The sequence below is a fragment of the Anaeromonas gelatinilytica genome, assembly GCF_016820635.1.
Taxonomy (GTDB): Bacteria; Bacillota; Clostridia; order Tissierellales; family SIT17; genus Anaeromonas; species Anaeromonas gelatinilytica.
The window spans coordinates 1-57671 of sequence record NZ_WSFU01000015.1 but is presented as its reverse complement, the minus strand read 5'-3'; the positions used below and the strand labels follow the sequence as shown (position 1 = coordinate 57671).

The window sequence follows — 57671 nt, the reverse complement described above, 5'->3', positions numbered from 1 at the left end:
CTAAAGCCTCCTATTTTCATAAGAAAATTTACAGAGGACATAGTATTAACTAAAATTAGGTTATTCAAATTTCCCCCAGCTATTTTATAAGAATCAATAATTGCAGGAATAACAAGTTCAGGGACAAATTGACGACTTATGGTATATATTTTATTACCTTTTTCATCTATGCCTCTTAGAATTATTTTTCCTTGTTCTTCTTTTTTTAATCTATCAAAAAAGGGGAAATTTATTATTTCTTTTAATTTAGGTTTTTCTTTATTTGGCAACATTCCCAAATGAATGGATGCAGCTATTACAGAAGAATGTGTTCCTCCTACACAATGATATATTATATCCATACAATACCTCCTTACTATTAATTTTATAGTATCCAATAATAGAGTGTATTATAACTTTTAAAACTTCCATGAATCTATTGAATTTTCAGACATATTATTGTATTATATAATTAATAATAGAAGAGGAGGCGTTACCTATGCTCTTAAGAATATGCTCTGGAGGGATAATTTTTTATAATGATAAGGTTTTTATTCTTAAAAATGAAAAAAATGAATGGGTATTACCTAAAGGAAAAATTCGTAATGGTGATTTAGCTATAGAAACAGCTAAGCTAAGAGTGAAAGAAGAAACTGGCTTAAGCTTTAAAATTATTTCTACAGCTGGAGAAACTAGTTACGAATTTTATTCTTTATCTAGACAAAAACCGGTTTGCAATGAAATAATTTGGTTTATTATGGAGGCAGACAGTGAAGAATATAATATAAATAATAATGAATTTAAAGACGGAGGATTTTTTGGTATAGAAGAAGCTTTAGATAGAATCACATATAGTCAGGATAAGTCTTTAGTTAATTTATCCTATAAAAAATACTTGAAACTTAAAAAAGAAGATTTAGCAATAGTATAAAAAAGCAGTAGAGGAAATCAGTTGAAGTATACCTAAGTTTTTAATCTATGAATTATGAGATGTAACCACCCTCTGAACTTATGATTCAGGGGGTTAAGTTTATTTTTAATAGATATTTAGTGCTTATATGATAAATAGAATAGAGAAGGTAATAAAAAGATATAAAGTAGAGAGGAAGATATGAAAATGATTAATAGAGTAGAGGACATTATTTCTGAAATCAGAGAGGATCTTATAGGTTTAAGTAGATATATTTTGAACAATCCAGAATTAGGATATGAGGAGTATAAGTCTAGTAAAAAGCATATAGATATATTAAAAAAATGTGGATTTAATGTAGAAGAAAAATATATGGGAATGGATACAGCTTTTAGGGCAGAATATGATTCTGGAAAGGAAGGTCCAACTATAGCTTATTTAGCAGAATATGATGCTTTACCAGATATAGGTCATGGTTGTGGGCATAATTTACTTGGAACTGTAAGTACAGGCTCCGGTATAGTTTTAAAGAAACTATTAGATAATCTTTCTGGAAAGGTATTAGTAATAGGTACTCCTGCAGAGGAAACTAGTGGAGCAAAGGTTAGAATGGTAGATGGTGGAGCTTTTGATGATGTAGATATAGCTCTAATGGCTCATCCTTCAGATTTTCATGAGGAAAGTGGTACTTCTTTAGCACTAGAGGCTATTCAATTTACATTTAGAGGAAAAACAGCTCATGCTGCAGCAAGTCCAGAAAAGGGAATTAATGCTTTAGATGCTGCTATAAATACTTTCAATAATATTAATGCTTTAAGAGAACATATAAGATCTGATGCTAGAGTTCATGGGGTAATAATAGAAGGAGGAAGTGCAGCTAATATAGTACCTGACCTTGCTATATGTCAATTTTACGTAAGAGCTACTACAAAGGAATATCTAATAGAATTAAGTAAAAAAATCAAAAATTGTGCTAAGGGAGCATCTTTAGCAGCAGGAACAGAATTAGAAATAACTAACTATGAATTATCCTATGATAATATGATAACTAATAGAGCATTATCTAAGATTTATAATGAAAGAATAAAGGATATGGGAGTAGAATATATAAAACCTTTTGAAGAGAGTACAGGATCATTAGATATGGGAAATGTAAGTCATGTGTGTCCTGCTATACATCCTTATTTTGGCATAGCTGATAGGGAAATAACAGGTCATACTAGAGAATTAGCTAAGGCAACAGATACTGAATTAGCTTATGATTCGGCTATGAAGGCTATAGGAGCCTTAGTGTTAACAGCTATAGATATTATTGAGAATAAAAATTTATTAGAAGAAGTAAAGAAAGAATTTGAAAATACGAAGAGATAAAGTGATGAGATTAAAATTTATATTAATAATTAAAGGGATAAGTTTTGCTTCTTTTATATTTAAAAAAAATAAAATATAATAAAGTAAGAAATATATTTTATTATTATATGAGGAGCGATTGAATGAAGGATAGATATAATACAGTACATAATTATGGAGAAGATTATTTTATTGAAAAAAAATCTAAGTTTATTGGTTATGCAAAACATATAGAATCAGAAGAAGAGGCTGTTGAATTTATTGATAAAATTAAAGAAAAGCATAAAGATGCTACTCATAATGTACCTGCATATGTTTTCGGAGAAAATAGTAATATACAAAGATATAGTGATGATGGTGAACCAAGTGGTACAGCTGGCATACCAGTATTAGAGGTTATAAAAAAAGCAGATTTACGAAATGCAGTAGTCGTAGTAACTAGGTATTTTGGAGGAACTAAACTAGGGACTGGAGGATTAGTAAGAGCATATACAAAAGGAGCTAAAATTGCATTAGATGATGCGTTAATTGTTGAAAAGGTATTATTTAAAAGAATAAAAGCAAGAATTAATTATACATTGTATGGAAAAGTAGAGAATGAACTAAATAGGTTAGGATATGTAATAGATGATGTAATATATGATGATGCTGTTAATATAATTATTTTGGTAGAAAAAAATAATATGAAGAATTTAAAAGAAATATTAATGAATTTAAGTAGTGGGAATGTAAATATAATAGAATTGAATGAAGAATTTTTTTCATTAAAAGATGGTAAAATAATAAGATAAAGATGTTAATTATATAATAATCAGGGTATTATTTAATTTAGGAGGGTGAAATATGAAGAAAGATATGTTAAATAAAAAGGTATGGGCTGTTTTAGGGGTAACTCCTAATAAAGAAAAGTTTGGCTATAAAATATATAAGAAATTAAAAGACCATGGTTATGAAGTATATCCGATTAATCCAAAGTATGAAGATATTGAAGGAGAAAAATGCTATAAAAGTGTAGAGAATTTACCTGCAACTCCAGATGTATTGAATTTTGTTGTATCACCTAAAATAAGTTATAAGGCTATTGATGAGGCCAAGAAAAAAGGAATTAAAAATCTATGGTTTCAACCAGGAACCTCTAATAATGAAGTATTAAACAAAGCAAAAGAAAATAATTTCAATATAGCTAATAATAATTGTGTATTAGTAGAATTAGGATAAATAAAAAACAGGGATTGTAGGGGATGAAATCCTCTGCCGTATTAGAAAGGTGCTCAGGTGCATGTATTATGCGCCGTCAAAGGGAAACTAGGTTTCCCCAGTGAAGCGGATATGTTTTTATCCGCTTTTTTTATGAAAAAATTGATAGATTCCAATTAATAACATAAATATACCAAATATTCTTTTTAAGTTTTCTGGATCTATATGATTAGCTAATGTACTTCCTAGAATTGAACTGATTAATCCAGGTATAATTATAGGAAGTATAATATCTGTTTTCAAGTTTTTATTTTTATAGTGAATAAATATGGCAATAATAGAAGTTGGAATAAAAACAAGAAGATTAATTCCTTGAGCTTGAGGTTGAGAAATTGTAGTGAAAAATACTAAAGTAGGAATAAGTATTGTCCCCCCACCAATACCCATTCCCCCTAATATTCCAGAACAGAAACCTATTAGTATAAATTTAGTCATATAATCATCCTTATAGAAACATAAATTATAAGAATACTGAATGCTTTACGCAATATTTGTTTAGGGATATTTTTTAATAATTTAGCACCTAAATATCCTCCAATAGTGCTACCTATTGCTATTGGTAATCCAAGCTTAAAATCTATTAGATTATTTTTAAAATAAATATAGGTACTTATTATACATAAAGGTAATATTATAGTAATAGCCGTTGAATGGGCTTTATGTTCATCTAAATGAACTATATACATAAGTGAAGGAACTATTAACATGCCTCCACCAGCACCAAAGATTCCATTAACTAGACCTGTAAATAAACCAATTATAATTAAGTATATTTTATCTTTCATAATTAACCACCAAATGATTATTTCTTATAATTTTTTACTAAAAGGAAATAATATATTCACTTGACAATGTAATTGTTATAAAATATAATAAACTCATAAAAACCAATCGGAATTTATGATATTCAAAATAGGAGGTATAAAAAATGAAGGTTGTTAATAATATAAGCAATTTAGTAGGGGAAACACCAATGGTGAAATTAAATAAACTTGTTGATAATAATTCTGCCGAAGTATATGTGAAATTAGAATATTTTAATCCAGGAAGTAGTGTTAAGGATAGAATTGCATTAAATATGATAGAAGAAGCAGAAGAAAAAGGGAAATTAAAAGATGGTTCTATTATTATAGAACCTACTAGTGGTAATACAGGTATTGGTTTAGCTATGATAGGTGCTGCTAAAGGTTACAAAGTTATTTTAGTAATGCCTGATACAATGAGTATGGAAAGAAGAAATTTATTGAAAGCTTATGGTGCTGAATTAATATTGACTCCTGGAGCACAAGGAATGAATGGAGCAATTAATAAAGCTAAAGAACTAGCTGATAATAACGATAATTATTTTATGCCACAACAATTTGAAAATTTAAGTAACCCTGATATTCATAGGAGAACAACTGCTTTAGAAATATTAGAACAAATGGATAATAATTTTGATGTATTTGTAGCAGGAGTTGGTACCGGTGGGACTATAACTGGTGTAGGTGAAGTATTGAAAAATAAAATGGAGAACATTAACATTACTGCTGTAGAACCAGTATCATCTCCTGTAATGTCAGGAGGTAATCCTGGTCCTCATAAGATCCAAGGTATTGGTGCTGGTTTTATTCCAGAAGTATTAAAGATGGATATTGTAGATGATATTATAAAGGTACAAGATGAAGATGCAATAAAAACTATGAGAGAGTTAGCAAGTAAAGAAGGAATTTTAGTTGGTATTTCATCAGGTGCAGCTATAAATGTAGCTATAGAAAAAGCTAAAAAGATAGGGAGAGGAAAGAGAATTGTAGTAATAGCACCAGATAATGGTGAAAGATATTTAAGCACAGGTTTCTTTGGCTAAACTTGTTTCTTCTTCATACTTATGCTATGATTTCATTTAGAAACTATAGGAGGTTTATTATATGGAGAATATAGAAAAGTGGGTAAATGATTTAGTTGAATGGCTTAAAGATAGTGTTGAAGATGCAGGTTGTAAAGGTATTGTTTTAGGGTTAAGTGGTGGAATAGATTCAGCTGTAGTAGCTGGTCTTGCAAAAAAGGCGTTTCCTAATGATACTTTAGGCATAATAATGCCTTGTCATAGTAATCCTCAAGATGAAATTGATGGTATGTTAGTAGCAGAGACTTTAAATTTAAAGACAAAGAGAGTAGATTTAGAAGATACTTTTGATACTTTAGTAAGAGAATTAGAAGATGATGGAGAGAATAAATTGGCATTATCAAATATCAAGCCTCGTCTTAGAATGACTACATTATATTATTACGCACAGAAGAATAAATATCTTGTATCTGGAACTGGTAACAAAAGTGAATTTACTATTGGATATTTTACTAAGCATGGTGACAGTGGTGTTGATTTATTACCTATAGTTGATTTTGTAAAGTATGAAGTTAAAGAGTTAGCTAAGTATCTTGGTATACCTAGAGATATAATAACTAAAGCTCCATCGGCAGGATTATGGGAAAATCAAACAGACGAACATGAAATGGGATTTAGTTATAAAGACTTAGATAATTATATTGAAACTGGAGAGGCTACTCAAGAAATAAAAGAAAAAATAGATAAAATGAACAAAAATAGTGAACATAAAAGAAAACTTCCAAAAATGTTTAAGAAGTAGGTGACACCTACTTCTTATTTCTTTATTATATTTTAATAGTATGTTAGAATATTAATAGTTTTCTATAACTAATATATATTGTACTAGGAGGTAATATTATGGCTGGACATTCAAAATGGGCCAATATAAAGCATAGAAAAGGAAGACAGGATGCGAAAAAGGCCAAAGTTTTCACAAAATTAGCTAGAGCTATTACAGTTGCAGCAAAAGAAGGTGGAGATGATCCTGAATATAATACAGAATTGGCAAATGCTATAGAAAAAGCTAAGGCAGAAAATATGCCAAATGATAATATAGATAGAGCTGTAAAGAAAGGTTCTGGAGATTTGGAAGGAGTTAATTATGAAGAAATTACTTATGAAGGATATGGACCAAATGGTGTTGCAGTAATGGTTCAATGTCTTACTGATAATAAAAACAGAACAGCTGCCGATGTAAGACATTATTTTTCAAAATATAATGGAAATCTTGGAGCAACAGGTTGTGTATCATTTATGTTTGATAGAAAAGGATTATTAATCATCGATAGAGATGAAGACATGGATGAAGAAGAAATGATGATGCAAGCAATAGAATCAGGGGCAGAAGATTTTGTATCAGAAGATGAATATTTTGAAATAACCACAGCTCCAGAAGATTTTACTAGTGTAAGGGAATCTTTAAAGAAAGAAGGATATAAATTTTCCACAGCAGAAGTATCTTTTTTACCACAAAATAAAACAAAACTTCATGATGAAAAAGACATAAAATCAATGGAAAAACTTATAGATGCCATAGAAGACAATGATGACGTTCAAGAGATATATCATAACTGGGATATGCCAGAAGATTTAGAAGATTAATGTTAAAACTATTTAAAACACTTTCAATCTTATTATTTATTGATAAGATTGGGGTGTTTTTTTGTGTCTAGAATTAGAAGATTTAAAAATAAAACTGATTCTAAATTATACTTTCAAGTGGAAAGTATAAAACTAAAAATTATTCTAATAGAGAATTAATATAAATTCTCTATTTTTGTATTAATTTGTTAAAATATTTTGCATATAAAATGTAATGGTAATTTATAGTACAATAAATATAGGTGATTTTTATATTTATAAATTAAATAATAAATTTAAATGTCTTTTTGATATATATACTTGACTACACAAGTAGAAGTATAATATACTTATAAAAAATATTTTTTGAAAGAATATATTCTTTTATGAAAGAAAGCCTATGAATAAATGGAGGTTTTAAATTGGATAATTTAAATAAAGATAGTTATTTGCCATATTACTTACAAATTAAAGAGATTATTAGAGAAAGAATTTTAAATAATATTTATGAAATTGATACATTACTTCCATCGGAAAAAGAATTTTGTAAAGAATTTAATGTAACTAGAGCAACTGTAAGAAATGCATTACGAGAATTAAAAAAAGAAGGATTAATATGTACTGAAAAGGGAGTAGGTTCAATTGTAAAACCTCATAAAATAGAACAGAGTTTATTGCAATTTTATAGTTTTGGAAGAACGTTAAAGAATAAAAAAGATGATTTTATATCAAAAATTATAAGTGCTAAAAAAATAAAACCAAATTGTAATATAATTAATAGACTTGAAATTAAAAAAAATATGTCTGTTTATGAAATTTTAAGAATAAGAATTTTTAACAAATCACCTTTAATTTTGGAAGCTTCATATATTCCCGTTCATATTGCTCCTGATATTATTAAGGATAAATTACATGGAATGTCTATTTATAATCTTTTAGAAGGAAAATATGGGATTAAAATAGTAAAAGCAAGAGAATATATTGAGCCTCAAGTTGCTAATGAATTTCAATCTAAGCATTTAAGTATAGAATATGGATCTCCTATTTTTCACACAGAAAGATTAACTTTAACTCATAATAATAAACCTATAGAATATAGGAATAGTTTAATTCGTGGAGATAAGTTTAAGTTTTATACAGAACTATATTAATGAAAAATTATAATATTATATGACTAAAAGTATTTTAAAACAAAAAGGAAGTGGATTAAATGCAACAAAAATTAGATAGAACTTTAGGTCTTTATTCAGCATTAACTATAAGTATAGGGACAATGATAGGATCTGCTATATTTGTATTAGCAGGAACAAGTTTTGAGGTGGCAGGACCATCAGCATCATTATCAATTTTTCTTTCAGGAATGGCAGCTATATTTACTGCTTTTTCTTTTGCTGAATTGGTTACTTTTATACCAACAGCTGGTGGAGGATATGCTTATGTAAGAGATGCTACTGATAATGGAATATTAGGATTTATATGTGGATGGGGATTTTGGTTAGGATATGCTATGTCTTGTGGTTTGTTTGCATTAGGATTTGGTACTTTTCTTAATTATTTCTTTCCTTTTATACCTCAAATGGTAGGTGCTTATTTATTGATTTTTTATGTTTTAGTGACTAATATAAAGGGTGTTAAAGGATCAAGTAAAATGCAAAATGTAATTACCACGGGTCTTATAATATTATTGATAAGCTATATTATATATGGAATATTTTTTATGGATATGTCAAATCAAAGACCATTTTTTACTGAAGGAATGGCAGGAACATTAAAAGCTATGGGTTTTCTTTATATGACATATATAGGTTATGGACTTATAACTACGGCTAGTGAGGAAGTAATAGATCCTGAAAAAAATATACCTAGAGCAATAATAATATCAGTAATTGTAGTTATAATTATAAAAACATCAACTTTTTTTGTGGGAGCAGGTATAAAAAATTGGAAAACTTTAGTACCAGGAGTAACATCAACTCCTATGATTGACACAGCAATAGTTATTGCTGGACAAATAGGAGGATATCTTTTTGCATTAGCAGGAATATTAGCTACGTTATCGTCTATAAACACTGCTGTATTAGCTTCTTCTCGTACATCTTATGCTTTGGCTAGAGATAAAAGATTTCCTGCTATATTTAAATCAATAAATAGAAGGACTAAGACACCAATATTTTCAATAATAGGTACAGGTATAATAATCATTACAGCCACCACGTTGAGAGATTTAGAACATATATCTACTATAACAAGTATTTTTTCTTTAACAGGATATACCTTAGTAAATGTAGCTTTGATGATATTTAGAAAAAAACAACCTAATGTAGAGAGAAAATTTAAAGTACCATTTTATCCTATAACTCCTATACTGGGTATTATAGTAAATATGTTTATGATTTTCCAATTAATTATTACTGATTTATTTGCTTTAGCAGTAGCCGTTGTAATTATTGGGTTAGGACTTGTTTATTTTTATATAGGATTACCAAAATTAAATAAGGCACCAAAGTTAATAAATCCTCAAGAAGTACCCGTTCTAAATATGAAGAGGAAAGAAAATAAAGATTCTAAAAAGGAATTTAAAGTAATGGTTCCTATTGGTCATCCTGAGAATGTTAAAAGTTTGATTAATATGGCTTACAGAATAGCTAATATAAATAATGGAAAAGTTGTTCCTGTTCATGTATTAGAAGTTCCAGAAGCAATTCCATTGGATTCCCGATATGAAAACTTTAAAGATGATATGGGATTGTATGAAGGTATTATTGCAGAGTTTAATAAGACATGTGAACGTGATATAAAATGTTCTGAACCAGTATTGTTTTTATCAAGAAATAGAGCTCATTCAATAAATACTGCTGTTAAAGAGGAAAATGTAGATTTCACTTTAGTGGGATGGCATCATAGCGGACTAGCTCATAATATGATAGGTGGAGTAGTTCCAGAAATCCTTAAAAATAATGAATCTACTGTTGGAGTTTTAAGTAATAAAGGAGAAAAAGAAATAAAAAAAATATTATATCCTTATGGAGGTGGAGCTTATTCACAAGCTGCTGCTAATACAGTAAAAAAATTAGCACAAGGATATAATGCAGAGGTAACTTTGCTTAGAGTAATCAAGGAAGAAATAAGTGATGAAGAGTACAATCAAATTAAGGAAATAATGTATCAAACATTGAAAACATTAGGCGTCAATGGTAAAGTACTCATGATTAATGCTTCCTCTGTAAGAGAAGCGGTTATAGATATATCTGGGAAATATGATTTAATAGCAATGGGAATAGGAAGTCAATGGGGAATAAAAGAAACTATTGGAGGTTTTAAGGCGGATACTATAGCTGAGAAATCAAAATGTTCTGTCTTAATTGTTAGAGAATATAATAAGATTTTACAAAAACCAAAAGTAAGAAAAGCTGTAAATCAAGTAAAAAGATTATAAAGGTTGTATTAAATAAAAATCAGTTAAACTTATAATTAATTATAAGCTTGACTGATTTTCCTAATTATATATATCTTTTTTCATTATATAAAACATCTCCTTAATAAATATATATAAACAAAAGTATTATCCGACAATATTTTTATAAAAACTATAATTTTTTATTATTATGAGTTGAAAAAAAAATGATATACTAGTATAATAAAGACTCTGGACTTTTTTGTCAGAATTTATCAAATCTAACTTAGATATTTTATTAATAAATAAAGGTTTATTTTAATTTATATTGGCAATAATTGCTAGTGAAGGAGGGATAAATTTGCCAGCTTCTGCAGTGAAATTATGGGAATTATATGAAGGTTTAAAAAATAGATTTCTATTTAATAATGATATTAATTCTATATACATATTGTTATCGTTATATGATTTAGAGGAAAATATAAGCAATATTTATCCTCAATATATTTGTACAAGGAAAATTAACAATAGAATTAAAAATATATTAAAAAATAGAAATAATCCCTCAGTTATTGCCAGATCAATTAGTAAAGTTATACATGAAGATATTGATAGAATTGAACTTTGTTTTTATCTTGAAGGCTATAAATATGGATTTTATAATAATAAATGGATAAATATTTTAGAAGAAATGGCATTGAAGTGTTTTGATTTAGATATCTTATATGATAAAAATTATTTATTTCATTTTAATTATTGTAATAATGAAGTAAATGAAACAAGGAGAAAGATAAGAAAAGAAATTACAAATAAAGAAAATGAAACTAGAGAATTTACTGAATTAATAGAGTTGTTTGCTAGTAAAGTTATTAAGCCTAAATTAGAAAATATAGATAATTATATTGATAGACAGTTAAAATTAGAATTTAACCCTTATGAATTTAATATAAAAGAAGAAAAAATTAATTTTACGAAGGATGAATTAGAAAGAGTATATAAAGCTATAATTAAAGAATTGAGAAAAAATCTCTTGAATATATTTAAAGATTCCTGTTGGTATGCTTTAAATGACAGGGTTCTGAAGCGATACCCCTATTAGAAAGGTTACTATATAAGTAATTTTCATAGGGGTTTTTAAATATGCTGTTGTATATAAAATGTATTATTGGAAATAATATCTCTTTATAAGGTATAGGAGGGATATTATGAAAAGTTCTTCTAAGTTATTTTATCTATTTTTAGGGTTAACTTTAGTTGTAGTTTTATTAGTTTTTAGTATTTTGGAAAATAGTTTTAATAATGAAAAAAAAGACGATTTTATTGGAGAAAAAACAGATGATGATTTATTAAGTACTGAAACTAATAAAAATGATGGAGATAGAATAACTGAGGATACTATTATAGAATATGAAAATTATTATTCAGAGTGTGATCATACTATAAGGGACTTTGAATTGAATAAAGAAAAATTTATTGGAATGAATAAAAGAGAGCTAGAAGAGAGTTTTGGAAAAAATTCTAATAAAGAGGTTTTAGTTTTTGATGATAGTAGGGTAATAATTAAAGTTACAAAGAATTATTTATGTCCGAATCATTATATTATAGGAGAAAATGAGGGTAAAGTTGCTATATATAAAGTAGATGAAAATGGTGATAAAATATTGTTTAAAACTTTAGATCAATCTATTGAATTATTGGGTGAATATGATATAGAAAAATTAAAGAAAGGAATAATTGTGGATAATTTAGATGATATAGGAGATGTAATAGAGAATTTTATAAGTTAAATTATCAACAAAAGTTAAACCATACAGTTTAACTTTTGTTGAATTCTTTAACTTTTTATTATTTTTTTCATTATTAATAAAATATGATAAAATTAAATTAAATATTTATTTATATAAACATAATATGAAATAATAATGATTAAAAGAATGGATTAGCAATTGTGAGACTGCTATACTGTTAGGACAAGCTATAAGTAAAAAATGATTATTTTCTATGGAAATATTGGAGGTATATGATAATGTATAGGTATATTAAAGGATATATTAATGAAATATCAGAAGATTTTATAGTAGTCGATAATAATAATATAGGATACAAAATAAGTACATCTATGGAAACAATATCCAATGTAAGAATTAATGAAGAATATAAAATTTATACACATTTACATGTAAGAGAAGATGATATGAGCCTTTATGGTTTTATTTCAAGGTCTGAGCTGGAATTGTTTTTAAAATTAATATCTGTATCTAAGATAGGACCTAAAGTAGCTTTAGGAATTCTATCATCTTTATCAGTAGATAAAATAAAATTTGCCATTATAAATGAAGATACAAAGACATTATCCAAAGCACCAGGAGTAGGTAAGAAAACTGCTAATAGAATGATTTTGGAATTAAAAGATAGGATCAAAGATTATAATATTGAAAAATTAGATTCTAGTTCGATGGTGAATAATAAATCTAATATTAATGAAGCACTAGATGCATTAATAGCCTTAGGGTATACTAAATATGAAGCTTCAAATGTAATGAATAAATTTGATATTGAAAAATTAAATACAGAAGATATAATTAAACTTTCTTTAAGTGAATTATCAAAACAATAGAAGGAGATAATTATGGAAGAGATGGAAAATAGGATTATAACTAGTGGTATGAAAGATGAAGATTTTGATATAGAGACAACATTAAGGCCTAAATTATTAGAAAACTATACTGGTCAAAATAAAGTTAAAGATAAATTAAAAATATTCATTCAAGCTGCAAGAAGTAGAGGAGAATCTCTGGATCATGTATTATTATATGGTCCTCCAGGATTAGGAAAGACTACGCTGGCAAGTATCATTGCTAATGAGATGGGGGTTAATATTAAAATTACTTCTGGACCTGCTATAGACAAACCAGGAGATTTAGCTGCGATTCTTACTAATTTAGGAGAAAATGATGTTTTATTTATAGATGAAATTCATAGATTAAATAGAAATGTAGAAGAAATATTATATCCAGCTATGGAGGATTTTGCTTTAGATATAATAATAGGAAAGGGGCCAGGTGCTAGGTCTATAAGATTAGATTTATCAAAATTTACTTTGATTGGTGCAACAACTCGAGCGGGCCTTTTAACATCACCATTAAGAGATAGATTTGGAGTAATATGCAAGTTGGATTATTATGATGTCAAAGATTTAAAAAGTATAATAATTAGATCTGCTAGAATATTAGGTATTGAAATAGATGAAGTTGGTGCATTGGAAATAGCCAAGAGATCAAGAGGGACACCTAGAATAGCCAATAGAATACTAAAAAGGGTAAGAGATTATGCAGAGGTTGTAGAAGATGGTATAATTACAAAAAGTGTAGCTGAAAAAGCATTAGATTTATTAGAAGTAGACGATTTAGGATTAGATAATGTTGATAAAAAGTTATTAATGACTATTATAAATAAATTTAATCATGGTCCAGTAGGATTAGATACGTTGGCGTCTTCAATAGGAGAAGAAAGGAATACTATTGAAGATGTTTATGAACCATATTTGTTACAAATTGGTTTCATTAATAGAACACCACGAGGAAGGATAGTTACTAAAAGGTGTTTGGAACATTTTAATATTAGAATTGAGGAATAAATATGAATGATATAGGAAGAAGTATTATAATGTTAGGTATTATTATTGTAATTATTGGAATTTTAGTATCTATTGGTGGAAAGTTTGGATTGGGGAAATTACCTGGGGACATATTAATAAAAAAGGGTAATTTCACTTTTTTCTTTCCTATATTGACTTCTATAATAATAAGTATTATTTTAACTATTATAGTAAATATAATAAGGAAAATTCTCTAATAATATAAGTATATGTTATAAGTTATAAAGCAAAGGATGATTTCATGAGAACTAGTGATTTTTATTTTGATTTGCCTAAAGAATTAATAGCACAACATCCGCTTGAAGAAAGAGAAAAATCTAGAATGTTAGTTCTGGATAGAAAAAGCGGAAATATAAAACATAAAATTTTTAGTGATATAATTGATTATTTACAAGAAGGGGATTGTTTGGTATTAAATAATACTAGAGTTATTCCTGCTAGATTATATGGTAGAAGGGAAAAAAGTGGAGGGAAGGTTGAATTTCTTTTATTAAACAATATTGAAGGAGATAATTGGGAAACTTTAGTAAAGCCTGGTAAAAAAGCAAAGATTGGGGATATTATAGAATTTGGTGATGGAAAATTACAGGCAGAAATATTAGATATAAAAGAAGGGGGAACTAGAATAGTAAGGTTTCTATATAAAGGTATATTTCAAGAAATATTAGATAGATTAGGGGAGATGCCTCTTCCTCCTTATATAACGGCTGAGCTTGAAGATAGAGAAAGATATCAAACTGTATATTCTAAAAAAGAAGGATCGGCTGCGGCTCCTACTGCGGGACTCCACTTTACAAAGGAATTATTAAAAAAAATAGAAAATAAGGGTATAAATATTGTATATATTACATTACATGTAGGATTAGGTACATTTAGACCAGTAAAGGTTGATGATGTTAATGAACATAAAATGCATTCCGAGTTTTTTGAAGTAAATAAGGAAACAGCAGATATTATTAATGCTACTAGAGAAAAAGGAGGTAGAGTCATATCTGTAGGAACAACTTCAACTAGAACGTTAGAGTCAGCTGTTGATGATCAAGGGAGAGTAAAGAAATGTTCAGGTTGGACAGATATATTTATTTATCCAGGCTATGAATTTAAAGTTATTGATGGATTGATAACAAATTTTCATTTGCCAGAATCTACATTAATAATGTTAGTAAGTGCATTGACTGGAAGAGATAAAATATTAAATGCATATAAAATAGCAGTTGAGGAAAAATATAGATTTTTTAGCTTTGGCGATTCTATGCTTATTATATAGGGATTAAACAGGAGGATGAAAATGGCTGTAACATATGAATTAATAAAAGAAGAAAAAAACACTAAGGCTAGATTAGGGAAATTACATACTCCTCATGGAGTAATTGAAACACCAATTTTTATGCCAGTAGGAACTAAAGCAACAGTAAAAGCAATGACTCCAGAAGAATTAAAAGATATGCAGACACAAATTATATTAAGCAATACATATCATTTATATCTTAGACCAGGTCATAAGTTGATTGAAGAAGCTGGAGGTCTTCACAAATTTATGAATTGGGATAAACCTATACTTACTGATAGTGGAGGTTTTCAAGTTTTTAGTTTAGGAGAATTAAGAGATATAACGGAAAAAGGTGTACATTTTAGATCACATATAGATGGTTCAAAACATTTTATTAGTCCTGAAAAATCTATTGAGATACAGAATTCATTGGGTTCAGATATTGCTATGGCTTTTGATGAATGTACTCCTTATCCAGCTGATAAGGAGTATGTAAAGAAATCTTTAGAAAGGACAACTAGATGGGCAAAAAGATGTCAAGAAGTTCATAAAAAGTCAGATGTTCAAGGAATTTTTGGTATTGTACAAGGTGGGATGTATAGAGATTTAAGGGAACAAAGTGTAAAGGAAATAACAGATTTGGATTTTCCAGGATATGCAGTGGGAGGATTAAGTGTAGGTGAACCTGCCGATTTGATGTATGGAGTATTGGATTATACTGTTCCGTTATTACCTAAAAATAAACCCAGATATTTGATGGGAGTCGGTAGTCCAGATTATTTATTTGAAGCTGTAATTCGAGGTATTGATATGGCTGATTGTGTATTACCTACTAGAATTGCTAGAAATGGTACAGTTATAACTAGTAGAGGAAGATTGGTAGTAAAAAATGCTAAATATGCTAAAGACTTTTCACCATTAGATCCTGAATGTAATTGTTATGCATGTAAAAATTATACTAGGGCATATATTAGACATTTATTTAAAGCAAATGAAATATTAGGAGCTAGATTGACTACTATTCATAATTTATATTTTTTGATACAGCTTATGGAGAATATACGAGATGCTATAAAAAAAGATAGATTATTAGAGTATAGAGAAGAATTTTATAAAAAGTATGGTTATGATTTATAGAATAAAGGATTTTTTAATTTATTATAGAATATATTTATTATAGAATATATTATAGATATTATTTTATTGAAAGGAGTGTATATGATATGGATGCATTAAGAGCTTTTATTCTTCCCATAGCATTATTGGTTATATTTTATTTTCTTTTAATTAGACCACAGCAAAAGAGAGATAAAAAAGTTAAAGAAATGAGAAGTAATCTTCAAGTGGGAGATAAAATTGCTACTATAGGTGGTATAGTTGGTAAAATAGTAAAGGTAAAGGAAGATCAAGTTACAATTGAAGTAGGCTCTGATAAAACAAAATTTGAGATTAAGAAATGGGCAGTAGGAACTAATTTAAATGAAACTGAATAATAAAAATGATCGATTCTAAAGGAATCGGTCTTTTTATTTGGAATAAAATTTGAAAATTAGCATATGTATTGATTAAGAGTAGGAGGTGTTGTTATGAATAATAGTAAGGCAAATAGTAATTATAGCATGATATTAGTAAAAAGTTTGATTTTAAGTTTTATTATAACGTTTATATTTTTTGTGATTTTCACATTAATTTTAACTTATACTAATTTATCGGAAAGTTGGATGCCAATAATAAATTCTATTATATTAATTATTTCAATCAGTATTGGTGCAATAAAGATAGCAATAAATACTAATGAAAGAGGATATTTAAACGGGGGAATAATAGGTCTAATTTATGTTATAATTTTAATTTTATTGAGTGCAATATTTATGAAGGAATTTCAATTTTCTAGTTATACATTAATAAAAATAATAATTGGAGTCGTTGCTGGCGTATTATCAGGAATGATAGGAGCTAACTTAAAATAAAACTTTATAGCTAATATAGTTTGTGATATAATTTAAACGTAAATTATGGTTTAGGAGGTGAAGAACCGTTAGAAAATCTTTAATAAACTTTATATAAGGTTACTTTAAATTCGTAATGCATAGAGCATTTAATTTGTGATATAATATTTATAGCTATTGTGAATCCCATATATTGCTAAAGTGATACAGTCATAATCAAATCAAAGTAGCTTATAAATAGGGAATTAAACAAGTTTTATAGAGTTTTATAAGGTTTTGACAACGGTATCATATGAAACATATTAAGACATTGAGTAGTAGAAATTTAAAAAATACAATAGCAAATGGTGGTTGTGGTGAATGTCAAACTTCTTGTCAATCTGCATGTAAAACGTCATGTACTGTTGGTAATCAAAGTTGTGAAAATATTAGTAGATGAAAAAGTAGTGATTAATCACTACTTTTTCATTTACTAATAAGATTTTTATAGTATGTAATTTAATAAAAAGTTGAAGATAAAATTTATTTACTATAAAATAAGGAATATCAGAATAAACAGGAGGAGCAAAATGAAAAATATACATAAATTTAAACAGAATAATAAAAATATTATTCTTGATATAAACAGTGGTTCGGTTCACTTAGTTGATGAATTGATTTGGGATATGATTGATTTATATAATGAAAATGATTTGAAAGAAATAAATAATATTTTATCATATAAATATGATAAAGAACTTATAAAAGAAGGATATGCTGAAATAGAGGAATTAGAAAAAAATGATGTGTTGTTTTCAGATGATATTTATATGGAATCTATAAAATACGATCAAGAAAAAGTAGTTAAAGCTTTATGTCTTCATATAGCTCACGATTGTAATTTAAAATGTGAATATTGTTTTGCATCTCAAGGTGATTTTGATGGGGACAAGTCCTTGATGAGTTTGGAAGTTGGTAAGAAGGCTTTAGATTGTTTAGTAAAGAATTCTGCTAATAGAAGAAATCTTGAAGTGGATTTCTTTGGTGGTGAACCATTAATGAATTTTGATGTGGTAAAAGAATTAGTTTATTATGGTAGAAGCCTGGAAAAGAAGTATGATAAAAATTTCAGATTTACTATAACAACAAATGGAGTATTACTGGATAAAGAAAAAATGAATTTTATCAATGAACATATGTCTAATGTGGTATTAAGTTTAGATGGTAGAAAAGATGTCAATGATAATATGAGAAAAACGGTTAATGGAGAAGGAAGTTTTGATATAATTGTTCCTAAATTTTTAGATATGGTAAGATTAAGAGGGAATAAAGATCATTATGTTAGAGGAACTTTTACTTCTAAGAATCTTGATTTTTCTAAAGACATAATGGAGTTATATAATCTTGGTTTTAAAAGTGTATCAGTGGAACCAGTAGTTATAGAGCCATCACAGGAATATGCGATTTTAGAGAAACATTTGGGAAAAATATTAGATGAATATGATAAGTTATCAAAAGATTATATTGATATCAAAAGAAAAGATAATGATTTTAATTTCTTTCATTTTACTATAGATTTAAATCAAGGGCCATGTGCTATTAAGAGAGCTTCAGGTTGTGGAGCTGGAGTTGAATATTTAGCTATAACTCCAGAAGGATATATATATCCATGCCATCAGTTTGTAGGAAATGAAAAATTCAAACTTGGTTCTTTAGATACTGGGATTAGGAATAACGAGATAGTTGATAAATTTAAAGAAGCTAATGTTTATAATAAAGAAGACTGCAAAGATTGTTGGGCAAGATTCTATTGTAGCGGTGGATGTCATGCAAATGCATATAATTTTAATAAAGACATAAAGAAACCTTATAAAATTGGTTGTGAAATGGAGAAAAAGAGAATAGAAAGCTCTATATCTATATTAGCTAATTTAAATGAAGAGGAGGTATAAAATGATTAAGAAATTTAAGGATAAGAAGCCTAGTATTGATGAAACATGTTTTATAGCAGAAACTGCTGATATAATTGGAGATGTAGCAATAGGGAAAAATTCTAGTATATGGTATAATTGCGTATTAAGAGCTGATGGAAATAAGATTGTAATAGGAGAGAATACTAATGTACAAGATGGCACGATAATGCATATTGAAAATAGTCATCCTACTATTATTGGGAATAATGTAACGATAGGTCATAAAGCAATAGTACATGCATGTAATATAAAAGATAATGTTTTAATAGGTATGGGTGCTATTATATTAAATGGAGCAATTATAGAGGATAATGTTCTTGTAGGAGCAGGAAGTGTAGTTACACCAGGTAAGAGATTTCCGTCGGGAACTCTTGTACTTGGATCTCCTGCAAAAGTGGTCAGAGATTTAACTGAGGATGAAATAGAGAATCTAAAAAACTTTGCTAAACATTACGTGGAATTGGCCCAAGGGCATAAATAGAATGATTAAGGAGGAAAAATTATGAATGTGAAGAAGATGATTATTTTCCTTTTAATAGTTATTATAATTGTAGGTGGAGGATATACGGCTATTAATGGTATTAATATAGGAAAATATGAAATTAATTCTGTAAGGGATTCCCTTAATTTAGGCTTGGAGCTAGAAGGGGGAGTATATGTAGTTTTAGAAGGAAAGACTGATGCAACTGGAGAAGAATTAGATAAAAAGATGAAGGAAGCTAAGGCAATAATAGATCAAAGGGTTAATGGCTTAGGTGTTACGGAACCTAATATAGTAATTGAAGGTGACAATAGAATTAGGGTGGAGCTTCCTGGAGTGAAGAATGCAGAAGAAGCAATGGATATGATAGGTAAAACTGCAGAGCTTCAATTTATTGATGCTGAAGAAAATGTTGTTGTAACAGGTGAACATGTAAAAGAAGCAGAACCTATGTATATAGAAAATTCTTCAACTGGTCAAAATACACCGGTGGTATCATTGGCTTTTAATTCTGAGGGAGCTAAATTATTTAAGAAAGCTACTGAAAATGCTATGTCTAAACCTGCTGGTGCAGATAGAGTTGTTAGAATAGTACTTGATGGGGAAGAAATTTCTACGCCTGAGGTTGGTGCTGTTATAACTGATGGTAAGGCTACTATTGAGGGTGAATTTACAATAGAAGAAGTCACAGAACTTGCTACTCTGATTAGTGGTGGAGCTTTGCCAATGGAAATGGAAGAGGTTCAGTCTTCTACTATTGGTCCTACTCTAGGATTAACTTCTTTAGATAAATCAATTTTTGCTGCTGGAATTGGATTAATATTAATATTTATGTTTATGTTGATAGTATATAGAATACCAGGACTTATATCAATTATAGCTTTGACTATATATGTATTATTAGTCTTATTTACTATGGTTAGTATAAATGCTACATTAACATTACCTGGCATTGCAGGCTTGATTTTATCTATTGGTATGGCAGTGGATGCTAATGTTGTAATATTTGAACGTATTAAGGAAGATATTAAATCAGGAAAATCATTAAGAGCTTCTGTAGATTCTGGATTTAAGAAAGCATTATCAACAGTCTTAGACGCCAATATTACCACTCTTATTGCAGGTATAGTTTTATTTAATTTTGGTACAGGTCCTGTAAAAGGGTTTGCGGTTACTTTAATTATAGGGGTAATTATATCAATGATTACAGCGATATTTATTACAAGATTTTTATTGAAATTATTCATTGGAATAAATATAACGAAAAATACAAAATTATTTGGAGCATAGAGGGGGGAGAATATTGGATTTACAAATTATTAAACGAAAGAATATATTTTTTATAATATCATCCATTGTTATAATAATTGGTATTATCATGATGTTTGTTAATGGATTTAATCTAGGAATTGATTTCACTGGTGGTAGTATTATTCAAATTGATTTAGGAAAGACTGTTTCAGTAGATGAAATAAGAGAGATAACTGATGAATTTGATTCTAATGCTGATATTATTCATTCTGGTGACGAAAGAAATGAAATCATAATTAAATCTTCTGAAGATTTTTCTATGGATGAAAGAATGGAAATATTTAACAAGATTAAAGAAGAATATGATTTAGCTGATGATGAGCCAATAAGGTCAGAAAAAATAGGGCCTTCTATTGGAGAAGAAATTAAAAAATCATCTTTTATAGCTATAGGATTAGCCACTGTAGGTATGCTTATATATATAACATTTAGGTTTGAATTTAAGTTTGGAATATCTGCTATTATTGCATTGATACATGATATTTTAGTAGCTTTGTCTATATATGCGATATTTAATTTACAAGTTAATGAATCTTTTGTAGCTGCAATGTTAACTATTGTAGGATATTCGATTAATGATACTATAGTATTGTTTGATAGAATAAGAGAAAATTTAAAATCATTTAAGAAGGCAGAATATGATAAATTAATTGATACAAGTATATCTCAAACCATTATAAGATCAATTAATACTTCATTTACTACTTTGTTGGCTATTGCATCATTATATATATTTGGTGTAGAAGCAATAAAAGGATTTGCGTTGCCATTGATTATAGGAGTATTGATTGGAACATATTCTTCTATATTTATAGCAAGTCCAATATGGTATATTTTAAAAACTAAGACAAAATAAAATCTCAGGCTTTCCTGAGATTTTATTTTACGAAATCATAATGAAAATTAATTTGATTAATTAGCAAATATATTTTTAATATATTTATACTTAGGGTAAGTTATTAATAGATTAAATATAATGAGGTAGATTTTTTATGAAAAAAAATAAGTTTAATAAAATACAACGTTATAAAGAAATTTCTAATGTATTAACTAAGTATGGATTTAGTATGTTAGCTGAAAGATTGCATAAAAAATTGATTTTAAGGAAATTGTTTTTTCAAAAATCAAGTAAGTTAAATGAGAATTATACTAGAGCTGAACGCATAAGGATGGCTTTGGAGGAATTAGGACCTACATTTATAAAGTTAGGCCAATTAATGAGTACTAGATATGATTTACTTCCTGAAGATATAGTTGAAGAGCTGTCTAAATTACAAGATGATGTAGGGGCTTTTCCGTGGGAAAGTGCTGAAGAAATTTTTAATACAGAAACAGGATATAAAATTGAAGAGGTATTTTCGGAATTTGATAGGACTCCTATTGCAGCAGCTTCCATAGGCCAAGCTTATAAAGGCATACTTAAATCCGGAGAAAGAGTAGTTGTAAAAATAAGAAGACCTAATATAGATGAAATAGTTTCAAGGGATTTACAAATATTAAAAAGGATATCAAATATTGTAGATGACCATTTAATCAAAAAAAACATTGTTAAGTTTAATCAAATATTAAATGAGTTTGCTATAACTATAAAAAGAGAATTGAATTATACTATTGAGGGACAAAATTATGAAAATTTTAGAGCAACATATAAAAATGATGATAAAGTATATATTCCTAAAGTTTTTTGGAAATACACTACTAAGAAAACAATTATAACTTCTGAAGTAAAAGGAATTAAAATAAGTAATATTACGGAAATTAATGATAAGGGTTATGACAAAGATAAGATTGCCTTTAATATTGCAGAAGTTTATATGGAACAAGTTTTTTTACATGGCTTTTATCATGGAGATCCTCATCCTGGGAATTTATTTGTTGTTAATGAGAATAAAATTGGGTTTATAGATTTTGGTATAATCGGATATATAGATGACGAGAGTATGAAATTATTAATATTACTTTTAAGATCTTCATTACATAGAAATATTGATAAAATTGTGGAAGTCTTTTATAAGATGGATGCTATATCAGATGATACCAATATAATGCTTTTTAAAAGAGATATAAACTATATAATAAATTATTATTATAATGTGCCTTTAGATAGATTAAAATTTAATGATGCGTTAAATGATATTTTAAGAGTTGCATTTAAACATAAGGTTGAGATTCCTAGTCAATGGATATTATTAATTAAATCAATAATAACATTGGAGGGTACAGGGAAGAAATTAAACCCTAAATTTAATTTTACAGATGTATCAAAAACTATATTAGATAAAATAAAAAGAGATAAATTAAATCCTAATGAATTGATTAAAAAGACTTATGACTTAATATATAATGAAATATCTAATTTTCAAGAAATGCCTAAATTATTAAATAAAATACTTTATAAAGTTGAAAGAGATAGAATACATGTAAATATGAAGCATGAAGGAATAGATAATTTAAATAGAGAATTGAATTCTATATCAAATAAACTTTCTTTAAGTCTTATAATATCAGCAATAATAATAGGATCTTCTACAATAATTCAATCTAAAGCTGGACCACAGATGTTAGGTATGTCTGCCATTGGATTAATAGGATTTGTAATTGCTGGTATAATGGGTTTAACTTTAGTTTTATCAATAATTTTACGATCTTATAACAATAAAAAATAAAAGGAGTGATAATATGCAATTAGGATTTATATTATCTTCATTATTTGCTATTTCTAAAAAATAATAATAAGTAATAAGTTGAATAAAGTCTACCTATTAGCTATAATATTATATGTGTTTTTTATTGTCTAAGAAAGTTTATTTAATAAACTTTCTTAGACAATAAAAATAAGGGTTGTAGGGGATGAAATCCCCTGCCGTATTAGAAGAGTGCTCAGGTGCATGTATTACGTACCGTCGAAGGGAAACTAGGTTTCCCTAGCGAAGGAGGATACGATTTTTATCCGACTTTTTAAAATATTGTGGGTGAAATTATGTTAAAAAAAGATAAAAAATTTGTAAAGGTATTATATCAAGAAGATAAGTATATAGAAGAAATTTCTCGAGAATTTAGGATTTCTCCTATTGTATCTAAAGTTTTATTGAATAGAGGATTAAAAAGCAAAGAAGAAATAAAAAAATTTTTAAATCCTACATATGATGATTTTCATGATCCTTCCTTATTGAAGGACATGGATAATGTAACGGACAGAATATTAAGAGCTATAGAATTAGATGAAAACATATGGATATATGGAGATTATGATGTTGATGGAGTTACAAGTACTTCATTGCTTATTAATTTTTTCTCTCAAATTGGAATTGAAGTAGATTATTATATTCCAGATAGACATAAAGAAGGGTATGGTTTAAATAAAGATGCAGTAAAATTTATAAGAGAGCAAAAAGGAAATCTTATAATTACAGTAGATTGTGGAATAACTTCTGTAGAAGAAGTTAAATATTGTAATGAATTAGGGATGGATATTATTATAACTGATCATCATACTTGTGGAGATAGGTTACCAGATGCAGCAGGTGTTATAAATCCTAATAGAGAAGACAGTAACTACCCTTTTAAAAAGTTAGCCGGTGTAGGGGTTGCATTTAAATTAGTTCAATCTATAAGTAGGGAATTTAAAATAGATATAGATTATCTTTCATTACTTCCTATAGTTGCTATTGGAACTGTTGCAGATGTAGTTTCATTAATGGGGGAAAATAGATTAATTGTAAAAAAAGGATTAGAATTGATTAATAAAACTACTAATTTAGGAATAAAAGCTTTGATTGAAGTTACAGGTTTGGAAGGAAAAGAAATTTCTGGAGGACATATAGGTTTTATAATAGGACCAAGGATAAATGCAGCAGGTAGAATGAAACATGCTCGTAAAGGCGTGGAACTATTTACTTCGACTAATTATGAAGAAGCATTAAATATTGCTAAGGAGTTGGATGAAGAAAATAAGTATAGGCAAGAAATAGAAAGTAGAATTTTTGATGAAGCTGATGAACTGATAAGAAGAGAAGGACTAGATGATGATAATGTTATAGTATTATCATCTAATGATTGGCATCATGGCGTTATAGGAATTGTCAGTTCTCGGATAACGGAAAAATATTATAAACCATCTGTTCTTATATCTATAGATGAAAATAATAAAGGGCGAGGTTCTGCAAGAAGCATTTCTACACTTAATATATATGATGCATTAAATGATTCTAGAGATCTCTTTTTAGGTTTTGGAGGGCATAAACTAGCTGCTGGATTATCTATCGATAAAGACAATATTGATACTTTTAAAAATAGAGTTAATTCTTGGGTTGGAAAAAATTTAGAGCCAGAGGATTTTTGTCAAGAGATTGTTGTAGATTCTGTAGTAGAAATGGAAGATATCTCTTTGAATACTGTAGTGAATTTAGATAAGCTTGCTCCTTTTGGTATGGGAAATTCAAGTCCAGTATTTTCATTCGAAGATTCTATTGTAAAAAATATTAGGAGTGTAGGTAGAAATAGGTCTCATCTTAAATTAGGAATATTGTATAAAGGAATGAAAATTGATTGTATTGGTTTTAATTTAGGATATATGACAGATAATATTAATAATTTGGATTTAATAAATATAATTGGTTCTTTAGATATTAATGAATATAATGGAGAAAAGAAAGTTCAAATACTAATTAAAGATATTATTAAATCTGATATTGAGTTAGATATAGAAAGTAAATATAATGAAGATTTAAATAGGATTTTAACTAATGGTCTTCAAAAATACTCTAAGGATTTTGCTATTAATGATACTAAAAGTATTGATAAATTAGATTATGTTATTGAAAGATTAAAAAGTAATAAGAAAATTAAAATATATATAAATAATTTAATGAGTTTAAGAGATATATTAAATCGAATGAATAAAGAGGGAAGAGATATATTTAAAAATACTTATTTTAATTATTTTGAAGAGGGACAAAATCGTAAAAATAAGATTATTATAAATCCTAGGATTAAAGATATAAAGAATGAAAATTGTGAAAAGATTATACTGTATGATTTGCCTTTTAGTGAAGAGATGTATTATACTATAAAAACTGTTCATGATGATGTTGTTGTATTATGTGATGACAAAGATTTAAAAAATAATAAAGAAATAATATCAAAGTTTATTCCTGATATAAAGGAATTGAGAAATATTTATAAATCATTTAAAGGAAATAATATTTTTAAACTTAATATTTCAAAATATATTTTATCATTGCAAAATAAAGATATTAATATGAATGAGATGAAAGTTCAGATAGCAATAAAAATTTTCAATGAAGCTAAATTATTAGATTATAAAGAAATAGATAAAAATAATTATTATGTAAAACTAAATGAAGTATCATCTAAAGTAAATATTAGTGATGTACCTATATTTAAAGAGTTTAGAAATTATATTTCATAATTATCTGAAGGAGGAACAAAAGTGGATCTAAGAAATAAAATAAGAAACATAGAGGATTTTCCTAAAGAAGGCATTAATTATAAAGATATTACTACTATTCTAAAAGATAAGGATGCTTTTAAGTATTGCATAGATCGATTAGTAGAAATGTCAAGAGACGTAGATTTTGATATAGTAGTTGGTCCTGAAGCAAGAGGTTTTTTAGTAGGAACTCCGTTAGCTTATGCAACAGGAGCTGGATTCGTACCTATTAGAAAACCAGGAAAATTACCTGCAGAAACAATAAGTTATGAATATGAATTAGAATATGGAACTGATACTTTAGAAATGCACAAAGATGCTATAAATCCTGGAGATAAAGTAATTATTGTAGATGATTTATTAGCTACAGGTGGAACAGTTTATGCTACAATAAATATGATAGAAAAATTAGGAGGAGAAGTAGTAGGAATTTATTTCTTAATAGAATTAGAATTTTTAAAAGGTGTTGAAAAATTAAAAGGATATAATGTAGAATCTTTAATCAAATATTAAATGCACTTAGGTGCATTTTTTAAATAAATGAAAATATCTTTTTACGTATGATTCTATGTGGTATACTATTAATGTTATATAAATTTTGACAGTAGAGAAGGTGGGTTAATTGTCATTAGATAGATTAATAGAAAAAATAAAACAATATAACCCTCAAGGTGATTTAGATAAGGTTAGAAAAGCATTCTATTTTGCCAAGTCTGCTCATGAGGGACAACGCAGAAATTCTGGTGAAGATTTTTTTATTCACCCTTTTAATGTTGCAATGATATTATCAGATATTAATATGGATATAAATACAGTGGTGTCTGGTCTACTTCATGATGTTGTAGAAGATACTAAATATACCTATGACGATATAGAAGAAGAATTTGGGGATGAAGTAGCTAATCTAGTAGATGGAGTAACAAAATTAAAAAAAATAAAATATGAAACAAAGGAAGAAAGATTAGCTGAAAATCTAAGAAAAATGGTTATTGCTATGGCTAAAGATATTAGAGTTATTATAATTAAATTAACAGATAGGCTTCATAATATGAGAACTCTGGAATATATGTCTGATGAAAAAAAGAAAGAAAAAGCATTAGAAGTACTTGAAATTTATGCACCTATAGCAAATAGACTGGGGATATTTAGAATCAAGTGGGAATTAGAAGATCTTGCATTAAGATATATTGATCCTGCTGGATATTATGATTTAGTAGATAAAGTATCTAAAAAGCGTAAAGAAAGAGAAGAATATATTAATCGTGTTATTGATAAATTAAGATTAAAATTAGACGAAGTAGATATTGAAAATGAAATAAGTGGTAGACCTAAACATTTTTATAGCATATATAGAAAAATGGTATATCAAAATAAGGTATTTGAACAAATATTCGATTTAACTGCTATTAGAGTTATAGTGGATTCAGTTAAGGATTGTTATGGAGTATTGGGAATTGTTCATACTTTATGGAAACCGATTCCAGGAAGGTTTAAGGATTATATTGCAATGCCAAAGCCTAATTTGTATCAATCTCTTCATACTACTGTGATTGGTCCAAAGGGTGAAACTTTTGAAATTCAGATAAGAACATGGGATATGCATAGAACGGCAGAATATGGAATTGCAGCTCATTGGAAATATAAAGAGGGAAATAATGATAATACAGATTTTGATGAAAAGTTAACATGGTTAAGGCAAATGTTAGAGTGGCAAAAAGAAATGAATGATCCAAAGGAATTTATGGAATCATTGAAAATAGATTTATTTACAAATGAAGTATTCGTGTTTACACCAAAAGGTGATGTGATTAATTTACCTGCAGGATCCACTCCAATAGATTTCGCTTATAGAGTTCATACAGCAGTAGGTAATACTTGTGTAGGGGCTAAAGTTGATGGAAGAATAGTACCTTTGGATTATAAATTGAAAAATGGTAATATAGTAAGTATATTAACTTCTGCTAATAGTAATGGTCCTAGTAGAGACTGGCTTAAAATAGTAAAGGGCAATCATGCTAAAAGTAAGATTAGACAATGGTTTAAAAGAGAAGAAAAATCCGAAAATGTGATCAAGGGTAGAGGTAAATTAGAAAAAGATGTAAAACGACAAGGATATAGAATAACGGAAATATTAAAAGAAAAGTGGCTTGAAAAAGTAGCTGATAAATTAAGCTTTAATAGTGTAGATGATTTATATGCAGCATTAGGATATGGAAATATTTCTCTTGCACAAATAACTACGAGATTAAAAGAATATCATAAAGAATATTACAAAACAGATGATGAGAGGAAAGACAATAATCAGATTACTATTAAAAGAGGAAGAAAGCATACTCAAGGAGTAAAAATAAGTGGTATTGATAATGTTAAGGTAAGGTTTGCTAAATGTTGTAATCCAGTTCCTGGTGATGATATAAAAGGATATATAACTAGAGGGAGAGGAGTTTCAGTTCATAGAAGTGATTGTCCTAATATATTAGATTTAGGTAAAGATCAAAGATTTATTGATGTAAGTTGGGATACTGAAGAGAAAATTTCTTATCAAGCTGAAATACAAGTTAAGGGAACTGATAGACCTGGATTATTATCTGAAATAACCAAAATGCTTTCTGAATCTAATTTATTAGTATCTTCATTAAATGCTAGAACTAATAAAGAGAGATTAGCTATGATTAATTTAACATTAGAAATTAAAGATATTGAACAATTAAATAATTTAATGAAAAAATTGAAGAAAATTAATGGTGTTATTGATGTATATAGAGTAATAACGTAGAGGTGAGAAGAATGAGAGTAGTAATTCAAAGAGTTAATAATGCTAAGGTAGATATAGATAATAAGACTTCTGGTGAGATTTCAAAAGGTTTATTAGTACTTTTGGGAATTGGAAAAGAGGACAATGAAGATGATATAAAATATCTGACAGATAAGATTTTGAATTTGAGAATTTTTCAAGATGAAAATGAGAAAATGAATTTATCACTTTTAGATATTAAAGGGGAACTATTAGTAGTTTCCCAGTTTACATTATATGGAGATTGCAGGAAAGGAAGAAGGCCTAATTTTATGAAATCTGCTAAACCTGATGTTGCAAATGTACTTTATGAAAAGTTTATATCTGTTTGTGAGGAGTATGAAATAAAAGTAGAATCAGGAGAATTTGGGGCAGACATGAAGGTTAATTTGATTAATGATGGTCCGGTTACAATATTATTAGATAGTAAAAAGGAATTTTAGTTAAGGAGGATGTATTTATGATAATAGAGAGAATACCCTGTGGAGTATTTCAAGCAAATTGCTATGTTGTTGGTTCAGAGAATAGTGGAAAAGGTATAGTAATTGATCCTGCTGGTGATGTAGATAAAATTATGAAAATAGTATATGAACATGAATTAACCATAGAGTATATCATATTAACACATGGACATGGAGATCATATAGGTGGATTATTAGAATTAAAAGATAAAACTAAAGCTCCTATTTTAATACATTCATTAGATAAAGACATGTTAATGAATAAAGAAATAAATTTATCAAATCAAATGCCTATGGAGCCAGTAGAAATTAATCCTGATAAAACTGTGGAAGATGGTGAAACTTTGGCATTAGATGATTTTGAAATAAATATAATTCATACTCCAGGACATACCCCGGGAAGCATTTCAATTAAAATAGATAAGACAATCTTCACTGGAGATACATTATTTAAAGGATCTATTGGGAGAACTGATTTAATTGGTGGTTCTTATGATGATATAATTGATTCGATTAATAAAAAATTAGTTAAGTATGATAATGATGTTACTATATTCTCAGGACATGGTCCTTCAAGTACTATTGGTATTGAAAAATCAACTAATCCTTTTATAAAAAAATCTTAAATTAATGGGGAATGATATGATAAGAGTATATTTAAATGGGCATAATGATACCCATAATATATATGAATTATTAAGAATATTAACAGAAATTCAAAAAATTGAATTTGTAAATGATGAGAAAGTTTGCAATGAGGATTTATTTATAATTAGTTCTCTAAATGGTATTAGTGTAAAGACAGAAGTTTTTAAAGATGGAAAACTAATTGCTGTTAATAATATAAAAGATATTAATAAAGTTAATATAAAAAGAGATTTAAATAAGAAAAAAAGTATAGCTATAAAAAAATCTCTTTACAAGGTCATAGAGGATATGATGGGTAGTACTGTTCCATGGGGTATATTAACAGGAATTAGACCTTCGAAAATTGTACATGAATTGAAAGAAAAAGAAATAAAGAAAGATGAAATCTTTAATATTTTAACTAAGGAATATTTAATTACAGAAGATAAGTCAAAATTATTATTGGAAATAACTGATGTAGAGGAAAAATATTTATATCCTTTAGATAAAAATAATTATAGTTTATATGTTAGTATACCTTTTTGTCCTTCAAAATGTGTGTATTGTTCTTTTCCTTCTTATCCATTAGGGAAATGGAGAGATGTGGTAGATAAATATACAGAAGCATTATTAAATGAGTTAGAGGAAATTGCAAATTTAATGAAGGGTAAAAATATTCAAACTGTGTATATTGGTGGAGGTACTCCTACATCTATACCTAAAGAAAATTTAGTTAGAATTATTAAGACTATCAATTCTCTATTTGGAAGGGAAAATATAAAAGAATTTACTGTAGAGGCTGGAAGACCTGATACAATAAAAGAAGAAATATTACAGAACCTAAAAAAGAATTATGTAGATAGGATTAGTATAAATCCCCAAACTATGAGTAAAAAGACATTAGAATTAGTTGGTAGAGAACATAATCCCGAAGATATAGAGAAAGCTTATAATATAGCAAAAAAGGTTGGATTTAATTCAATAAATATGGATGTTATTGTAGGCTTGCCTGGAGAAGATGTAGGTGATATAAAAAATACTATGAAGAAAATATTAGATCTTGACCCAGATAATTTAACAGTTCATACTTTAGCTATAAAGAAAACTTCTAAGTTAAATATAGAAAAGGAAAAATACGATTTAGCTAAGACTGAAAAAATAAAAGATATGCTTAAAATCACTAAAAATTTTTCGAAGAAAATGGAAATGATATCTTATTATATGTATAGACAAAAGCAAATTTTAGGGAATTTTGAGAATATTGGATATGCAAAAAAGAATAAGGAATGTATATATAATATTTTAATGATGGAAGAGAAGCAGACAATAATTGGTGCAGGTTCAGGAGCTGTGTCTAAAATTTTTTATCCTAGTAAAAATCGATTAGTAAGAGTACCTAATGTTAAAAATTTAAAAGATTATATTGATAGAAAAGAAGAAATGATTGAAAGAAAAAGAGTTGAAATAAATAAAATGTTGACATCAGAAGAATAATAATCTATAATGTTTACAATATAAAAATACTTAGAAGAGGAAGAGTAGTTGATTTTATTAGTTTCAGAGAGTCGGTGGTAGCTGCAAACCGATACTAAAGGTTAATGAAGACGCCTTGGAGTAAATAATCTGAAATAAAACTAGGGTTATTCGGCTATCTCCGTTATGGATTTAATAAGTGGGTTATTTAACCAATTAGGGTGGTACCACGGGAATTGGAACTCTCGTCCTTTTATAGGATAAGAGTTCTTTGTTTTTATAAAAACAAATTTACATATATTTAAAAGGAGGTTATATTATGTTTACAAAAGCTCCAAGAGGCACTAAAGATGTTACGCCGGAAGAGTCTTATAAATGGCAATATTTAGAGGAGATTTTTAGAGAGGTTTGTAAAAATTTTGGATATTATGAATTGAGAACTCCTGCATTTGAACATACTGAATTATTTGAAAGGGGAGTAGGAGAGACAACAGATGTGGTACAAAAAGAAATGTATACATTTGAGGATAAGGGAGGTAGAAGTATAACATTAAAAGCTGAAGGAACGGCTCCAGCAGCGCGACTTTATGTAGAAAATAAATTATATGCAAGTACTCAACCTATTAAAACATTTTATTTAACATCAGTATTTAGATATGAAAGACCTCAAAAGGGTAGATTGAGAGAACATCATCAATTTGGAGTAGAAGTATATGGTAGTAGGAGTGCATCAGTAGATGCCGAAGTGATAAGTATTGTTGATACTTTATATAAGAGGTTAGGAATTGAAGGTGTAGAATTACAGATTAATAGTATAGGATGTCCTAAATGCAGATCTGAATATGATAAAGCTTTAAGAGAATATTTAGAAAATAAACTTGATATTTTATGCAAAACTTGTAATTCAAGATTTGAGAAGAATCCTATGAGGATACTTGATTGTAAAAATGATAAATGTCAAGCTGAATTAGATGATGCACCTATTATATTGGACTATCTATGTGAAGAATGTGAACAACATTTTACAGATGTAAAAAGTTATTTAGATGTATTAGATATAGATTACTCTGTTAATGCAAAGATTGTAAGAGGATTAGATTATTATACTAAGACTGCTTTTGAATTTATTTCTAATGAGATAGGTGCTAAAAGCACAGTATGTGGTGGAGGACGTTATGATGGATTAGTCAAAGAAATTGGAGGTCCTGATACTCCTGCTATAGGATTTGGTATGGGAATTGAAAGATTATTATTAACTTTAGAAAATAATAATCTTGAAATTCCAAAGCCTAATGGATTAGATGTTTTCATTGTAACTATGGGAGATAAAGCAAAAAAATTATCTATAAAAATTGTAAGTAAATTAAGAGAAATAGGGATATCTTCTGATGTAGATCATCTTGATAGAAGTGTTAAAGCACAGTTTAAATATTCAAATAAAGTAGATTCTACTTATACTTTAGTAATTGGAGAAGATGAAATAGATAAAGATGTAGTTAGTATTAAAAATATGAAGACTGGAGAGCAGGAAGAAATTAAATTGAGTAATTTAGTAGAAAAAATAAAGGCTAAATTAGGGAGGTAACATAATGAGCGAAAAAATGGGAAAACTAAGAAGAACTAATATGTGTGGAAATTTGAGGTCAAATAATATTGATGATGAAGTAGTTTTGATGGGATGGGTTCAAAAAAGAAGAAATTTAGGTGGACTAATATTTGTTGATTTGAGAGATACCACTGGAATATCTCAGATTGTATTTGATACAGAATTCTCAGAAGAAGCTTTTAATAAAGCTGATAAAATAAGAAATGAATTTGTAATTGCTATTAGAGGTAAAGTAGTTGAAAGACATTCTAAAAATCAGGAAATGCCAACTGGGGATATCGAGGTTTTTGTTAAAGAATTAAAAATACTAGATGAATCTGAGACTCCACCTATATATATCAAAGATAATGATGATGTTTCAGATACTATGAGATTAAAATATAGATATCTTGATTTGAGAAAATCATATATGCAGAATAATCTTAAAATAAGACATAAGACCGCAAAAATTGTTAGAGCTTTTTATGATAATAATTCTTTTATTGAAGTTGAAACACCAATGTTAACAAAACCAACACCTGAAGGAGCAAGAGACTATTTAGTTCCTAGTAGAGTTAATCCAGGTAAATTTTTTGCATTACCTCAATCACCACAATTAATGAAACAATTATTGATGGTTTCTGGAATGGATAGATATTATCAGATAATAAAATGTTTTAGAGATGAAGATTTAAGAGCTAACAGACAACCAGAATTTACTCAAATTGATGTAGAAATGTCATTTGTTGATATAGAAGATATAATAAAATTAAATGAAGAACTTTTATATGAAATATTCAAAGAAATAAAGGGAATAGAGATAAGATTGCCAATTAGAAGAATGACTTATAATGAAGCAATGAATAAATATGGATCAGATAAACCAGATTTAAGATTTGATTTTGAGATATCTGATGTATCTGAATTAGTTAAAGATTCTCAATTCAAAGTTTTTTCTGGTACGGTTAATAGTGGAGGAGAAGTAAGAGGTATAAATGTAAATGGTTATGAAAATGAATTTAGTAGAAAAGGAATTTCAAAATTAGAAAAATATATTAAAACTTATGGTGCAAAGGGTCTAGCGTGGATAAAGATAACTGAAGAAGGAATTAGTTCTCCTATAGAAAAATTCTTAAGTGAAGAGGAAATAGGAAATATAATTGAAAAATTTGGTGGAAAAGCTGGAGATATAATTTTCTTAGTTGCTGATAAGAAAAAAGTAGTTTTAGATTCCTTAGGGCACTTAAGAATTGAAGTTGCAAAGAAATTGGATCTTATTGATGATGACGTGTTTGAATTTGTGTGGATAACTGAATTCCCACTATTCGAATATAATGAAGATGAGGATAGATATGTAGCTAAACATCATCCATTTACTCATCCTGTAGATGAAGATATTGAATTATTAGAAACAGCTCCAGAAAAAGTTAGAGCTAAAGCTTATGATATAGTTATAAATGGAGATGAAATTGGTGGGGGAAGTATAAGAATTAATAATTCTGAATTACAAGAAAAGATTTTCAAAGCTTTAGGTTTTAGCAATGAAGAAGCATGGAATAAGTTTGGCTTTTTACTTGAAGCGTTTAAATATGGAGTACCACCTCATGGAGGAATTGCTTATGGCTTTGATAGGTTAATGATGTTATTAACTGGGATGAAAAATATAAGGGATGTAATAGCATTTCCTAAAACTCAAAATGCAACATCATTACTAACCGAAGCACCCAGTGAAGTGCAAAAGTCTCAACTCGATGAGTTAAATATTTCTTTGTTAAATAAAAAATAATGCAGAATGATATTGTATTAAATAAATTGAAGGATAATCTTTCTTGTGATATTATTTAAGTATAGTAATCAAGTAGCCATAAGGAGGAAAAATTATGGATCAAATAGGCTATGTTGTTAATATAAAGGATGAAATTGCTGTAGTTGATATTAGAAGAACAAGTGCATGTGGTGAAAAATGTAGTAGTTGTGGCGGAGGATGTAATGTGCCAGCTATGAGAGTTAATATTAAAAATACAATTGGAGCAAAAGTTGGTAATTTTGTAGAAGTAGAGATGAAAACTAAAAGTTTAATGAAATCTGCTTTTATTGCATATATTGTTCCGTTAATAATGCTTATTGTTGGGATAGCAGGAGGCATTTATGTTTTTCGTTCTATTGGATTTTCGGATTATGAATCTTTAGGGTTTTTAAGTGGATTAGTCTTTTTAGTAATATCATATTTTATATTGAGGTTCATTGATAATACAATTAAGAATAAAAATTCTGCAGAATTAAAAATAGTAAAAGTATTATAATTCATGGAGGAATAATAAAATGAAAGATGAAGCTACAAAAAAGAGTTCTATAACAAGATTAAGAAAAATAGAAGGCCAAATCAAAGGAATTCAAAAAATGGTAGAAGAGGACAAATATTGTGGCGATATTTTGATACAAATTGCTGCGGCTAAATCTGCTTTAAATAATGTTGGAGGATTAATATTAGAAAATTATATGAAGGCTTGTATTGAGCAGGATATAATTAATGGGGATGATAGTGAAGAAGCAATACAAAATTTAATAAATATAATGGTTAAATATACGAAATAAAAGATTTCTAAACATCTTGATAGTAGATGTTTAGAAATTTTTTTTCTTTTTATTTAGTTTTTTAAAGTTAGATGTTCTTAGTAACTTGCCAATGGATATTGATACTATAAGAGCACTTGCAATTGATGCTGCAATAAAAAGAGTTTCACTTCCTAAATCAGCTGCTTCAATAAACCTTTTTTCAGTTATTGCTAGCATTGTATAGTACATACCTGATCCAGGTACTAATGGAACAATTCCAGGGATAATAAAAATTGTAGCTGGTTTTTTAAAGAATCTTGCAAATAACTCTCCTAAAATTCCTACACTTAAAGCTCCGAAAAAAGCTGCTATAACCGAAGAATCTAGAGTATCAGTTAATACTATATAAATTATCCAACCAATGGCACCATTTAAGCTAGATTTGGAAATAGATTCCCTTGATGTATTAAAAATAATTGAAAATCCCATAGTAGATAAAAATCCATATATAAATTGTTTGATATAAAACATGAAATAGTCCTCCGATTTAATAAATTAAAAGAAAGTATTAAATACCTAATCTTAGAATAATTCCAACTCCAAATGCTATAGCTAAGGCTATTATAATACCTTCAATTGCTCTAGATGTTCCTGATAAAAAGTCGCCTGATATGAAATCTCGTATAGCGTTAGTAATAACAACCCCTGGAACTAAGGGCATTAATGATCCAATTATAATTTTATTTATGTCATTACCAATACCTAGTTTGAATAATGCTATAGAAAATAATGTGATAAATATACTGCCTATAATGTTACTCAAAAAAAACGTGATAGGTATTTTTTTTATATAATCTAATAGAATTAATAATGTAAAACTGGTGATAAAAGAAGCTATAAAATCTAAAAAGCTTCCTTGAAACATTAATGTAAAAAAACCACCAGCAACTCCACCGAAAATATATCTTACTATACTTTTAAATGTAGGTATAGTGTCAATGCTTTCTAATATTTTCATTCCTTCTGATATTGACATATCTGAATTAACAAATTTTCTAGAAAAATTATTAACTTCGGATATTTTATGTAAATCTATAGATATAGATTTAATTCTTTTAATATAAGAAAAGAGTTTATCTTCATGTTCCACTGATAAAAATATACCAGTGGGAGTAACGAAAGTTTCTACATATTGAATATTTCTTGATTTACATATTCTTATTATAGTATCTTCTACCCTATAGGTTTCTGCGCCATTTCTTAACATTATTTTTCCAGCTAATATAGACATGACTAATAAATTTTTTATTTCATCTTTTTTCATTAGTATCCTCCTCAATAAAGCCTATAGATTTAATATATATTATAACATTTTAAATATATTAATTTAAGGAAATAATAAAAATAATATTTTGACTAATTATATAATATTGGTTATTATATAGATAAGATACGGGAAGGGTGGTCAGAGATATGAATAAATTACAAATGAGTGATAGTGAAGTATACGAGACAATTAATAAAGAGTTCTCAAGACAAAAAGCTGGGATAGAATTAATTGCCTCAGAAAATTATGTTAGTGATGCTGTATTAGAAGCAATGGGAAGTGTTATGACTAATAAATATGCAGAAGGTTATCCTAACAAAAGGTATTATGCTGGATGTGAATATGTAGATGTAGTAGAAGATTTAGCTCGTGACAGATTAAAAGAAATTTATAAAGCAGAGCATGCAAATGTTCAACCTCACTCTGGTTCTAATGCTAACTTAGCAGTATACTTCAGCATACTTGAGCCTGGAGATACAGTTTTAGGAATGAATTTATCTCATGGAGGTCATTTAACCCATGGAAGTCCTGTAAATATTTCTGGAATATATTATAATTTTGTTTCTTATGGAGTAGATAAGGATACTGAACAAATAAATTATGATGATGTTTTAGAAATAGCAAAGGCAAATAATCCAAAACTTATAATTGCTGGAGCCAGTGCATATCCTAGAAAGATAGATTTTAAGAAATTTAGAGAAATTGCAGATGAAGTAGGAGCATATTTAATGGTAGATATGGCGCATATTGCTGGATTAGTTGCTGCAGGTTTACATATGAATCCAGTAGAATATGCAGATTTCGTTACTACCACTACTCATAAAACCTTAAGAGGACCTAGGGGTGGAGCCATTTTATGTAAGAAAGAACATGCTGCTAAAATTGATAAGGCAATTTTCCCTGGTATTCAAGGTGGTCCATTGATGCATGTGATTGCTGCAAAAGCAGTATCTTTTAAAGAAGCAATGGATGAAGAATTTGTTAACTATCAAAATCAAGTTGTAAAAAATGCTAAGGCTTTAGCAGAAGGTTTAACAAAAAGAGGATTGAATTTAGTTTCAGGTGGGACAGATAATCATTTAATATTAATAAATGTTATTGATCATGATCTAACGGGTAAAGAAGCTGAACATATATTAACAGATATAGATATAACAGTTAATAAAAATACTATACCATTTGATGAAAAATCACCATTTATAACTAGTGGTATAAGGTTAGGTACTCCTGCAATAACTACCAGAGGTATGAAAGAAGAAGAGATGGATAAAATTGCAGATATTATTTATAGAGCAATAATTAAAAAAGAAGACATAGAGAAGTTAAAGGTTGAAGTTCATAGATTAACTGATAATTTTGGTTTACCATCAAGATCATCATTTTACAGACCATAGGAACTAGATAATTTTGATTCAGTATTTTGGAGAAAAACAGGGTAGCGGATAGTGAATTAAGTATTAAAGTTCAAGGGGAATTTTTTATTAAAAGGCGACCACAGGTCGCCTTTTAATAGAGTTAATTATTAGATCTATTTTTCTACAATAAGTGGCCTCATCATATCATTATCCTCATGTTCAAGTATATGGCAATGCCATACATATTCCCCGGAGTGTTCTTTAAAGTGCATGACAATTGATGTTACCTGATTAGGATCTGTCCTCACTACGTCTTTAGGTCCTTTTTCAAAATCCAAGGGTGGTGTTAAAGAATCCAAATCAAACTTATAGTTTCCATCCTCGTCGAAATCACCATCTGAATATACCTTTCTACCTAATATTTCAAAGTGTACTAAGTGAAGATGAATTGGGTGTGGAAAATTAAATGTGTTTACTAAATGCCATATTTCAATTGTATCTAGTTTTGGCTTTTCAGTAGCAGGATCACTCCACATTTTATTATTGAGCAAATGCATCACTCTACCATAACCATCCGTAGTTTCACCAAGGACCAGAGTTCTCTCTTTTGCAGCTAGTGTAGGGTTAATTTTATGCTTTGGCATTAGATTATATGGGATAGTACTTTTGTCTGAAGATTTTAATTTTTTCTCCACCTTGAATTTTAATATTTGATCAGTACCAGGACTAGCTGGTCCTGGTCCATCATTTAATAGTATTATTTCTTCTCCTTTATACTTTGAGAAATCGATTACTAAATCTATTCTTTCAGCAGGTTCTAGAATAAAAGACTTGATATCAACAGGATGTTCTAATAATCCCAAATCAGTACCAATTTGATGAATAGTCCCACCGTTACTTAATTTTAAATCATAGGCACGGTTATTTGAACCATTTAGCATTCTAAATCTATATTTACGAGGTTCTACTTTAAGATAAGGCCAAACCTTTCCATTTACTACTATTGTATTTCCAAAGAAAAACGAAGATGTTGATGGAACAGGAAAATTAACAGGTGGAGTTGCATTATCAGGATAGAATAATGATCCATCCTTGTTGAAGGATTTATCCTGAATCATAATTGGTATTTCATATTCATCCTTTGGAAGATTTAGTTTCTCTTCAAAAAAATCTCTAATAATGTAGAATCCAACTAATCCTGCATATATATTTAACCTAGTAATCCCAATTGCATGATCATGATACCATAATGTAGCACCTGCCTGGTGATTAGTATATTCATATACTTCTTTGGTGTATTTCGGTCCTATAAATTCATTATTTTTAGAATACCATGCTTCAGGATATCCATCACTATCAGACTCAACATTAGCTCCATGAAGATGAACCACTGTTCTTACATCAGGAGTATCCAACGTACCGTGAAGAGTATGATCAATGGGAAGAATATGTTTACATGGTAGTTTATTCTCCCATTTAACTTTAATATGGACATCCTTGGAAGCCTCTATCGTAGGACCTGGATAAGTTCCATTGTATCCAAAAATAGTAGTTAAAGGAAAGTACTTATGAAATCTATGTTTAGCTTCTTGCATTTTAATATTATAGAATAATTCCTTTTCATTTGATTCATAACAATCATAAACTGGTTTTGCAATTTGTGGTATAGGCATTGGATCTACAAATTTTGGTATATCTGTAGGAACTGATGGATCTACCTTTTTTTCTTCCAAATAAAATTCTTCATCTAGGATATTAAAAAAATTTTCCATTTACAACCCTCCATAATTTTTTTATTGTATTCCAGTATTTTTTGTGACTATTAACCCTTGTATTTATCAATAGTTTAAAATTTTTATTAAATAAACTTTACTATACAATAAAAAATACATATATTATGATATATTATGCATGATGTGATATTGATGTGTTTAAATTATGGTTTTTCACATATATTTTAAATATTGTAATAAATGAAGAATTAAGATTAAAGGTATATGTAATAGATTATGAGACAAATTTATATAAATATATCCTTAGTGATGATAAATTAGAATTTGAAAATCAAGTAGATGTAGAAACAACTGAAGGAGAGAAAGAACATTTTTATATAGGTGTTTTTTTCAATAGATAAAATGGAACTAAATGATTAACAAACTGTTGCATTAAAAGTGTATTTTATACCTACTTGATTAAGTATTAGAATATTTCTAATTAGGTTTAGGTAGACTAAAATTATAATATTTAAGTAAAGGTGATTAAATGATTGATTATGCTTATATTTTTATCCCGTCATTTGTATTAGGGCTTGCATCAAGGTTATCTATGTTAAGGGTAGATTATAGGCAGTATCCAAGTTATCCTCAAGCTACTCTTTCTCATATAACATTAGGAGCTATAGCAGCAAGTTTAGGTTCTTTAGCCGTTCCCGCAATTGCAGCTAAGGAATATAGTGCTATAACTTTTTTATCTTTAGCAGCTCAACAATTTAGAGATGTAAGAAATTTAGAGAGACAAAGTTTAGATAATATTGAACCTACAGAATTAGTTCCTAGAGGAACAGCATATATAGAGGATATAGCTAAATCTTTTGAAGCTAGAAATTATGTTGCAATGATAACTTCAGTATTAGTTAGCATAGCAATATTTATTTCTAGTAAATTAAGATTAGATGATATAGTGTCTATAGTTATTGGCATTTTTATAGGCATAATATCTATTGTATATTTGAAAAATAAAATTAAGAGAACTTTTGTTGGGGAGATAGCTGATGTAAGAGAGGCTAAGATTGGATTTGATGGACCTTTATTAACAATAAATGGTATTGTTATTATGAATGTTGGATTTGATGATTCTAGAGAAATATTTATAGAAAAAGGAGTAGCGGTAGAAATAATACCTAAAGATGAGAATTCATTATCTACTCTTGCCAATTTAGGTCAACGACAGGCTATTACTCATGAGGCAGCAATTCAATTGGGTATAAGAAAAGATGTAGATGAACCAGATTTTACCCCAATGATTAGAAGGAATTCAAGAAATGGGAGATTAATGCTTGTAATTGTTGCTTTAGAACCAGATATTGAATGTTTAATAGAAATAGTAAAAAATACATTAGTTTTAGAAAGTTCAAAGAGAAAACCTTTATCATCTAAATATGGAAGAAAAGCAGCCGATTAAAGGAGGATTACTATGGATATAGGTATTAAAGATGCAATATTAGCTATTGTTACCACAAATAAGGATGCTGTTGAAGGTGGAAGTGTTCCTGTATTTTATGTTAATAATAGGGAAGAAATGGAGCATACTGCTTTAATGATTGCTAAAGTAACATTAGCTATGATTCATGATTTAGATAATGATTGTTTTATAATTGTGAAACACTAATTGTAATTAGTGAAATATCTTGATTTTTCTCATATATAGTGATAGTATTACCTAAGTATAATAGGAAAATATAAAGATTTATGGTACAATATTGATACCAGGTGCTAATAAGAAGGAGTATAATATGGAAATACGAAACATTAACAATAATATGAATATAGTAGAAGAGGTAATACCTAATAGTATTGGAGAAGAATTGGGAGTAGAAAAGGGTGATATATTACTTACCATTAATGGACAAGATATTATAGATATAATAGATTACAAATTTCATATTGCAGATGACTTTGTTACTGTTGAAATACAAAAACCTAATGGAGAAATGTGGGAATTAGATATTGAAAAAGAATATGATGAAGATTTAGGAATTAATTTTTCTAATCCTTTAATCGATAAAGCTAAAAATTGTAGAAATAATTGTATGTTTTGTTTTATAGATCAATTACCTAAAGGCATGAGGAAAACATTATATTTTAAAGACGATGATTCAAGATTGTCATTCTTGCAAGGAAATTTTATAACTTTAACAAATATGAGTGATGAAGAGATTAATAGAATTATAAAATATAGGATAAGTCCTATTAATATATCAGTTCATACTACAAATCCAGAATTAAGAAAAAGAATGTTGAATAATAAAAATGCAGGTAAGATATATGATATATTAAAGAGGTTTAATGAAACCAATATTAAGATGAATGCTCAGATTGTTTTGATACCGGAAGTAAATGATGGTATGGAGTTACAAAGAACAATAAAAGATTTAGTGAAATTTCATCCTAATATTGAAAGCGTTGCCGTTGTACCTGTAGGAATAACTAAATATAGACAAGGGTTACCAAGTTTAAAAGGTTATGATAAAGAAAAATCAAAAAAGTTAATTAAAGAAATTAATAATTATCATAAAAATTTCTTGGATATCATAGGTAGTCGTTTTATATTTGCTTCTGATGAATTTTATGTTTTAGCTGATGAAAAATTACCAGAATATGATGAATATGAAGGATTTCCTCAGATAGAAAATGGAGTTGGATTGTTAAGGGAGTTTAAATATGAAATAGAGAAAGAATTATATAATATTAATAACATGAGATTAAACAAGAAGGTATTAATAGCAACTGGAACTCTTGCATATAATTATATGAAAAAAATAGGCGAAATGATTAATTGGAAGATTAATGGATTGGATATTAAAGTCGTACCAATTAAAAATAATTTTTTTGGAGAGAAAATAACTGTGTCTGGATTAGTTACAGGAATAGATCTTTTAGAGCAAATTTCCAGATTAGAAAATTTAGAAGAATATGATGGAATAGTAATTCCAAGTTCTATGCTAAGAAATGGCGAAGAAGTTTTTTTAGATGACTTAACAGTAGAAGATATAAAAAGTAAATTAAATAAAAATATGTATGTTTCTGAAGTAAATGGAAAAGACTTCATTAGCACATTAGTAAACATGAGGTGATAAAGTGGGAAGACCGATATTAGCTATAGTAGGAAGACCAAATGTAGGAAAATCTACATTATTCAATAGAATTGCAGGAAAGAGAATATCCATAGTTGAAGATAAACCTGGAGTAACAAGAGATAGGATTTATGCTGAAGGAGAATGGTTGAATAATTACTTTACTATGATAGATACTGGAGGTATTGAACCTGATAGTGAAGATATTATTTTATCTCAAATGAGGACACAAGCAGAAATAGCAATAGAAACTGCAGATGTTATATTCTTTATGGTTGATGGAGCTGAAGGATTAACATCTATAGATAGAGAAGTAGCTAATATGCTTAGGAAATCTAGTAGAAATATAATTCTAGTGGCTAATAAAGTTGATTCACATACTCCTCCAAATACTATTTATGAATTTTATGAGTTAGGCTTAGGAGAACCAATAATGATATCAGCTAGTCATGGGTATGGAATTGGAGATTTATTAGATGAAGCTATTGCATCATTTCCTAAAGATAAAAATATGAATTATGAAGAAGATGTTATAAAAGTAGCCGTTATAGGAAAGCCAAATGCAGGAAAGTCATCATTGATTAACAAGATATTAGGAGAACAAAGAGTTATAGTAAGTGATATACCAGGTACTACAAGGGATGCTATTGATACACCGTTTAATATTGGTAATGAGAAATTTGTATTTATTGATACTGCGGGTATGAGAAAAAAGAAGAGAATAACTGAGAATATTGAAAGATATAGCGTTATTAGATCATTAACAGCTATTGAGAGAGCAGACGTATGCTTAATGATAATTGATGCAGAAGAAGGTATAACAGAACAAGATAAGAAAATAGCAGGTTATGCTCATGATAATGGTAAAGGTACAATAATACTGGTTAATAAATGGGATTTAATTGATAAGGAAGATAGGACTTATTTGACTTTTGAAAAAAAGGTGAGAGAAGGATTGGCTTTCATGTCATATGCTCCTATATTATTTATATCTGCATTGACTGGTAAAAGAGTAAATAAAATTATTGATTTAATAAAAATTGTATCAAATAACCATTCAATGCGAATAAGTACTGGTGTATTAAATGATATAATTGGAGAAGCTATTCTAATGAATCAGCCACCATCGGATAAGGGCAAAAGATTAAAAATATTTTATGGAACACAGATGGCATCAAAACCGCCTAAATTTGTTATCTTTATAAATGATAAAGAATTGATGCATTTTTCTTATGCAAGATATTTAGAAAATCAGATAAGAACATCTTTTGGATTGGAGGGAACATCTATTTTATTTGAATTTAGAGAAAGGGGGAAATAATTTGTTGAAAATCCTTTTGATTGGGTTAATATCTTATATTGTCGGTAATTTTTCTTCATCATATATTTTGGGGAAAATTTTAAAAAATATAGATATTAGAACAAAAGGCAGTGGTAATGCAGGGGCTACTAATGCTCTTAGAGTTTTTGGTAAAAAAATTGGTTTAATAACTTTTATTTTAGATGTATTAAAAGGAATCATAGCAGTAATAATAGGACAAATGATTTTAGGAGATACTGGTAGACTTATAGCTGGAATTTTTGTTGTTATAGGACATAATTGGCCAATTATTTTAGGATTTAAAGGAGGTAAAGGTATTGCAGCAACTATTGGAGCAGTAACATTTATCAATCCTTTACCAGCTATTATTGCAATAATAATAGGAATATTAATAATTATAAAGACAAGATATGTTTCTTTAGGATCTATAATGGCTATGGCTTTAGTACCCATTATATCATTAGTGGTAGTTCGTCCTTTTGATTTACGATTTTTTATTTTTTTACTGATTCTAGCTATAATGGCTATATATAGGCATAAAACCAATATTAGAAGACTCTTAAATGGAGAGGAATCTAAGTTAGGACACAAAGCATAAAGTAGGAGGTAAAAATGGATAAAACAATAAGTATACTTGGTGGAGGCAGTTGGGGTACGGCTTTAGCTGTACTTTTAGCTAAGAAAGGAACTCATGTGGACTTATGGGTTAGAAATAAAGATAAGGAGATTGATATTAATAGGACCAGAGAAAATATTAAATATTTACCTGGTATTGTACTTCCTAATAATATTAATATAACTAGTGATATTGAAAAGACAATATATAATAAAGATATTATTTTATTGGCTATACCGACTCATGGTATTAGAGATACATTAAAATTAATCAAAGATAAGTTAAAAAGAAATCAAATAATAGTTAATGTAGCAAAAGGTATTGAAATAGAAAGTCTTAAGCGTATCTCAGATGTTGTATCAGAAATAATTCCAAGTTCTAGATATGCTATATTATCCGGTCCATCTCATGCAGAAGAGGTTGCTAAGGATATACCGACTGCTGTAGTTGTAGCATCTAAATCAAAAGAAGTAGCAGAATATGTTCAAGAATTCTTTATGACACCAAAATTTAGAGTTTATACAAATCCAGATGTAATAGGGGTTGAACTTGGTGGATCATTAAAAAATGTTATTGCATTAGGAGCTGGCATATCTGATGGGTTAGGATATGGAGATAATACAAAGGCAGCATTAATGAATAGAGGAATCATTGAAATAGCAAGACTTGGTGAAAAAATGGGAGCTAACGAAATGACTTTTGCAGGATTATCAGGAATAGGAGATTTAATAGTTACATGTACAAGTATGCATAGTAGAAATAGAAGAGCAGGTATAAAAATTGGTGAAGGTTATAGTATGGAAGAGGCTGTTAAATCAGTAGGTATGGTTGTAGAAGGAATAAAGACTTCAAAATCGGCTTATAAGTTAGCTGAACAATTTAATGTTGAAATGCCTATTATCGAAGAGATTTATGGAGTACTTTATGAAAATAAAGATGTTAAGAACTCTGTAATTAATTTAATGTTAAGAGATAAAACTCATGAAATAGAAGATATAGTAGAAAACGAAATATCTACTTGGTAGAACATACATATGTATGTTCTATTTTTTTAAAAACTTTTCCAAGCATGTAATATTATCTGTATATTTACAATATATATAATGTTAAGAAGAGCTATGAAACTACTTATTATATAAAGGAGGGAAAGTTAGTGGATAAGTTTAATATATACAAAGAGATTTCAGAAAGAACTGATGGTGATATCTATATTGGAGTGGTTGGACCAGTTAGAACTGGTAAATCCACTTTTATTAAGAAATTCATGGATCAACTAGTAATTCCTAATATAGAAAATGTACATAGGAAGGGAAGAGCTAATGATGAATTGCCACAATGTGGTGCAGGGAAAACAATAATGACAACTGAACCTAAGTTTGTTCCAAGTGAAGCTGTAAATTTAGTATTGAATGATAATATTAAGTTTAAAGTAAGAATGGTTGACTGTGTGGGTTATTTGGTTGAAGGAGCTTTGGGACATGAGGAAAATGAAATGCCTAGAATGGTTACTACTCCATGGTATGAGAAGGAAATTCCTTTTGAAGAAGCGGCGGAAATAGGAACAAGAAAGGTTATTACAGATCATTCTACTATAGGAATAGTTGTTACTACAGATGGTTCTTTTACAGAAATAGAAAGGTCAAGTTATATACCTTCAGAAGAAAGAGTAATAAAAGAATTACAAGAATTAGATAAACCTTTTGTTATATTATTAAATTCAAAAAATCCTAATCTTGATAGCACAGTGGCTTTAAAAGAAAATTTGGAGGAAAAATATAATGTGCCAGTTATTGCTTCGGATTGTATGAATTTAAATATGAAGGATATAACGGAAATTTTAGATAAAGTATTACTTGAATTTCCTATCCAAGAAATAAATATTAATTTACCTGGATGGGTAGATGGATTAACTGTTAAACATTGGATTAAAGAAAAGATAATTGATACGGTAATTGAAAATACATCTTCAATACAAAAATTAAGTGAAATTGATAAAGCTGCTGAGGAAATTCATGAATGTGATATTATTAATGAAATAGACATCAAAGAGATAGATTTAGGAAAAGGAATTGTAAATATTTCTATTGATGTTGATGATACTCTATTTTATAAGGTTATTAATGAATCAACAGGATATGATATAAATGGTGAACATCAGATTTTAAGTCTTATAACTAAATTATCAAAAGCTAAAAAAGAATATGATAGAATTGAAACAGCATTAAATGATGTAAGAGAAAATGGTTATGGGTTAGTGTCGCCTAATTTAGAAGAATTAGAATTATTGGAGCCAGAAACTTTTAAAGAAGGACATCGATTTGGAATTAAATTAAAGGCAAATGCGCCGTCTCTGCATTTAATAAGAGCTGATATAACGACAGAAGTTTCTCCTATTATTGGAACGGAGAAGCAAAGTGAAGAATTAGTTAAATATTTATTAGATGAATTTGAAAATGATCCATCAAAAATATGGCAATCAAATATGTTTGGGAAATCTTTACATGACCTAGTTAATGAGCAACTTCAAGGGAAAATAAATACAATGCCTATGGATGCGAGAAAGAAGATTCAAAGAACATTACAAAGAATTATAAATGATGGTAGTGGAGGGTTAATTTGTATAATTATATAACAAAATACAGGCTAAAGTATACACTTTAGCTTGTATTAATATTAAATTTATTTAATTATTTTTAAGTTTAAATATTAGTGTTATTTTTTAACATATTATTATAATAGAATATATTAGAAATAGATCTCTTAAATTTAGGTTTAAGAGATTCTTTATTTGTAATATAATAAATACTAAAAAATGTCGTATAAGAAATCTTTGGTCATTTTTCTATTTTATTGAAGGAGTTTAAAAAATGATGTAGAAATAATTAAAGAATGGTATTAAAAAATATTTAGGAGGTTATTATGGAAAATCAAACATTAAATGAACTTGAGGATTTTATTAAAAAAATGAGTGAAGTGGATAATTATCATGAAATATTGACTACAATTTTTGAAATGCATTTTAAACATGATGATAAAGATAAATTATTTAGAAATCTAAATACTCATATTGCAGAAGTATTTAAAACTAATCCAAAAAATTTAATAGATTATCTTCAGCATCCCCAATATACTAAAATTGAAGAATTAAGTTTAAATGCTACAAAGTATAAAGCATCCTTACTCTTTGTAAATAAATTGAAAATGAAATATGGAGTCTTATTAAGACCACTAATGGCTGCTCAAACAAATCCTTTTTTAATTAATTCTATAGAAAGTAATGTTGGTAATGGACAAAGTTTACATAGATTAAAATTAGAAAGAGCCGATGGAAAAAATTTAGAAGGATTATTTAATTCAGAATCATTATTATCAATATTTACAGTACTTATAGAATCATTAGATAAATCGCTAGATAGAGGAATATTTAATTTAAATATTAATACTATAGATAATTATCTAAATAGTTCTAAAATATTTAATGAACATTTAACTTCACTCAAGAAAGAATATGAGAGTGAAAAAAATGATAAAAAATAATATTTGGATTTTTGTTATTATTTTACAAAGAGATAGTACTATATTTAATCAAAATTGGTTTAATACAATTTTAGGATTTGTATTAAGTACTTTTGTTTTTATTATAACTTCTTATATAGAAGAAAAGAAGGCTAAAAAAAATCAAGTTAGAAATTTATTAATTCAGATTATTTATAACCATCAAGAGTTATTTTCTATCATTTATAAAGGTGCATATAGTGAACAAAAAATTGATTATTTAAATTTAAGGAAAAATATGAAACAAGTGAATTTCTTTTATTTGTTACCAAGTGATTTGAAATTAAAATTTATTGAATTATATAAGATCCACAATAAATCACCTGATTATTATAAAGATAATCAATGGAAAATACATGGAATGTTATGTGAAATTGTAAAAATGTTAAATGAATATGGGGATGATGCATTTGGGTATAAATAACCATGATAAATATAAGGAAAATAAAATTGTTGATGAGGAAGCAAAAAAGAATTATAATGAATATAATGAAGTGTTAAAAACTATAGAAAATTTAGGTTCTAATGATAAGATGCTTACGAATATAGATAGTATGGATAGTCAATTAAAACGATTAGTAATTAATGGAGATATTGAAGAGACAGACTTAGAATATGAATTGATGAGTAATGTGCTTGAACAGGCTAAGGAAATACAGATAAAAAGAAAAAAATCATTAGAGAAAACTTTTGAGTTTTATGATAATTATAATAATTTTATATCTATATTTAAAAGGGTAAGTGATGAAGATGAAAATGTATAAAAATAATGAAACTTATTATCCAATGGAAAGATTTTTTAATATGAATTTTGATAGAATAAAAAAATATATTGCAAATTGTAATTATTTATTTAAAGATTATGGGAGTTTGATATTAATTAAGAATTCTGAGATTGCAATTAGCATTAATCATGTAGGAAAAGCTGTATTTTTCTATGATAATATAGAAGAAAGCAAAAAAAATATGTATATAAGTATGATTGAAGATATATTTAAGAATGAAGTTCAAGAGTTTAAATTTATGAGAAATAACTAATAATTATTATAATTATTAACTTCTAATTTTTGTAAGAATCTATATCAAAATAATTAATTCATATAAAGATAATTAAGATTATAAATAAATTGGACATAGAGAAAACCTCTAGTCCTTTTTATTTAATAAATGAAAAGTTTTATATATTATTGGACTATTATCAATATATTTGTTTGTAATTTTATATTTAAGAAAGCTTTTTATATTTTGGGTGAAATTGTAATAGGACGAATGTGAATATGGCTATTTTTCAACGTTATCATAATTAACAAAATTATAAAATGGTCGGGATGACTGGACTTGAACCAGCGGCCCCAAGTCCCCCAGACTTGTGCGCTACCAAACTGCGCCACATCCCGTTAACAAGGACATTATATAGGAAAAAGTATCTTTTGTAAAGGTGTTTTTATAGATTAATATATTGTTAGAGTGTAAAATAGGTAAATAAGTCATATTTTTAATTATGATAAATTATGATATAATTACTTTTATAAAAATAATTATAATTAATTTATCAACAAAAAGGTAGTGATAATTTTGATAATATATTTTTTAAAAAATCTTTTATATATACTTCTAAGTGCTAGTATTTTAGGATATATATTAGTTGTTATAAAAGAAAAAATATATTTAAAAAATAATACTATAGTTCTTGACAACAAAGTAATAACCAATGAAGTTATAAATGAAACAGATATTAATGAATTTTTAATAGGCAATTTGAGAATTCGTTCTGGAGATGAAGTATCATTAATCTTGAATAGTAAGGAAAAATTTAAAGGAATAATTATTGGAGCAAAAAAAAGAGAAAAATTACTTTTATTAGCTACTTATTCAAATGAAATATTAAGATTGAAAGTTAATAATATAATGGAAATTAAAGTAGTTAGTAAATACGGAAAATTCTTTTGAAATTAAGCAGGAAAAATTAAAATAGCATAGAAGTATATTAATATTGGATTATGAGGTGTGAATATGTCAAAAAAGGAGAGAGAGAGACGAAGAAAACGAAAAAAAAAGATAAGATTAGGCATAGCAATTGTGATAACCATATATCTTCTTTTTGCTTTTCTACCGAGTTTTTATAGTAATAATTCTGATACCTATTTAATAAAGAAAGAGGAAATTGAAAAATCTATTGCGAGTAATGTTGTAGTTATAAAAAATGAAAGTATATATCATTCTAAAGGGGATGGAGAGTTAGAGTTTCATTATGATGAAGGAGATAAAGTTGGGAAAAAACGAAATTTAGCGAATCATACTTCTGGTGTAAATGATGATTATCAAGAAGAAATTGAAAAAATAGATAAGAAAATTAATCAATTGAAAGAAGAAAATAAATCTTTGATAATATTTAGTGACGATATAGATAAAATAGATAAAGAAATTGATGCTTTAAACGAAGAAATTTCTAAAATCACAGATGATGATGAAAAAGATAAATTAGAAGAAGAATTAAAAGCAAAAATAGAAAAAAAGAATAAAATGACACAGGATAGTGGTTTTGTAGGAAAGACACTTCAAGAATTAGAAAAAAATAAAGAAGATTTATTGAAAGAAAGTGAAAATAATAATAAAACATATTATAGTGAAGATTCTGGGATTGTATCTTATCAATTTGATGGATATGAAGAATTCTATTCTTATAATAATGTATTGAATATGAAACCTAAAGACATAAAATTGGAGGAAAAATCCATAAAGAATACTAGAAAACTTGATAACATAGAACATGGACAACCTATAATGAAAGTAATAGATGATTTTAAATGGTATATATTAGCTAATGTTTCTGTTGAAAAGTCAAAGAATTTAAATAAGGGAGACAGTATAAGAATACGAGTTAAAGATGATAGTCAGGAAATACAAGGAGAAATAGTTAATTTAAAATCAGATAAAGAAAATACTTTGGTTTTGATTGAATTAAATTCTTATTTATATAAATATTATAAAGAAAGATTTTTAGAAGTAGAGATAATATTAAGAAGATATGAAGGATTAAAAATACCTTCAAAGGCAATAGTAAAAAAAGATGGATTGAAAGGTGTTTATACTAAAAATATTGATTCAATTATAAATTTTAAACCTGTAAAAATTTTATATCAAGATGATGAATTTGTTATTGCCGATCAGGGGCAAAGAGGTATGATTCAGTTAAAAAAAGATGAAGAAAAATATAATACAGTAGAAAGTTATGATGAAGTAATAATTAATGGTAATTTAATTGATAAATATTTAGATGAGTAAGGGGTGGTTAATATTTCAATTAATGAAAATATCAAAGAAATAGAAAGAAAAATTAATGAAGCTTGTAAGCGAACTAATAGAAGTAGAGAGGATATTAATCTAATAGCAGTTACAAAAACTATATCAGTAGATATTATTTCAGAAGCAATTGAACTAGGAATGACTGATATAGGAGAAAATAAGGTTCAAGAAATAACAGCTAAATATGATGCGTTGAATGATTATGATTTAACGTGGCATATGATAGGACATCTACAGTCAAATAAAGTTAAATATATAATAGATAAGGTTGATCTAATACATTCTTTAGACAGAAAATCTTTAGCAAAGGAGCTAAATAAGAGGGCTAAAAAAATTGACAGAGTTATCAATGCTTTAGTACAAGTTAATATTGCTGAAGAAGAAAGTAAATTTGGGCTAAAGAAAGAAGATGTTATGGATTTTTTAAAAATGTTAGAAGGATATCCATATATAAAAGTAAAAGGTTTAATGGTTATGGCACCTTATGCTGAGGAATCAGAAAATGTAAGATACGTATTTAGAGATGCTAAAGCTTTATTTGAAAAGATTAAAAAAAAGGAATTGTCTAATGTTGAAATGAAGTATTTATCTATGGGAATGACAAATGATTTTGAAATAGCAATTGAAGAAGGCGCTAATTTAATTAGAGTAGGAACAGGTATTTTTGGTAAAAGAAAATATAAGGAGGAATAAAAATGTCTGAGAAGGGAACTATTTTAAATAAAGTTAAGTATTTTATAGGGTTAGAGGATCTAGATGAGGATTATGAAGATTATGATGAATTAGAAGATGATGCTTTAATTAAGGATGAAAGAAATCTTAGCAAATCAAAACAAAAGAAAGTTTTAAATATACACACAAATAATAGTATAAAATTATCCATACATGAACCTATAAAGTATGAGGATATAGTGAAAGCAATAGATGATGTAAAAAATAGAAAACCTGTAGTATTAAACTTATTACAATTGGATAGTGAAGAAAAAAGAAAAGTATTTGATTTTACTAGTGGAGCAATATATACATTAGAAGGAAATATTCAGAAGGTAGCAAAGGATGTCTTTATTTTAGCTCCTAATAATGTAGAAATAGATGGTAATTTACAGGAAGAGTTGAAAAATAAAGGATTATTTCCTTGGAAAAAATAAGAGGTGGATTTAGTGGTATTTGATAAGTATGTTTTAGTTCAAGCAATAGATATGTTTATAAATTTACTTAAAATAATGGTAATAGCAAGAATTTTTTTGAGTTTAATAATTAGAGATTTAAGAAATCCATTATTAAATTTTATTTATCGTTTTACAGAACCAATCTTAGCTCCTTTTAGAAATTTAATAAATAGGTTAGGTATAAATACAGGAATGTTTGATTTTTCTCCATTATTGGCTTTTCTTTTTTTAGATATAGTTAGTGGAGTTATAATTAGACTATTATATTAGGATGTATTTATGTTAAAAGATAAAAAGAAATATTTAGAACATATAAATGATAAAGGGCAAATAATAATCCTAAGAAAAATACTTGATGATATAGAAAAAGTTATTATAAACCATAGTGTTGTCTCTTCTGATTTTTTGGATCCTCATCAGAGAAAGTTATCATATTCTATACTTAATAGATTTAGTGATATTGATTATTATGAAGAGGGTGGATATGACTATGCTGAAAGAAAAATTATAATAATGTATCCTGAATATTTAAGGCATACTGATTTAGATAATGAAGTATCAGCTATAGAAGTTAGGACTAAATATAGATATTCAAATTTAAATCATAAAGATTTTTTAGGAGCTCTATTGGGATTAGGAGTAAAACGAGAAATAATAGGTGATATTATTGTATCTGATGATTTTGCTCATATAATAATGAGTAAAGAATTAAAAGATTATATATTGTTAAATTTAGATACTGTAGGTAAAGAGTCGGTAAATGTAAAAGAGATTTCTTTACAAGATATTTATATAAAGAAAGATGAATATGAAAAAGTTTATACAACAGTTTCTTCATTGAGGTTGGATACTATTGTAAGTTCTGCTTTTAATTTATCAAGGAATGATAGCTCTAAGATTATAAAGGGTGAAAAAGTTAAAGTTAATTTTCAACCTATAGATAATATATCTTATTGTGTAAATGAAGGAGATTTAATATCTGTTAGGAAAAAAGGAAGAATGAGACTTGAAAGTATATTAGGAGAATCTAAAAAAGGAAAGTTGAAAGTTCAGATTAATAAATACATATAATGGAGGGATAATAATGTTAACACCACTAGATATTCAAAATAAAGGATTTAGTAAAGGAGTAAGAGGTTATAATATAAAAGAGGTAGAGACTTTTTTAGATGAAATAATATCGGATTATGAGAAGTTATATAAAGAAAATATAGAATTAAAAGATAAAATGGGGCTATTAAATGATAGAATTAAACATTATGTTGATATTGAGGAAACATTACAAAATACATTAGTTGTTGCTCAAAAAACTGCTGAAGAAGTTAATATGAATGCTAAGGAAAAATATGATAATACTATTAAAGAAGCTGAAATGAAGGCTAGAGAGATAATTGATGAGGCTAATAATGAAGTTTTAAATATTAATAAAGAGTATGAAGAAACTAGGAAAGAAATGTTACTTTTCAAAACTAAATTTAGAACTCTTTTAAAGTCTCAATTAGAAATGTCAGAAGAATTGTTTGTAGAAAGCTCAGAAGAGTTTTCAGAAGAATTATCAGAGGAAATATAAAGGGGGAGACCCCTTTTTCTAATGTTGAAAGATATTATATTTGACTTAAATAAATAATTGGAGGGGTAGAAAATGATTTTAGGTATCATAGGAGCTATGGATGAGGAGATAGAAATAATAAAAAATGAAATGGAAATAGTTGGGAAAGATACAAAAGCTCAAACTGTATTTTATAGAGGAAGATTTCAGGGTAAGAATATTGTATTAGTAAGATGTGGTATAGGAAAGGTAAATGCAGCAATTATTACTCAAATATTAATAACAGAATACAAAGTTGATTCTGTAATAAATACTGGAGTAGCAGGTGCAGTGAAAGATGATATTCAGATAGGAGATATAGTTGTATCTGAAGATGTGTTAGAACATGATTTTGATGCTAGAAGTTTTGGATATAAATTAGGAGAAATACCAAGACTAAAAGTATCAAAGTTTAAAGCTGATGATAGATTGATAGATTTAGTAGTTAATTCTACTAAAAGTGAATTAAAAGATAATAGAGTTTACAAAGGGAGAATTGTATCTGGGGATGAATTTGTAGCTAGTGCTGAAAAAAAGAAATTTTTATGGAATCAATTTAGTGCTTATTGCGTTGAGATGGAAGGTGCTGCAATAGGTCATGCATGTAATATTAATGGGATTTCTTTTGTTATTATTAGAGCAATTTCAGATAAAGCTGATGGTTCGGCTAATAGTAATTATAATGAATTTGTTTTAGATGCTAGTAAGAAATCAGTAAACATTTTAAAGAGAATTTTATTTAAGTTATAGATGTAACAATGGAGGAATTGGTATGAATTTAAAATACATCGGAAAAGATAAAGAAAGTAAGAGAGTTATAGACTTAGGAGATAATGTGAAAATAGGTAATGAAAATTTTACAATAATTGGTGGCCCATGTTCAGTAGAGAGTAAAGAGCAAATTAGTAAAATCGCCAAATTTTTATTTGAGAAAAACGTAAAAATTCTTAGAGGAGGGGCCTTTAAGCCTAGAACATCTCCTTATTCTTTTCAAGGGTTAGGACTAAAAGGGTTAAAATATTTAAAAGACTCTGCAGAAAAATATCAATTGAAAATAATATCTGAAATATTGGATCCTAGAGATGTAGAGAAATCTATAGATTATATAGATATTATTCAAATAGGTTCTAGGAATATGCAAAATTATGCTTTGCTTAAAGAAGTAGGTAAGTTTAATAAACCTATTATGTTAAAAAGAGGTATGAATGCTACTATTGAAGAATGGTTAATGGCGGCTGAATATATTGCATTAGAAGGTAATGAAAATATTGTTTTATGTGAAAGAGGTATAAGAACCTTTGATAATTTTACTCGTAATACATTAGATATGACAGCAGTACCAATATTGAAAGGTTTAACAAAATTGCCGGTAATAGTAGATCCTAGTCATGGTACTGGTATAAGACATTTAGTTTCTCCTATGTCAAAGGCAGCAGCTGCTGTTGGAGCTGATGGAATAATGGTGGAAGTACATTTTAATCCAGAGGAAGCATTGTCTGATGGGCATCAGTCAATAGATTTTAGAGAATTTCAAGAATTAATTGATGAAACAAAAAAGATATATGATTGTATTTATTAAAAAAAATATGTCACATTTTATTTTCGCCTCATATTATATAATATAAAGTATTAAGAGGTGTTTTTATGATAGAAAAGAGTACTGATTATTTATTATTCTTTTTCCTTTTATTATCTGAATTTTATAATGCAAGGTACAAGAAAGATAGTTTATTGTTTTTTTACTTACTATTAACTTTTTTTAATTGAATAAATTTTAAAATAAATCTTCATTATATATATAATGGAGATTTATTTTTTGGGGTATATTAGTAATGTAAATAAATAATAGGAGGATATATATGAATGTAAATAAAATAGAAAAATATAGAGAACAATTATTACAAGAAAAAAAAGAAATAATAGATACAATTCATAAGATAGAAGCTGATCATGAAGGAACATTACGAGATTCTACTGGTGAATTGTCATCATATGATAATCACCCCGCAGACCTTGGTACTGAAACATTTATGTTGGAACAAAATATAAATTTAAAAGATAGAGAAAAAATGATATTGACAAAAATTGATTTATCTTTAAATAATATTGAGGAAGGTAAATATGGTAATTGTATAATATGTGGTAAACCTATTGAGGAAGATAGATTAGATATAATACCATATACAGTTACATGTAAAGATCATAGGGACGAAGTGGAACAGTTTATTATTAGCGAGAGACCAATTGAAGAAGAATTTTTACAAGGTGCTTTTAGTAGAACAAATAATGATGATAGCGAAGAAAATTTTGTAGGTACCGATGGTGAAGATATTATTCAAAAACTTGAAGAATATAACAAAATTGATTCCGATCCATCTCATAGTACAGGTGATAGGTTAGGAATATATGATGAAAAGGAAGTTGGATCAGTGGAAGATATAGAATTAATATCTGAAGAATATTATAGAGGACAATTTAGAAATGAAAATAGAGAAGACATACCTGATGAACAAAAACATGAATAAGGACTAACATATTAGTCCTTATTTTTATAATTATGTTATAATTATAGTTATCTATAAAAATGTACTAAAAAACTTTTTGTAAAATATAAGACTAACTATATGAAGTCAAATAAAATTTAAATATTTATCATTCCAAAATTAAAGTATAAA

The 57671-nt window shown here is 27.6% G+C and carries 63 protein-coding genes, 1 tRNA gene and 1 other annotated feature (1 of these 65 running past the window's edge); of the genes, 57 read left to right on the top strand and 7 right to left on the bottom strand.

The features are described from left to right. Positions 1-341 carry the 5' portion of a DUF3189 family protein gene (locus GOQ29_RS01360; protein ID WP_203370666.1) on the bottom strand. It extends 115 nt beyond the left edge of the window, so only the first 341 of its 456 coding nucleotides appear in the window; its start codon is at positions 339-341; the stop codon falls past the left edge of the window. Positions 342-478: 137 nt separating this feature from the next. Here GOQ29_RS01360 and GOQ29_RS01355 point away from each other — a divergent pair, with 137 nt between their 5' ends. The 4 genes from GOQ29_RS01355 (at position 479) to GOQ29_RS01340 (ending at position 3457) form a co-directional block, all read left to right on the top strand. Then, positions 479-910: an NUDIX domain-containing protein gene (locus tag GOQ29_RS01355; RefSeq protein WP_203370664.1), complete on the top strand. Its 432-nt coding sequence runs from the start codon at positions 479-481 to the stop codon at positions 908-910. Between the two features lie 180 nt (positions 911-1090). Further along, positions 1091-2260: a M20 family metallopeptidase gene (locus GOQ29_RS01350; RefSeq protein ID WP_252187475.1), complete on the top strand. Its 1170-nt coding sequence runs from the start codon at positions 1091-1093 to the stop codon at positions 2258-2260. 122 nt (positions 2261-2382) lie between these two features. Continuing rightward, positions 2383-3030, top strand: coding sequence for a YigZ family protein (locus GOQ29_RS01345; RefSeq protein WP_203370662.1), 648 nt, complete (start codon positions 2383-2385; stop codon positions 3028-3030). Between the two features lie 52 nt (positions 3031-3082). Then, on the top strand, positions 3083-3457 hold the full coding sequence (locus GOQ29_RS01340) for a CoA-binding protein (protein ID WP_203370661.1): 375 nt from the start codon (positions 3083-3085) through the stop codon (positions 3455-3457). A gap of 117 nt (positions 3458-3574) precedes the next feature. Here GOQ29_RS01340 and GOQ29_RS01335 read toward each other — a convergent pair whose 3' ends face one another. Both GOQ29_RS01335 and GOQ29_RS01330 read right to left on the bottom strand, forming a co-directional pair. Beyond that, on the bottom strand, positions 3575-3931 hold the full coding sequence (locus GOQ29_RS01335; RefSeq protein ID WP_203370660.1) for a sulfite exporter TauE/SafE family protein: 357 nt from the start codon (positions 3929-3931) through the stop codon (positions 3575-3577). Further along, a complete protein-coding gene (locus GOQ29_RS01330; protein ID WP_203370658.1) occupies positions 3928-4281 on the bottom strand; it encodes a sulfite exporter TauE/SafE family protein in 354 nt (117 codons plus the stop codon). Before GOQ29_RS01330 ends, GOQ29_RS01335 begins: the two co-directional genes overlap by 4 nt. A 143-nt stretch (positions 4282-4424) precedes the next feature. Between GOQ29_RS01330 and cysK the strand changes: the two genes are divergently transcribed. The 30 genes from cysK (at position 4425) to GOQ29_RS01180 (ending at position 35946) form a co-directional block, all read left to right on the top strand. Beyond that, positions 4425-5342, top strand: a complete 918-nt coding sequence (cysK, locus tag GOQ29_RS01325; protein ID WP_203370657.1) for a cysteine synthase A — start codon at positions 4425-4427, stop codon at positions 5340-5342. A gap of 61 nt (positions 5343-5403) precedes the next feature. Then, positions 5404-6123 carry an NAD(+) synthase gene (gene nadE, locus GOQ29_RS01320; RefSeq protein WP_203370655.1) on the top strand — a complete coding sequence of 240 codons (720 nt, stop codon included), beginning with the start codon at positions 5404-5406 and terminating at the stop codon, positions 6121-6123. Between the two features lie 98 nt (positions 6124-6221). Further along, complete coding sequence (locus tag GOQ29_RS01315) at positions 6222-6965, top strand: YebC/PmpR family DNA-binding transcriptional regulator (RefSeq protein WP_203370653.1); 744 nt, start codon at positions 6222-6224, stop codon at positions 6963-6965. A 401-nt stretch (positions 6966-7366) separates the two neighbouring features. Further along, positions 7367-8095 carry a GntR family transcriptional regulator gene (locus GOQ29_RS01310; protein ID WP_203370651.1) on the top strand — a complete coding sequence of 243 codons (729 nt, stop codon included), beginning with the start codon at positions 7367-7369 and terminating at the stop codon, positions 8093-8095. Positions 8096-8154: 59 nt separating this feature from the next. Next, positions 8155-10380: an amino acid permease gene (locus GOQ29_RS01305; RefSeq protein ID WP_203370649.1), complete on the top strand. Its 2226-nt coding sequence runs from the start codon at positions 8155-8157 to the stop codon at positions 10378-10380. A gap of 319 nt (positions 10381-10699) precedes the next feature. Next, positions 10700-11437 (top strand): hypothetical protein, encoded by a 738-nt coding sequence (locus GOQ29_RS01300; RefSeq protein ID WP_203370647.1) that lies wholly within the window; start codon positions 10700-10702, stop codon positions 11435-11437. A gap of 106 nt (positions 11438-11543) precedes the next feature. Beyond that, positions 11544-12125, top strand: a complete 582-nt coding sequence (locus tag GOQ29_RS01295; RefSeq protein ID WP_203370646.1) for a BofC C-terminal domain-containing protein — start codon at positions 11544-11546, stop codon at positions 12123-12125. A gap of 239 nt (positions 12126-12364) precedes the next feature. Then, on the top strand, positions 12365-12955 hold the full coding sequence (ruvA, locus tag GOQ29_RS01290; protein WP_203370644.1) for a Holliday junction branch migration protein RuvA: 591 nt from the start codon (positions 12365-12367) through the stop codon (positions 12953-12955). Positions 12956-12967: 12 nt separating this feature from the next. After that, positions 12968-13975, top strand: coding sequence for a Holliday junction branch migration DNA helicase RuvB (gene ruvB, locus GOQ29_RS01285; RefSeq protein WP_203370642.1), 1008 nt, complete (start codon positions 12968-12970; stop codon positions 13973-13975). Positions 13976-13977: 2 nt separating this feature from the next. After that, positions 13978-14193 (top strand): DUF2905 domain-containing protein, encoded by a 216-nt coding sequence (locus tag GOQ29_RS01280; protein ID WP_203370640.1) that lies wholly within the window; start codon positions 13978-13980, stop codon positions 14191-14193. Positions 14194-14237: 44 nt separating this feature from the next. Continuing rightward, positions 14238-15263 carry a tRNA preQ1(34) S-adenosylmethionine ribosyltransferase-isomerase QueA gene (gene queA / locus GOQ29_RS01275; protein WP_203370638.1) on the top strand — a complete coding sequence of 342 codons (1026 nt, stop codon included), beginning with the start codon at positions 14238-14240 and terminating at the stop codon, positions 15261-15263. 21 nt (positions 15264-15284) lie between these two features. Continuing rightward, complete coding sequence (gene tgt, locus GOQ29_RS01270) at positions 15285-16403, top strand: tRNA guanosine(34) transglycosylase Tgt (RefSeq protein ID WP_203370636.1); 1119 nt, start codon at positions 15285-15287, stop codon at positions 16401-16403. Between the two features lie 86 nt (positions 16404-16489). Further along, positions 16490-16759, top strand: coding sequence for a preprotein translocase subunit YajC (gene yajC, locus GOQ29_RS01265; protein ID WP_203370634.1), 270 nt, complete (start codon positions 16490-16492; stop codon positions 16757-16759). A gap of 93 nt (positions 16760-16852) precedes the next feature. Continuing rightward, positions 16853-17236 (top strand): TIGR04086 family membrane protein, encoded by a 384-nt coding sequence (locus GOQ29_RS01260; RefSeq protein WP_203370632.1) that lies wholly within the window; start codon positions 16853-16855, stop codon positions 17234-17236. 271 nt (positions 17237-17507) lie between these two features. Next, positions 17508-17654: a six-cysteine ranthipeptide SCIFF gene (scfA, locus tag GOQ29_RS01255; RefSeq protein WP_203370630.1), complete on the top strand. Its 147-nt coding sequence runs from the start codon at positions 17508-17510 to the stop codon at positions 17652-17654. A gap of 130 nt (positions 17655-17784) precedes the next feature. Further along, on the top strand, positions 17785-19146 hold the full coding sequence (scfB, locus tag GOQ29_RS01250; protein WP_203370628.1) for a thioether cross-link-forming SCIFF peptide maturase: 1362 nt from the start codon (positions 17785-17787) through the stop codon (positions 19144-19146). 1 nt (position 19147) lies between these two features. Further along, complete coding sequence (locus GOQ29_RS01245) at positions 19148-19648, top strand: gamma carbonic anhydrase family protein (RefSeq protein WP_203370626.1); 501 nt, start codon at positions 19148-19150, stop codon at positions 19646-19648. Positions 19649-19669: 21 nt separating this feature from the next. Then, positions 19670-20938 carry a protein translocase subunit SecD gene (secD, locus tag GOQ29_RS01240; RefSeq protein WP_203370624.1) on the top strand — a complete coding sequence of 423 codons (1269 nt, stop codon included), beginning with the start codon at positions 19670-19672 and terminating at the stop codon, positions 20936-20938. Between the two features lie 13 nt (positions 20939-20951). Then, positions 20952-21815, top strand: a complete 864-nt coding sequence (gene secF, locus GOQ29_RS01235; RefSeq protein ID WP_203370622.1) for a protein translocase subunit SecF — start codon at positions 20952-20954, stop codon at positions 21813-21815. Positions 21816-21951: 136 nt separating this feature from the next. Further along, the gene (locus tag GOQ29_RS01230) at positions 21952-23625 is read left to right on the top strand and encodes an ABC1 kinase family protein (RefSeq protein ID WP_203370620.1); all 1674 of its coding nucleotides are present in this window, start codon (positions 21952-21954) and stop codon (positions 23623-23625) included. Positions 23626-23939: 314 nt separating this feature from the next. Further along, positions 23940-26390 carry a single-stranded-DNA-specific exonuclease RecJ gene (gene recJ, locus GOQ29_RS01225; RefSeq protein WP_203370618.1) on the top strand — a complete coding sequence of 817 codons (2451 nt, stop codon included), beginning with the start codon at positions 23940-23942 and terminating at the stop codon, positions 26388-26390. A 21-nt stretch (positions 26391-26411) separates the two neighbouring features. Next, positions 26412-26924: an adenine phosphoribosyltransferase gene (locus GOQ29_RS01220; protein WP_203370616.1), complete on the top strand. Its 513-nt coding sequence runs from the start codon at positions 26412-26414 to the stop codon at positions 26922-26924. Between the two features lie 109 nt (positions 26925-27033). Beyond that, a complete protein-coding gene (locus GOQ29_RS01215; protein WP_203370614.1) occupies positions 27034-29187 on the top strand; it encodes a RelA/SpoT family protein in 2154 nt (717 codons plus the stop codon). A gap of 11 nt (positions 29188-29198) precedes the next feature. Then, complete coding sequence (gene dtd / locus GOQ29_RS01210; protein WP_203370612.1) at positions 29199-29648, top strand: D-aminoacyl-tRNA deacylase; 450 nt, start codon at positions 29199-29201, stop codon at positions 29646-29648. 17 nt (positions 29649-29665) lie between these two features. Then, complete coding sequence (locus GOQ29_RS01205; RefSeq protein WP_203370611.1) at positions 29666-30292, top strand: MBL fold metallo-hydrolase; 627 nt, start codon at positions 29666-29668, stop codon at positions 30290-30292. A 16-nt stretch (positions 30293-30308) separates the two neighbouring features. Next, on the top strand, positions 30309-31787 hold the full coding sequence (gene hemZ / locus GOQ29_RS01200; protein ID WP_203370609.1) for a coproporphyrinogen dehydrogenase HemZ: 1479 nt from the start codon (positions 30309-30311) through the stop codon (positions 31785-31787). 22 nt (positions 31788-31809) lie between these two features. Next, positions 31810-32022, top strand: a binding site (T-box leader). A gap of 63 nt (positions 32023-32085) precedes the next feature. Continuing rightward, a complete protein-coding gene (gene hisS / locus GOQ29_RS01195; RefSeq protein ID WP_203370607.1) occupies positions 32086-33351 on the top strand; it encodes a histidine--tRNA ligase in 1266 nt (421 codons plus the stop codon). A 4-nt stretch (positions 33352-33355) separates the two neighbouring features. Beyond that, complete coding sequence (gene aspS, locus GOQ29_RS01190; RefSeq protein WP_203370605.1) at positions 33356-35137, top strand: aspartate--tRNA ligase; 1782 nt, start codon at positions 33356-33358, stop codon at positions 35135-35137. A gap of 94 nt (positions 35138-35231) precedes the next feature. After that, positions 35232-35654: a SoxR reducing system RseC family protein gene (locus tag GOQ29_RS01185; RefSeq protein ID WP_203370603.1), complete on the top strand. Its 423-nt coding sequence runs from the start codon at positions 35232-35234 to the stop codon at positions 35652-35654. Positions 35655-35673: 19 nt separating this feature from the next. Next, on the top strand, positions 35674-35946 hold the full coding sequence (locus GOQ29_RS01180; RefSeq protein WP_203370601.1) for a metal-sensitive transcriptional regulator: 273 nt from the start codon (positions 35674-35676) through the stop codon (positions 35944-35946). A 30-nt stretch (positions 35947-35976) separates the two neighbouring features. Here the strand turns inward: GOQ29_RS01180 and GOQ29_RS01175 are convergent, their stop codons facing one another. Beyond that, entirely contained in the window at positions 35977-36459 is a 483-nt protein-coding gene (locus tag GOQ29_RS01175; RefSeq protein WP_425475060.1) for a threonine/serine exporter family protein, read from the bottom strand. Positions 36460-36475: 16 nt separating this feature from the next. Further along, entirely contained in the window at positions 36476-37231 is a 756-nt protein-coding gene (locus GOQ29_RS01170; RefSeq protein WP_203370597.1) for a threonine/serine exporter family protein, read from the bottom strand. A gap of 149 nt (positions 37232-37380) precedes the next feature. Between GOQ29_RS01170 and GOQ29_RS01165 the strand changes: the two genes are divergently transcribed. After that, positions 37381-38628 (top strand): serine hydroxymethyltransferase, encoded by a 1248-nt coding sequence (locus GOQ29_RS01165; protein ID WP_203370595.1) that lies wholly within the window; start codon positions 37381-37383, stop codon positions 38626-38628. 134 nt (positions 38629-38762) lie between these two features. Here the strand turns inward: GOQ29_RS01165 and GOQ29_RS01160 are convergent, their stop codons facing one another. Continuing rightward, complete coding sequence (locus GOQ29_RS01160; protein ID WP_203370593.1) at positions 38763-40361, bottom strand: multicopper oxidase family protein; 1599 nt, start codon at positions 40359-40361, stop codon at positions 38763-38765. 155 nt (positions 40362-40516) lie between these two features. Here GOQ29_RS01160 and GOQ29_RS01155 point away from each other — a divergent pair, with 155 nt between their 5' ends. The 12 genes from GOQ29_RS01155 to GOQ29_RS01100 all read left to right on the top strand — a co-directional run bounded on the left by GOQ29_RS01155 (position 40517) and on the right by GOQ29_RS01100 (position 49971). Beyond that, complete coding sequence (locus tag GOQ29_RS01155; RefSeq protein ID WP_203370591.1) at positions 40517-40723, top strand: hypothetical protein; 207 nt, start codon at positions 40517-40519, stop codon at positions 40721-40723. 128 nt (positions 40724-40851) lie between these two features. After that, positions 40852-41769 carry a YIEGIA family protein gene (locus GOQ29_RS01150; protein ID WP_203370589.1) on the top strand — a complete coding sequence of 306 codons (918 nt, stop codon included), beginning with the start codon at positions 40852-40854 and terminating at the stop codon, positions 41767-41769. A gap of 12 nt (positions 41770-41781) precedes the next feature. Beyond that, positions 41782-41976 carry a capping complex subunit for YIEGIA gene (locus tag GOQ29_RS01145; protein ID WP_203370587.1) on the top strand — a complete coding sequence of 65 codons (195 nt, stop codon included), beginning with the start codon at positions 41782-41784 and terminating at the stop codon, positions 41974-41976. 124 nt (positions 41977-42100) lie between these two features. Next, positions 42101-43441, top strand: a complete 1341-nt coding sequence (locus tag GOQ29_RS01140; RefSeq protein ID WP_203370585.1) for a DUF512 domain-containing protein — start codon at positions 42101-42103, stop codon at positions 43439-43441. Positions 43442-43445: 4 nt separating this feature from the next. Further along, positions 43446-44762: a ribosome biogenesis GTPase Der gene (der, locus tag GOQ29_RS01135; protein WP_203370583.1), complete on the top strand. Its 1317-nt coding sequence runs from the start codon at positions 43446-43448 to the stop codon at positions 44760-44762. A 1-nt stretch (position 44763) separates the two neighbouring features. Continuing rightward, positions 44764-45360 (top strand): glycerol-3-phosphate 1-O-acyltransferase PlsY, encoded by a 597-nt coding sequence (gene plsY, locus GOQ29_RS01130; protein ID WP_203370582.1) that lies wholly within the window; start codon positions 44764-44766, stop codon positions 45358-45360. A gap of 14 nt (positions 45361-45374) precedes the next feature. Further along, on the top strand, positions 45375-46403 hold the full coding sequence (locus GOQ29_RS01125) for an NAD(P)H-dependent glycerol-3-phosphate dehydrogenase (RefSeq protein ID WP_203370580.1): 1029 nt from the start codon (positions 45375-45377) through the stop codon (positions 46401-46403). Positions 46404-46531: 128 nt separating this feature from the next. Then, positions 46532-48010, top strand: coding sequence for a stage IV sporulation protein A (spoIVA, locus tag GOQ29_RS01120; protein ID WP_203370579.1), 1479 nt, complete (start codon positions 46532-46534; stop codon positions 48008-48010). A 287-nt stretch (positions 48011-48297) separates the two neighbouring features. After that, positions 48298-48915 (top strand): hypothetical protein, encoded by a 618-nt coding sequence (locus GOQ29_RS01115; RefSeq protein ID WP_203370577.1) that lies wholly within the window; start codon positions 48298-48300, stop codon positions 48913-48915. Then, the gene (locus GOQ29_RS01110; protein WP_203370575.1) at positions 48902-49357 is read left to right on the top strand and encodes a hypothetical protein; all 456 of its coding nucleotides are present in this window, start codon (positions 48902-48904) and stop codon (positions 49355-49357) included. The genes GOQ29_RS01115 and GOQ29_RS01110 overlap by 14 nt, the downstream gene beginning before the upstream one ends. Next, on the top strand, positions 49344-49697 hold the full coding sequence (locus GOQ29_RS01105) for a hypothetical protein (RefSeq protein ID WP_203370574.1): 354 nt from the start codon (positions 49344-49346) through the stop codon (positions 49695-49697). Before GOQ29_RS01110 ends, GOQ29_RS01105 begins: the two co-directional genes overlap by 14 nt. Next, on the top strand, positions 49678-49971 hold the full coding sequence (locus tag GOQ29_RS01100; RefSeq protein ID WP_203370572.1) for a hypothetical protein: 294 nt from the start codon (positions 49678-49680) through the stop codon (positions 49969-49971). The genes GOQ29_RS01105 and GOQ29_RS01100 overlap by 20 nt, the downstream gene beginning before the upstream one ends. Before the next feature lie 282 nt (positions 49972-50253). Here the strand turns inward: GOQ29_RS01100 and GOQ29_RS01095 are convergent. Next, positions 50254-50330 (bottom strand) — tRNA-Pro (locus GOQ29_RS01095). Between the two features lie 178 nt (positions 50331-50508). Between GOQ29_RS01095 and GOQ29_RS01090 the strand changes: the two genes are divergently transcribed. The 10 genes from GOQ29_RS01090 to GOQ29_RS01045 all read left to right on the top strand — a co-directional run bounded on the left by GOQ29_RS01090 (position 50509) and on the right by GOQ29_RS01045 (position 57521). After that, complete coding sequence (locus GOQ29_RS01090; RefSeq protein ID WP_203370570.1) at positions 50509-50883, top strand: hypothetical protein; 375 nt, start codon at positions 50509-50511, stop codon at positions 50881-50883. 63 nt (positions 50884-50946) lie between these two features. Further along, positions 50947-52218 (top strand): biotin/lipoyl attachment domain-containing protein, encoded by a 1272-nt coding sequence (locus tag GOQ29_RS01085; RefSeq protein ID WP_203370568.1) that lies wholly within the window; start codon positions 50947-50949, stop codon positions 52216-52218. Between the two features lie 3 nt (positions 52219-52221). Further along, positions 52222-52932: a YggS family pyridoxal phosphate-dependent enzyme gene (locus GOQ29_RS01080; RefSeq protein WP_350445952.1), complete on the top strand. Its 711-nt coding sequence runs from the start codon at positions 52222-52224 to the stop codon at positions 52930-52932. Positions 52933-52934: 2 nt separating this feature from the next. Continuing rightward, positions 52935-53387: a cell division protein SepF gene (locus tag GOQ29_RS01075; RefSeq protein ID WP_203370567.1), complete on the top strand. Its 453-nt coding sequence runs from the start codon at positions 52935-52937 to the stop codon at positions 53385-53387. Between the two features lie 12 nt (positions 53388-53399). Further along, positions 53400-53678, top strand: a complete 279-nt coding sequence (locus tag GOQ29_RS01070; protein ID WP_203370565.1) for a YggT family protein — start codon at positions 53400-53402, stop codon at positions 53676-53678. 9 nt (positions 53679-53687) lie between these two features. Next, positions 53688-54479 (top strand): YlmH family RNA-binding protein, encoded by a 792-nt coding sequence (locus GOQ29_RS01065; protein WP_203370564.1) that lies wholly within the window; start codon positions 53688-53690, stop codon positions 54477-54479. A 13-nt stretch (positions 54480-54492) separates the two neighbouring features. Beyond that, entirely contained in the window at positions 54493-54978 is a 486-nt protein-coding gene (locus GOQ29_RS01060) for a DivIVA domain-containing protein (protein WP_203370562.1), read from the top strand. A 72-nt stretch (positions 54979-55050) separates the two neighbouring features. Beyond that, positions 55051-55746, top strand: coding sequence for a 5'-methylthioadenosine/adenosylhomocysteine nucleosidase (locus GOQ29_RS01055; RefSeq protein ID WP_203370560.1), 696 nt, complete (start codon positions 55051-55053; stop codon positions 55744-55746). 22 nt (positions 55747-55768) lie between these two features. Next, a complete protein-coding gene (locus tag GOQ29_RS01050; RefSeq protein ID WP_203370558.1) occupies positions 55769-56575 on the top strand; it encodes a bifunctional 3-deoxy-7-phosphoheptulonate synthase/chorismate mutase in 807 nt (268 codons plus the stop codon). A gap of 280 nt (positions 56576-56855) precedes the next feature. Next, entirely contained in the window at positions 56856-57521 is a 666-nt protein-coding gene (locus GOQ29_RS01045; RefSeq protein ID WP_203370556.1) for a TraR/DksA C4-type zinc finger protein, read from the top strand. The last annotated feature ends 150 nt before the right edge of the window (positions 57522-57671 follow it).

Bases quoted from the DNA above. Each gene is read 5' to 3' on its own strand.
- GOQ29_RS01355 (WP_203370664.1), top strand. From the start codon at position 479: ATGCTCTTAAGAATATGCTCTGGAGGGATAATTTTTTATAATGATAAG.
- GOQ29_RS01350 (WP_252187475.1), top strand. From the start codon at position 1,091: ATGAAAATGATTAATAGAGTAGAGGACATTATTTCTGAAATCAGAGAG.
- GOQ29_RS01345 (WP_203370662.1), top strand. From the start codon at position 2,383: ATGAAGGATAGATATAATACAGTACATAATTATGGAGAAGATTATTTT.
- GOQ29_RS01340 (WP_203370661.1), top strand. From the start codon at position 3,083: ATGAAGAAAGATATGTTAAATAAAAAGGTATGGGCTGTTTTAGGGGTA.
- GOQ29_RS01335 (WP_203370660.1), bottom strand. From the start codon at position 3,931: ATGACTAAATTTATACTAATAGGTTTCTGTTCTGGAATATTAGGGGGA.
- GOQ29_RS01330 (WP_203370658.1), bottom strand. From the start codon at position 4,281: ATGAAAGATAAAATATACTTAATTATAATTGGTTTATTTACAGGTCTA.
- cysK (WP_203370657.1), top strand. From the start codon at position 4,425: ATGAAGGTTGTTAATAATATAAGCAATTTAGTAGGGGAAACACCAATG.
- nadE (WP_203370655.1), top strand. From the start codon at position 5,404: ATGGAGAATATAGAAAAGTGGGTAAATGATTTAGTTGAATGGCTTAAA.
- GOQ29_RS01315 (WP_203370653.1), top strand. From the start codon at position 6,222: ATGGCTGGACATTCAAAATGGGCCAATATAAAGCATAGAAAAGGAAGA.
- GOQ29_RS01305 (WP_203370649.1), top strand. From the start codon at position 8,155: ATGCAACAAAAATTAGATAGAACTTTAGGTCTTTATTCAGCATTAACT.
- GOQ29_RS01295 (WP_203370646.1), top strand. From the start codon at position 11,544: ATGAAAAGTTCTTCTAAGTTATTTTATCTATTTTTAGGGTTAACTTTA.
- ruvA (WP_203370644.1), top strand. From the start codon at position 12,365: ATGTATAGGTATATTAAAGGATATATTAATGAAATATCAGAAGATTTT.
- ruvB (WP_203370642.1), top strand. From the start codon at position 12,968: ATGGAAGAGATGGAAAATAGGATTATAACTAGTGGTATGAAAGATGAA.
- GOQ29_RS01280 (WP_203370640.1), top strand. From the start codon at position 13,978: ATGAATGATATAGGAAGAAGTATTATAATGTTAGGTATTATTATTGTA.
- queA (WP_203370638.1), top strand. From the start codon at position 14,238: ATGAGAACTAGTGATTTTTATTTTGATTTGCCTAAAGAATTAATAGCA.
- tgt (WP_203370636.1), top strand. From the start codon at position 15,285: ATGGCTGTAACATATGAATTAATAAAAGAAGAAAAAAACACTAAGGCT.
- yajC (WP_203370634.1), top strand. From the start codon at position 16,490: ATGGATGCATTAAGAGCTTTTATTCTTCCCATAGCATTATTGGTTATA.
- GOQ29_RS01260 (WP_203370632.1), top strand. From the start codon at position 16,853: ATGAATAATAGTAAGGCAAATAGTAATTATAGCATGATATTAGTAAAA.
- scfA (WP_203370630.1), top strand. From the start codon at position 17,508: ATGAAACATATTAAGACATTGAGTAGTAGAAATTTAAAAAATACAATA.
- scfB (WP_203370628.1), top strand. From the start codon at position 17,785: ATGAAAAATATACATAAATTTAAACAGAATAATAAAAATATTATTCTT.
- GOQ29_RS01245 (WP_203370626.1), top strand. From the start codon at position 19,148: ATGATTAAGAAATTTAAGGATAAGAAGCCTAGTATTGATGAAACATGT.
- secD (WP_203370624.1), top strand. From the start codon at position 19,670: ATGAATGTGAAGAAGATGATTATTTTCCTTTTAATAGTTATTATAATT.
- GOQ29_RS01230 (WP_203370620.1), top strand. From the start codon at position 21,952: ATGAAAAAAAATAAGTTTAATAAAATACAACGTTATAAAGAAATTTCT.
- recJ (WP_203370618.1), top strand. From the start codon at position 23,940: ATGTTAAAAAAAGATAAAAAATTTGTAAAGGTATTATATCAAGAAGAT.
- dtd (WP_203370612.1), top strand. From the start codon at position 29,199: ATGAGAGTAGTAATTCAAAGAGTTAATAATGCTAAGGTAGATATAGAT.
- GOQ29_RS01205 (WP_203370611.1), top strand. From the start codon at position 29,666: ATGATAATAGAGAGAATACCCTGTGGAGTATTTCAAGCAAATTGCTAT.
- hemZ (WP_203370609.1), top strand. From the start codon at position 30,309: ATGATAAGAGTATATTTAAATGGGCATAATGATACCCATAATATATAT.
- hisS (WP_203370607.1), top strand. From the start codon at position 32,086: ATGTTTACAAAAGCTCCAAGAGGCACTAAAGATGTTACGCCGGAAGAG.
- aspS (WP_203370605.1), top strand. From the start codon at position 33,356: ATGAGCGAAAAAATGGGAAAACTAAGAAGAACTAATATGTGTGGAAAT.
- GOQ29_RS01185 (WP_203370603.1), top strand. From the start codon at position 35,232: ATGGATCAAATAGGCTATGTTGTTAATATAAAGGATGAAATTGCTGTA.
- GOQ29_RS01180 (WP_203370601.1), top strand. From the start codon at position 35,674: ATGAAAGATGAAGCTACAAAAAAGAGTTCTATAACAAGATTAAGAAAA.
- GOQ29_RS01170 (WP_203370597.1), bottom strand. From the start codon at position 37,231: ATGAAAAAAGATGAAATAAAAAATTTATTAGTCATGTCTATATTAGCT.
- GOQ29_RS01165 (WP_203370595.1), top strand. From the start codon at position 37,381: ATGAATAAATTACAAATGAGTGATAGTGAAGTATACGAGACAATTAAT.
- GOQ29_RS01160 (WP_203370593.1), bottom strand. From the start codon at position 40,361: ATGGAAAATTTTTTTAATATCCTAGATGAAGAATTTTATTTGGAAGAA.
- GOQ29_RS01150 (WP_203370589.1), top strand. From the start codon at position 40,852: ATGATTGATTATGCTTATATTTTTATCCCGTCATTTGTATTAGGGCTT.
- GOQ29_RS01145 (WP_203370587.1), top strand. From the start codon at position 41,782: ATGGATATAGGTATTAAAGATGCAATATTAGCTATTGTTACCACAAAT.
- GOQ29_RS01140 (WP_203370585.1), top strand. From the start codon at position 42,101: ATGGAAATACGAAACATTAACAATAATATGAATATAGTAGAAGAGGTA.
- GOQ29_RS01125 (WP_203370580.1), top strand. From the start codon at position 45,375: ATGGATAAAACAATAAGTATACTTGGTGGAGGCAGTTGGGGTACGGCT.
- GOQ29_RS01115 (WP_203370577.1), top strand. From the start codon at position 48,298: ATGGAAAATCAAACATTAAATGAACTTGAGGATTTTATTAAAAAAATG.
- GOQ29_RS01110 (WP_203370575.1), top strand. From the start codon at position 48,902: ATGATAAAAAATAATATTTGGATTTTTGTTATTATTTTACAAAGAGAT.
- GOQ29_RS01100 (WP_203370572.1), top strand. From the start codon at position 49,678: ATGAAGATGAAAATGTATAAAAATAATGAAACTTATTATCCAATGGAA.
- GOQ29_RS01085 (WP_203370568.1), top strand. From the start codon at position 50,947: ATGTCAAAAAAGGAGAGAGAGAGACGAAGAAAACGAAAAAAAAAGATA.
- GOQ29_RS01075 (WP_203370567.1), top strand. From the start codon at position 52,935: ATGTCTGAGAAGGGAACTATTTTAAATAAAGTTAAGTATTTTATAGGG.
- GOQ29_RS01065 (WP_203370564.1), top strand. From the start codon at position 53,688: ATGTTAAAAGATAAAAAGAAATATTTAGAACATATAAATGATAAAGGG.
- GOQ29_RS01060 (WP_203370562.1), top strand. From the start codon at position 54,493: ATGTTAACACCACTAGATATTCAAAATAAAGGATTTAGTAAAGGAGTA.
- GOQ29_RS01055 (WP_203370560.1), top strand. From the start codon at position 55,051: ATGATTTTAGGTATCATAGGAGCTATGGATGAGGAGATAGAAATAATA.
- GOQ29_RS01050 (WP_203370558.1), top strand. From the start codon at position 55,769: ATGAATTTAAAATACATCGGAAAAGATAAAGAAAGTAAGAGAGTTATA.
- GOQ29_RS01045 (WP_203370556.1), top strand. From the start codon at position 56,856: ATGAATGTAAATAAAATAGAAAAATATAGAGAACAATTATTACAAGAA.